Raw genomic sequence first — 42,048 nt, forward strand, 5'->3', positions numbered from 1 at the left:
GCGGCGTCCGCCTTCAGCTTCTCGTGTTCCGCCAAAGACATCGGTTTCTCGACTTTTCTCCCCTTCAGCCATTCCAGATCGTAGCGCATTTTGGAATTGATCACGTAATAGGCTTTGCCCCCGATCATTTCCTTCGGGATTTCGTCATGCAGCTCTTTGCGTTTCTTGAACCCTTCGACGATCCGGCGAATTTGCTCCTTCTCAACGTCGATCGGGACGGCTTCGTTGTCCGGCATATAGACGTCGCACATGACCTGCTTGAACAAGAAGTCGCCAAGTACGGAATCGAAGTAATGGGTGAACGAAACGACGATGTCTTTGTTGTTGATCCTAACCCTGTGATTCAAAAAAAATCCTCCTCATACTAAAAAAAGCACACTTCTTTCTATTATAGCCGAATTCGGGAGGGACAGCATGCATAATTCGGCGAAATTTGAAGAAAACGCTTGCCAAACGGACGAGTTGCTAGGTAGAATCAACAAGGAAAATCTTGAAAAGAACATGATTCGGAGGAATTATCAAAATGAGACGCGCCATCGGGGTTCATGAAAGACCCCCTATCGGACAAAGCATTACGCTGAGTCTGCAGCATCTGTTCGCCATGTTCGGCTCCACGGTGCTCGTGCCGAATCTGCTTCATGTGGATCCGGCGGTATGCTTGCTTATGAACGGGATCGGCACGCTGCTTTATCTTTTGATCTGTAAAGGCAAAATTCCCGCATACTTAGGCTCCAGCTTTGCCTTTATCGCGCCAGCGGGAGCGGTTATCGGCAAGTACGCTTCGGATGGAGACGGCTATGCGGCGGCATTGGGCGGCTTTATCGTCGCGGGCCTAGTCTTTACTCTTCTGGCTATCGTTATCCGATATACCGGAACCGGCTGGATTAACGTCGTGTTCCCTCCTGCAGCCATGGGCGCGATCGTCGCGGTCATCGGTCTGGAGCTGATTCCGGTTGCGGCACAAATGGCGGGTTGGATCCCAGATAAAGATGCTGCACCGGACTGGACGATGGATCCGAAAACGGTTATTCTGTCGATCGCAACGATGCTCATCACGATTCTCGGCAACGTGCTGTTCCGCGGCTTCATGCGTATCATCCCGATCCTAATCGGCATCGTGTTCGGTTACGTTCTCGCTTACCTGATGGGCATGGTCGACTTCGGCTTCATGAAGGGCCCGGCCTGGATCGATGCGCCGACGTTCACGACTCCCGTGTTCAAATGGATGGCCATTCTGACGATTTTACCGGCGGCGCTCGTCGTCGTAGCCGAGCATATCGGACACCTGATCGTGACCGGCAACATCGTCGAGAAGGATCTGTCCAAAGATCCGGGGCTTCACCGCTCAATGCTTGGCAACGGAATCTCCACGATGATTTCCGGCTTCGTCGGCGCCACGCCGAACACAACGTACGGCGAGAATATCGGTGTACTCGCGATCACCCGCGTGTACTCGACGTTCGTCATCGGCGGAGCGGCCGTATTCGCGATTGTGCTGTCGTTCCTGGGCAAATTCTCCGCGCTCATCGCCCATATTCCGCTGGCGGTCATGGGCGGCATCTCGTTGCTGCTGTTCGGCGTTATCGCGGCATCCGGCTTGAGAATGCTGGTCGAGTCGAAAGTCGATTACGGCAAACCATCCAACCTGTTCCTGACGACGATCGTGCTCGTGACAGGCCTTAGCGGCGTCAAAATTTCGGCAGGCGACTTCGAACTGTCGGGCATGGCGCTCGCTACCGTCGTCGCGATTGTATTCGGCCTGCTGTTCAAACTGTTCGAAGTGACACGGTTGTCCAACGAGAACGAAGACGCGGCGGAAACGACGAAAAAATAAATATCGCTATCCTACGGACTGGGCGGCTTCGCTCAGTCTTCTTTATTGTAAAGCCCTATCGCCTTTGGCCGCACCATTTATCCTGCGAAGCAATACGATGTGTAAGGACCATGACATCAGCCTAGGAAGGTGTGACGGGAATGAGCGGTACTCTCTATCGCTTCTATGCGGGAGGCAACACGGCGCAAGGTTATTCGAGCTTGCTTCATTCATCTTTGCAAGGATTGGAACATCTGTATGTATTGCAAGGTGGCGCAGGTTTAGGAAAATACTGCGACCTTCGTTCGATCGGAGAACGATTGGCGGCCGCGGGCGAGGAGGTATGGATGATCTATTGCTCATCGGATCCGAACGCGCTCGACGGAATCATCGTTCCAGGTCCGAAGATCGGTATTATTGACGGCACAACGCCGAATGCCATCATTCCCCAGGTTACGGGCGTTTCCGTGCGGGTCGTGAATTTGGATGAAGCCTACACCGAACATCGACTTGAAGCCCTCGCGCCGGAGATCGAGAAGTTGAACGGGGAAATATCGCGTGGGTATGAAGCGGCCTATTCCGGCTTCGACGAAGCGCTTCGGGTTCATGACGAGTGGGAAAAAGTATATATCGCGAATATGGATTATCGGGCTGCCGACGAATTGACGCAGGAATGTATCCTGTTGCTTCTCGGAGATCAGGCGCGGGAGAGAAGCGGCCGGGTAGACCACCGGTTTCTCGGCGCGGCGACGCCGCAAGGCGCAGTCGACTTCGTACCGGTCCTGACGGAGGGACTGAAGAGATATTTGTTGAAAGGACGCCCCGGCTCCGGCAAATCGACGCTGCTGAAGAAGCTCGCATCCGCAGCGGCCGAGCGCGGATTCGACGTTGAAATCTACCACTGCGGCTTCGATCCGAACAGTCTGGATATGGTGATCGTCCGTGAGCTTGGGTTCGCCATTTTCGACAGTACGGCTCCGCATGAATATTTTCCCGACCGGCCTACCGACGAGATCATCGACATGTACGAACGTTGCATCGCGCCGGGAACGGATGAAGTCCATTCCGACACGCTGGCCCCCATTAAACAGCAATACGCCGCGGCAATGAAACAATCGATCGGGCAGCTGACGGAGACAAGAGCACTTCAAGATCGGCTCGAGCAACTGTATGTCCAGACCTTGGATACAGCGATTCTGGAAAGAATCACAGAGGAGTTCAAGCAGGAGATGACCCGACTTGCGGCAATTCGGATATAACGGAACGGAGATAGGCCTGCCTGAATGGCGGGTCTATTTTCCTCAATGGAGGGCTAACGGACACAGATGACGCTATTTGGGCAAAAATCGGCTTTTGAGATTCGTAACGGACGTAGATGACGCTATTGTGTTCATTTTGCATGAAGAAGGAGGTCTAAAGGAAACATAGCGGCTTTCAGGTCCGTTAGCCTTCCGACAAAGGCAAATGAAACAAAATAAGGTCGCTCACGTCCGTTAGGGAGCTGCCGCCCGGGCAATCGGGATTCGCGGCGGTCGTCGTGCAACTCCTCAACACCCCAAAGCGTTAATATGGATAACCAGATTTAGGAGGGCTGCACATGAAAATCTCTCAACGACTGAGATTCCTACTGTTGTGCGTCGCCTTATTAGGCGCAATGTCCGGGTGCGGGAAACCGGAGAAAAACTATGTCGAGCCGCCGAGTCCATCTTCTCCTGCAATAGAAGATCGTTCGGAAGCGTTCACGATCGAAGCCGAACATATTTCTAAAATCTCTCTTCTATATGGCGACGGTACCCAAAGATTTGAGCTTACCTCGCAACAAGACTTCGAAGAGCTGCTGCAGTATTTTAATTCGGCCGAACTGGCGACAGGTGCTCTAGCTGCCGACCATTTCGGCACTTTTCAAATCCAGTATCAAGACGGCAACGTTGATTCTCTCGAAATTACGGGAACGGTCTCCGCTTTCCAAGACTCGAAAACTAATAGGATCTATATGCTTAATCATCTGGAAAAGCGGCTTGATAAATGGGCGGAAGAAAAAGAACGGGCTACTTGATCTCGAATTTGCTAGAATGATGTCGAGAATCGAACTTGTCTACTAGAGGAGGCAAATCTATGAGGCTAGATAATATTACGGTGCTCGACTTCGAGACAAGCGGATTGGACCCCGCTCGCGATCGCGTCATCGAGATGGCGGCCATTCGCTGCTACGGCGGGGAGATCGTCAGCCAGTTCCAGACGCTGATCCGCTTCGACGGCCCGCTATCTCCCAAAATCACGGAGATTACCGGAATTACTTCCGCCGATCTCGTGAACGGCATGGATGAGGATACGGCATTCCGCGTTCTGAACAGGGTGATCGGAGACAGCATCATCGTCGCGCATAACGCCATGTTCGACCTGAGCTTTCTGCACCATACGCTGCTGCGTCTGGCTAATCGTTCCTTCAAAAACTCGTTTCTCGACACGCTCACGATCGCGCGCGCGAGACATACATATCCTCATAATCTGAAAGACATGTGCGACCGATACTTCATCGCCCTCGAAGGCGCGCACCGGTCGCTGAACGACGTCTACGCCTGTTGGAAACTGCTCGAGAAAATGAATGAGGAGCAAAGCGTAGAGCCGGATTTGAACGTCCTAGGCTACATGAAAAAATATGGCATGCCGAAGTGGCGTCCCGAGCAAGCAAGCTTGGTGCCGATCGAGATTAAGTATGCGTAGGTTATCTTAGGAATATGTCCGAATGAGTTCCAGAAACGCTTGCCCATACTTCTCGTACTTCGCCGCCCCGACGCCTTTCACCGTCCGCAGCTCGCGCTCGGTTCGCGGCATCGCCTCGCACATCTCGCGCAGCGTCGCGTCGTGGAAAATAACGAACGGCGGCAACCCTTCGCCATCCGCGATCCGCTTGCGCAACTGGCGCAAGGCGGCGAACAGTTCCTCGTTCGCGACAGGCGCGGCCGAACCGCTTCCACGGGACGAGCCGTAGCGGCTTCCGGAGCGAGAAACCGGCGGCGCTTCGGGTTCGACCTTGCGATAGACGCGCGCTTCACCGCGCATTACTTCAAGCACCGGCTCCATCAGTTGCACGACCGGATATGCCGTATCCGACATGCGCAGATAGCCATCCGCCACAAGAGCGTGAATGAGCTGCACGAGTGGTTTCTCGGCCATATGCTTCAGCCTGCCGTAAGAGCGCAGCCGATCGAAATCGAACTGCTTGATTTTCGCGTCGTTCGCGCCCCGCAACACTTTCGCCGTCATCGTCACGCCGAACCGCTGCTTCATCTCGGAGATGCAGGCGAAGATCATTTTCGCGTCCACGGTTACGTCTATCGTTTCCCGGGTATCCGTGCAATTAAAGCAAGCGCCGCAAGGCTCCCCGTTCTCTTCTCCGAAATAGCGGACGATCGTCAGTTGCAGGCATTCTCCGGTGTGCGCATATTGCACCATATCGTTCAACAGACGGTAATCGTTGCGTTTTCGATCCTCGGTCGCTTCGCTTTGTTCAATAAAAAATTTCTGCGTAACGACATCCTGCGGCGAGAACAGCAGCACGCATTCGCCCGGGTCGCCGTCCCGTCCCGCCCGGCCAGCTTCCTGATAATAAGCCTCCAAGTTTTTCGGCATGTTGTTATGGATAACAAACCTGACGTTCGACTTGTCGATGCCCATGCCAAAGGCGTTCGTCGCCACGATCAGCTGCAGGTCGTCCTTCTGGAAAGCTTCCTGAGTATGGGCTCGTTCTTCCTCGCTTAACCCTGCATGATATTTGCCGACGGAAACGCCCAGCCCTCGCACGAACGTATACACGTTCTCGACTTCGCGACGCGTAGAAGCATAGATAATACCGGCTTGATCGGCGTGCTCCTTGATGAACCTCGCCACGAAATCCCGCTTGTCCGCATTGCGAACGACTATAAGCGCCAAGTTGCTTCGCGCGTAACCGGTCGTCACTCTCTCTGGCTCCCGCAGTCGAAGCCGTTCGACGATGTCATCCTTAACGACGTCCGTCGCGGTCGCCGTGAACGCCGCCATGACCGGTCGCGGCTCGATATCTTGCAGCAGCCGGACGATCGTCATGTAACTCGGACGGAAGTCGTGTCCCCACTGGGAGACGCAATGCGCCTCGTCCACCGCGATGAGAGGTACTTCGAGACGGCGAATCATGGCCCGGAATTGTTCGGATTCGAGCCGCTCGGGTGCGATATATAGCAGCTTGTAATGGCCTGCCGCCACGTCCCGCATTCTTTCGTTCGTCTCCTTCAGGGAGAGAGAGCTATTGATATAGGTCGCTTCGATGCCGGCCGAGTTCAGCGCGTCTACCTGATCCTTCATCAGGGAGATGAGAGGCGATACGACAAGCGTCACGCCGTCCAGCAGTAGAGCCGGTATCTGATAGCAGATCGACTTGCCCGCCCCGGTTGGCATAATGCCCAGCACGTCTTGGGCGTTTAGAATGGCCTCGATCAGCTTCTCTTGTCCTGGCCGGAATCGGTCATAACCGTAATAGGTTCGCAAAGCCTCTATCGCCGCAGGATTCATCTCAACCTCCTGACCGCGGAAGCCATGGGGATGCTTCGCCGGTGTAATAAACATGCAAGATATGAAGAGCTCGCGTACAAACCGTGTAGAGCAGTTTACGGTCTTTCTCCTTGCCGTACCGTTCGGATGAAGCGTCCCAGACAAGCACGGCATCAAATTCGATGCCTTTGGCCAGATAGGCGGGAAGCACCGACACGCCTTTAGGCAGTTCAGCCGATCCTCCCGTTACGAGCGTCAACGGCACGTCGCCGGACAAACGCTCCTTCAGCAGAGCGGCAGCGTCGCCGGACTCGCTTGCCGTCTTCGTAATCACGCCGATCGTTCCATAACCTCGGCCAAGCAATTCCGTAACGTCCGCCGTCATCCGCTCGCTTAACCGGCCGGCGTCTTCGCACGGGATAAGCATCGGCAGTTCGCCGATACGATGGAAAGGCGAGATATGAACCGCGTCTTCCGGAGCGAGAATGCCTTTCGTAAACTCCACGATCTGCTCGGTGGATCGGTAGCTGGTCGTGAGTCGCAATGCCGCCGTCACTTCCGGAGCCATTAAACGAGTCCATCCGCCAAAGCCGCCGCTCTCCTGCGATTGAACGTAGATTGCCTGATTAAAATCCCCGAGCACGGTCATCCGCGCGCGCGGATAACGCCGCCGCAGGAAAGCCGCCTGGAACGGAGAATAGTCCTGCGCCTCGTCGACAAATACATGCTGAATGTCCCCTTCGACGCGGCGGAATCCTTCCAACGCCTCCGACAAATACATGAGCGGCGTGGCATCCTCATGATCGATGCGCTTGCGCCCTAGCGTCTCCTCTGCGCGCAGGCTCATCCACTCCCAGCCTTGCGGCAGCTTTCCGTCCGGAGAGCAGGACGCGAATAACGGCCTGCTCTCGAACAACGCCGTATACGTCGCGACTGCATCGATGAAACGATAGGACCGAACCGCTTTGGCGATTGGCGCGATCGCATCTTCGGCCACCTTGCGTTTGAGCCTCTGGCTCATCTGATCCTCGTCGTCGAACACTTCGTCATGAAACCCGCCGCTTCGTCTGACGTCCACGTACGCACGCTGAATATCCTCTTGATCGACCAACTCCGCAGCTTCTTCCAGCCACTTTTCGTTCATCTGGGACTCTATCCATGCCTTGATCCGCTCAAGCAGCCAACGTTTCACGTTCGCGGCGCGCGTGGCGAATCCGTCCGATGCCTCGATCGCGTAGAATCGCTCGGCAATCTCCTCCGCCGAAGCGATCGTCATATCGCGATATCGAAGCGTGCGGAACGAGACGCCTCCCTGCTCGAGCCGCTTTAGATAATTGGCGACCGTCATGAAGAAGTGGTCCGAGCCTTTGTATTTTACCGACCTCTCGCGAGCGTCCCCTTCCGCGGTTCCGTCGATCGCGGCGAGCGTCTCCGTCTGCGCGAACAGATCTTCCACCTCGAACCGCCGTCCGAGGCGGGCTTCGATCAACTCCCGGAACGTCATCTGGCGCATATTGGCCTCGCCGAGATCCGGAAGCACATGAGAGATATACCCTTTGAACACCGGGTTCGGGGAAAACAGAATGATCTGATTCGCTGTTAATGTCTCGCGATGCCTGTACAATAAATACGCGATTCTTTGCAAAGCGGCCGACGTTTTCCCGCTCCCCGCCGCGCCTTGCACGACAAGCAGCTTGTGCCTTTCGTCTCGGATGATGAAGTTCTGCTCCTTCTGGATCGTCGCCACGATGCTTTTCATCGACGTGTCCGAACCTTCGGACAGCACCGCTTGCAGAATCTCGTCCCCGACCGTTTCGGACGTATCGAACATATGCTTCATCTGCCCGCCGCGAATGACGAACTGGCGCTTCAGCGTCATTTCGCCGTCGATCTCCCCGTTCGGAACGCGATAAGCGGCCGGCCCCGGCTCGTGATCGTAGAACAAGCTGGAGACCGGCGCACGCCAATCGTACACGTAGAACGTCTCGCCGTCTTCTCCGAGCAATGATGCCCGGCCGATGTAGATGGTCTCCGCCTCGCGCCCATCCTCCGCGAAATCAATCCGCGCGAAGTATGGCGAATCGAACTGCTTCGTGAGCCGCTCCACCGCTTCCGAAGCAACTCGGTGGCTTCGCTCCCGTTCCGCGAGCACCTCGGCCTGCTGCACGATACTGGTCCAAGTCTCCGCGACTTCCGACGAGTCGGAGAAGTTCATCCGCACGTCTTCCCAGAATTCCTGCCGAATGCCGACGACGTCTCCGCGCCTTTCCCCGAGGACGGCCGTCTCCTTGCGCATCCTGCGGCTAACCTGCTCCAGCACGACCAACAATCGCTTTTCTTCCTCTTCTCGAGGAGATTGGGATTCGTTCACCAAGCTTTTCCACTCCCTAATTTCATCCGTATCTTTTTCTTCGTATTCTATGTTGTATCATGCGACAATCGCAAGCGCAACCTTTCATGCCGATTCCTTTGCCGCAATAAAGCAAAAAGACGTGCCCCCGGACGCCTGCTCTTCGAGGATATGATCGAGAGAGCTCGATACGTAATAGTCCGGAAGTTTCGTAAATACGTTTAAAGGAAAACCTCTCGCAGCTCTTGCCCATGAAAGGTGGAAAACGAGCATGGATTTCAGATCATGGTTTCCTAAATCTCCGAAATCGCCGTTAAACGCTAAGCCGCTGGAAGCAGGCCGGCCGTTCCCGATGAATCTGCGGACGATGGCGCCGAATGGGCAGACGGTTGCGGTTGGAATCGTCTCTCTTCATTGCTCCCACTGCGTCGATATGCTTCCTCATCTCGTAACCGCAGTGGTTAAACGACGCATTCCGTTTGTACTCGTTAGCAGCGGAACGCCGCAAGAAAACGCGAACGTCGCGGCTTACTTCGGACACCCGTTTCCGATCGTAAGCATTGCCGAAGAGGATGTTCAGGGGAGGTTCGGCGTCGAACAGACTCCTTATTTCTATTTCGTGCTCGGTTCGGGAATCGTCGCGGATGGATTTACCGCCGATACGGCGGAAGACGTGATCGCCCGCTGGCTGCGTCATGGATATCCCCATGCTTGATCGTCTGAACGGGAGCGTCGCCTTGATCGCTTACGCGGCGAATCTTCTGGCTGGAGCGACGTTCATGATGTCCGCCGCAACCAAGTGGAACAATCCCGAGAACTTCGCGCTGTTCCTTTCCCGCTTCTCATGGCCGATAGCGAACGGCGGCATCCGCCTGTTGGCTTATGGAGTCATTTTCGCGGAGTCGCTTCTGGCCGCTTCCTTCGCTTTGAACCTGGCCAACGGCTACAGGCAAGGGGCGGCCGTATTCGCGTTGGCCGCTTTTACGTTTTTTCTTATCCGCAACCGTAAGGAGTTGGCGGATACGGGCTGCGCCTGCTTCGGTGAACGCTCCCGGCTAAACCGTTTTCCCATCGCCAGAAATCTTGCGCTCATCGTGATCATCATGGTCCCGTTCGCGCTCGGCATAACGTTGACTCCGCATCAATCGGCGATTCAAGGCACCATATTCGTCGTAGCAGCAATGATCGGATATGGACTCGGAAAACTCGTAAAGCAGCATGATCCTGCCATCCCCCCCGACGCTGGCGAGCTCCCCCTTCTATTTCTATCCTATCGATCAAGCGGGTTTAAGGAAGCCGACGAGCTGCTTTCCGCCCCTTCCTCCCGAGAAGTGTTCGTCATGCTGGACGCCCCTCCCTGGATTCTGGAAACCAAGCGGAACCGCTGGTCCTCTCATCGTCTGATCGCCGCGGACGGGCCGATTCCGGACGACGCTCCCTTCGTGATGCACCGCAATCGAAGGGGCAGACTGAAACGCTTCGGCGAATGGGCCGCTTTTTTACGGCAATATATCGGCGAAGAAATGTGAGACCGTGGCTTGTTGGGTTAGCGATGTTTTTCATCGTATTTGCTCACAACTTGCGTCCCCAGAGACGAATATACGATGTTTTTCATCGCTAATTACCCCGGGAGCGAAACAAAACGTGGCGGTTCCCCACTTATAACGATGTTTTTCATCGTACTTGTTCCCAACCCGAGCCACACGTAGCGGAAGTACGATGTTTTTCATCTCTAACCATCCCAATCCGTCTGGCTTCGCTTGAACTTATTTCAATCTTTTTCCCAAGAACGCTTCCGTCGGTTCCCACATATACATAAAGTGGTGAAATTTCTGTCCAGAACAGGGGGCTTGGCTTCATATGATGCGGGAATTGGAACAACGGGAACTGGAGAAGGCCATAACCGAAATCACGCAAATCGCCGAAGATTTCGGACTCGATTTCTATCCGATGCGATACGAGATTTGTCCGGCGGACATCATCTACACGTTTGGAGCCTACGGGATGCCGACCCGGTTCAGCCACTGGAGCTTCGGAAAAACTTTTAATCGCATGAAGATGCAGTACGACCTCGGCCTTAGCAAAATTTACGAGCTCGTCATCAACGCCAATCCGTGCTACGCTTTCCTGCTCGACGGCAACTCCCTGGTGCAGAACAAGCTGATCGTTGCCCACGTGCTCGCCCACTGCGATTTTTTCAAGAACAACGCCCGGTTCTCGGCATCCAACCGCAACATGGTCGAGAGCATGTCCGCCGCCGCAGATCGGATTAGCGGGTACGAGATCGAGCACGGAACTGCCGAAGTGGAACGTTTCCTCGATGCGGTCATGGCGGTTCAAGAGCATGTCGATCCGGTGATCCGCAAGCCTTATGGCCTCGACCGGAAGCATTACCTGGAGACGCAGCGAAGACGCGAGAGAACGAAAGGGAAGAACTCCGGCCGGCTTGTTTCCCCGTATGACGATCTGTGGGACCTGGAGAGCTACGAGGACGCGAATAGGGATAAGAATATCGAGGAAAAAGTCGATGAGAGCCGTCAATTCCCCGCGCAGCCCGAGAAAGATATTGTCTGGTTCATCCAGGAATTTTCTCCCGTGCTCGAAGACTGGCAACGCGACATCATGAGCATTATTCGCGAAGAAATGCTGTACTTCTGGCCGCAGATCGAGACGAAAATCATGAACGAAGGCTGGGCTTCGTACTGGCACCAAAGAATCATGCGCGAGCTGCCCCTGTCGAGCGAGGAGACGATCGAATACGCCAAGCTCAATTCCGCCGTAGTCCAACCGTCCCGCCACTCTCTGAATCCGTACTATTTGGGACTTAAGATACTCGAGGACATCGAGAAAAGATTCGGCCGGGAGAAAATATTCGAAGTGCGCGAATTAGACTCCGACGCGTCTTTCCTGCGCAATTATTTGACCAAGGAGCTTACGGAGGAGCTGGATCTGTACATTTTCGAAAAAAAAGGGCAGGAGTGGAAAATTACCGACAAAGGGTGGGAGAACATCCGCGATCAGATGGTTTTCTCCCGCGTAAACGGAGGTTTTCCGTATTTGGAAGTCACGGACGCGGACTTTTCGAGAAGCGGCGAGCTGTACATCAAGCATCAATACGAAGGAACCGAGCTGGATATGAAATACGTGGAACGCACCCTCCCCTATCTCGTTCAGCTATGGGGCAAACAAGTCCATCTGGAAACGTTCTTCGACGACAAAAAAATTCTGTTCACTTGCGACGGCAATAAGTCGTCCCGAAAAAACATTTAAACCGCAAGGAAGCCGTCCCTGTCGATAAGGGGACGGCTTCTATTTCGCTTGTCTATATTTTGAATCGGGACAGCCTCTGCAACAGTTCCTGAACCATGCCGCTAAGCGCCGCCGCGGAAGAAGCGATCTCTTCCATCGATGCGAGCTGCTCCTGCGATGCGGAAGCTACGCTCTGGGAATTGCCCGAAGCTTCTTGCGCCAGCCGGCTCAGCTCTTCGATTGAAGCGCCGACTTGCTCCGAACCGGCGTTCATTTCTTCGGAAACCGCAGACATTTCCTGGATCTGACCGTTCACTTGCTGCATCTCCGTCGCGACGGCACGGAACGTATCCGAGCATTCGACCATATATTGTTCGCTTATCGCGATCTCGGATGCACCTTGTTTCATTCTGTCCGACGCGCGCACCGTCTCCTCCTGAACGGACGACACGATGGTCGAGATTTCTTCAGCGGCTTGCAGCGTCTGATCCGCCAACTTGCGGACTTCGGCGGCGACGACAGCGAAGCCTCGTCCGTGTTCCCCTGCCTTGGCCGCCTCGATCGCGGCATTAAGCGCAAGAAGATTCGTCTGGCTGCTAATGTCGGATATTAACCCGATGATGCCTCCGATCTCGACGGAACGTTCTCCCAATCGATCCATGAGAAGCTCGGCCTCGGCAACCGTCCTCTTCAGTCGCGCCATTTGCTCTCCGGCTTTATTCATACGGGCATTGCCCAATTCCGTCTGCTCCTGAACTTCTTGGGCGGAAGCGGATACCGCCTCGGCGGAGTCGGCGATCCGCTGAATGCCGACAGCCATCTCTGTCAACGATTGGGCCGTTTCTTGCGTATGGCGGTTTTGCGTCTCCGATCCAGCCGCGACCTGTTCGATCGATCTGGCGATCGTCTCCGATGCCAGGCTCGTCTGCTCTGCGCTCGCGGTGAGCTCCTCGGAAGTCGCCCCGACCGACATAGACAGGTCCGATACCAATCGGAACATGCCGCGGAGTTCTTCGGTCATCCGATTGAAATCGCCCGCAAGTTGACCGAATTCGTCTTTGCTGCGAATATCGACCCTCTGCGTCAGATCCCCTTCCGCCATCAGATTAACGCTGCCGGCCAAGGAACGGACAGGCCGAATAATCATCCTTCTTGTTAAGAACGCCAACACGACGCCAAGGACAAGCACCGCCGACAAGCTTACGATCTGAGCCGTGGTCCGGCTTTGATTGTACGATTCCAAAATTCGCTCCCGGGAAATGACCGATTCGGTATACATCACGTCATCGCTGCCGTCTACCCGGATCGTATGGAACATGCGCAGCACTTCGTCACCCGATTCGTCTTTCGTATAACTTTGATTTACCGCGCCGGATTTGACTTTGGCGAACAGCTCCTTTTTCTCCTCGCTGTCTTCGTACGGTTTGGAAATCAATTCGGGGTGCGCGGGATTGACCACATAATCGCCTTTCCCCGAGATCATCGCGACGTATCCTCCAAGCGGAGTATGCTTCGATGCGTTTCTTTGCAAGGAATCGAGTGCGAAATCGACCCCGACGATGCCTAGAAAACGATTCCCGTCCAGAATGGGGACGACCAGCGAAGTCATCTGCACGGAACGCCCGCCAGTTTTGTAGTCGTAAGGCTCCAGAAGGGCCACCTTTCCGGTTTTTTTCGGAATGAGATAATAGTCTCCGGTTCCTTCTGTGTCGTACTCATCAGGCGTTTCCACGACGACGTTGTCACCGTCCCGAACGATGTAAGTCAAGAAACGTCCAGTTTTGTTACCGTGAGAACCGCGGTCTGCGTAATAGGCATCTTTGCCGTCGAACGCGTTCGGTTCCCATAACGTATAAGTACCCAGAATATCGGAGTGGGCATTCAACGTTGCCTTAAGCAGATCGATGACGTCCTCGCGGGACAATGAGTGCCCCCCTGCTGCCTGAAGCAGCTCACGACCTAGCATGTCCAGCTCCTGCTTCAAGCCTTCGAGTTTTCTTTCAAATTCGGTTCCGAATTGTTGACCGGCAAGTTGCGCTTCCGCCTCGCCCCGGCTGATGCTGATTTTTTTCATATCGTTCAAGGTCAATTGAAGCATAACGGCAAAAACAAGGATCAAACATATTGCAAGCGACACGATAAACTTCGTCGTCAAGGAAAAACCGCTTTTCTTTTTCATCCTCTATCCACTCTCCATCTCTATCTATAACGACATATATCGACATTAATCGACAAAGCCTGAAGAGTTTATGTTCCGAAAATTGAATAAGTGCCAATGTTCTAACTTTCTGAAAAATCCGATCTCTCAAGTGATTAGCGTTCGATGTGTAAGAATGGGACATTTGGTAAACCTTTTGATAAAGAAAGGAGCGAATAAACATGACCCAAATGCAGCGTCCCTCTTCTTTTCCTCCGCAGCATCAGAATAGGCAGCCGGGCATCGAGCAGAATATGAACCCGATTCCGCAATCCGAGTCTCCGATATATAAACCGGCTGGCAAGTTGGCAGGCAAAGTCGCCCTCGTCAGCGGCGGAGACAGCGGGATCGGGCGAGCTATATCGATCGCGTACGCGAAAGAAGGTGCGGATATCGCGATCGTTTACTTAAACGAGGACATCGACGCGGAAGAAACGAAAAAGCAGGTTGAAGCTGGAGGAAGGCGCTGTCTTCTGCTTCGTGGAGATATCGGCGACACGCTGTTCTGCAAGCAAGCCGTTACGCAAGCGGTCAGCGATCTAGGCCGCATGGACGTCCTCGTGAATAACGCAGCGGAGCAGCATCCACAAGACAAGATCGATCAAATTACGCCGGAGCAGCTTGAGCGAACATTCCGTACAAACGTATTCGGCATGTTCTATCTGACGCAAGCGGCGATGCCTTATTTGAAATCCGGCTCGGCGATCGTGAATACGACCTCGATTACCGCTTATCGCGGCAGTCCTTCCCTGCTCGACTATTCGGCCTCGAAAGGGGCGATCGTCTCCTTTACTCGCTCGCTTGCGATGAACGTCGTCGGCCAAGGTGTCAGAGTAAATGCAGTAGCGCCGGGGCCGATCTGGACACCGCTCATTCCTTCTACCTTCGACGCCCAGAAGGTCGCGAAATTCGGTGCCGACACGCCTATGAAACGGGCGGGGCAGCCGGACGAGCTTGCGCCCGCTTTTGTCTTCCTGGCGAGTGAGGACTCGTCCTACATGACGGGCCAGACGCTTCATGTCAACGGCGGCGAGATCGTGAACGGGTAATGCGAACACAAGGAACCATTCCCATCTGAAGTTGGGGGTGGTTCCCTTTTTCTATGTGTCTTGCCAAAAAAAATAGACATGCGCAAAAGCGCATGCCTGTTTGAATGACTATCCGTGAGCAACCCTTAATTTTATTGAAGCAAAGTCGGTTCGATAATACCTGATCATGACCGCCAGTCCGAGAGCGACAAGGAACGAGTAAAGTGCGAGCCATGCGCCCATGCTTCCCCACTTGAAGACGATGACGAACAGATAAGTCAGCGGTATAAACATAGCTATGCTTAGTATGAACGAGATTATCATCAGGAATGTCGTGTCTCCGATTCCTCTCAAGCCCCCAGCGTAAAAATTGTAAAAACCGTCGAAAATTTGCAAATACGCCGACACTTGAATGAGGTGTGCCGCCAACTCGTAGACGCCGGGATCGCTGCTGTACAGCTTGGCGATCGGCACTGCCCAGATCAGTTCGACCGTTCCCAGCAGGACGAGGAATATCGCGCCGAGAACCGCCGTGTTCGTCCCCGCTTTCTTCGCCCGATCCGGCCTGCGTTCCCCGATCGCTTGTCCGACCAGTATCGTCGCCGTCGATCCGAACGCGAAGGCAGGCATAAATCCGAAAGACATGATGCTAAGCGCCACTTCGTTCGCCGCTGCCGCCATATCCCCGAGAGTCAGGACGAATATGGTGAAAATATACATCGACACGCTCATCGAGAACTCCTGTAGTCCCAGCTTGCTGCTTTCCTTAGAAATCAGCCTAAGCTCGTTCCACTCCGGACTTTGCAATTTGCGAGTCTGGTAACGCTTATGCATCGGTCCCCAGAATACGGCTAGGCAGACGAGCAGTTGCACTGCTTCCCCGATTAATAGCGCATAACCGGCCCCTATAATTCCCATATTCGGCAATCCCCAATGACCGTAAGTTAAGCCGTAAGTCAACCCAACCATAATCACATTCGCCACGATCGACACGATCATAGATGTGCGGGTATCCCCGACGCCACGGAAGAAGCCATGAAATACGAAACTGATAATACCGAAAGCCATTGCATAGAATCGAAGTTCCAGATACTCTCCCCCGGTCGAGACGAGTTCGGCCGAGCCTCCCGTCAACCTTAGAACGGCTCCGCTTGCGAGCCAACCGGCTAGAGCGATGACGACACCGACCCCCGCGCTTACGAAGAGGGCCAGATACATCCTCTGCATACCCTTGCGCATTTCGCCGGCACCGAAGTTCTGCGCGACTAGATAATTAATGGAGTGCCCGATTCCCGAGAAGATCGCGAATACGTTGTACATAATGATATTGGATACGCCAACTACCGCAATGACCACGAATCCGAGATCGCCGACCAGAATGAGGTTGATCGTGCCGGTTAGCGTTTGCGTCGCAAACGCGAATAGAGATGGAAGCGCCAGTACCAAAATGCCGTACCAGCTTTTAAACAATTTCATGCTGTCCTACCGTCCTTGCTAGATTTGATCTCCCCATTCTGAATGAGTTCCAAAGCGAAGTCAATAAAATAATCTGCCGTTTTTTTATTGCATTGTGCTATGTTTTCGCGGCCTAGCGTTTCACTGCGAATATGCTCAGACGGCGATAGTCCGCTATCCATTTTGTTCCGTCGTATAGCGTCTCTTTCAGCTTTTCCGAAGCGTCCCTGATCCACTTCTCCGACTCCAACCGATCGGCCATGGGGAACATCGCCGTCCCGAACATGCTTAGCCAATCTCTCATTCCCTCTTCACCGTTATTCAAGATGGTAGGGCGATCGAATAGGCGCGCGATCCGCACTTCCATTCCGTACTTTTCAAGTAGCGATGCATATTCCCCGACCTTCGGAAAATACCACGGCATCACGAATGCCTCTTCTCTCTCGTAAGAAAGCAATGTCTGCTCTACCGCCGTAATAATGGCGCTCACATTACCGTATCCGCCGAATTCGGCAACGAGTCTTCCGCCAGGCACGAGTCCGGACGTCATGCTTTGAATCGCCGTTTCAGGCTCCTTCATCCAATGCAGCGCCGCATTGCTGAATACCGCATCATAGGACTGTTCCGATCTCCACCCCATGCCGTCCGCACACATGAACGTAATATTAGGAAATTTGCTTCGCGCTCTTTCGACCATTTCCGGGGAAATATCCACCCCTACGACTTCCGCCCCCATTCCCGAGATCCGCGCCGCCAAGTCTCCAGTACCGCACCCGAAGTCGATAATCCGCTCCCCTTTTACCGGCTTAAGCCACTCCTTCACGATATCTTCCCCATACTCGGACACAAAACTCATTGCCTCGTCGTACGTCTCAGCTTGCCAATGCACTTTCTGCATATTTTGCGCCTGATGCGCATTTGGCTCTTGCTGCGCGCGTTGCGACATTGACTCTATTCTATTTCCCTCTTCTTGTCCCGCCATTTCCCATCATCTCCTGCTTTATTGATACTTCAGTTATAGCATGATGATGTTTATTATAATAATATATATAAATTATATTCTTAATAGTTATTAACTATAAATGGAGAAATCGTTATCCCCTAGCGTTTCGAATCCGCCCTGCATTCGTGCGTCTCTAGTCCGGCCAAACCTAATTAGACACACAAATAAAAAACCAAACCTCGGCGGCTTGGCTCTTGTTTCCTAATGGCGAGTAGGTCACTTATTTCCAGAACAACGACGGCTTTGGAATCGCCTTGTACTTAGCATTATCTTCTTTAGCCAGATGTTGCACCTTGCTCACATTTGCTTCCGAGACAGTAGCAAATTTGCTGTCCTTGCTCCATGGTTGCTCAAAGTAAACCTTGCGAGCCTTTGGATCAAAAGCCTTAACATGGTTCATGTTTACGATATTCGTTCGATCCAGTCGTTCAAACCCTAAATCCTTAAACAAAATAAGCAGTTCTTCGAGAGTAGTGGGATAGAAATACATGCTGTCCTTCGTGTAAAACTCAGGACCATCCGCTGTTGGTTTTATCGCGATTAGGTCTTCAATGTTAACGGAGCACGGATTTCCATCACGATCCAATAAACGGATTTGTTCAGACATGATATCATCCCTTCTGTCATTCTAGAATTGTTACGCAGTCTTCTTAAGTTCGGCTGGCACTTCCGGACGATAAACCGCCCACCAGCAAGCCGTGCTAACGAATACGACAGCAGCCATTGCTAACATCTTCGAAATTACGACAACCGATTTTTTCTTCACGACGCACTCACCTCCTTCCTGAAAGTTATCAGCGTTATCGCTTGAATAAAAAACGCTAGAGTCACGATAGGATTATGGAGAAGTAAACTTACAACTACTAATATAACAGAAATGACTTTGAATAATGGGAAAAACTTCTCGGATATTCGAATATGCTCTCTGATGTTGGAGGGAGCAAAGATCAACACTAACAGCAAAGTAAGAGAATTGATCACCCAGAACCAAAGATCGTTAACGGGTATAAATGGAATAGTTACAAAAACAAAAGACGAGAATAACAGACACGACAACGGAGTTTTAAAATGGTATCCGCCGGAAACGAACCTCAGAATCATGAAACTGAATGCCGCGATCAGCGTTTCGAGTAACTGCCCCAAACATAGACCGACAATAAGAGCCGTAGCGAACGTAAGCGTGTTATGTATGATTCCGAACAACGCGAATTTCATAACCTCAACGCTTGCCGTCTCTTCAGGATTTGCCTCCTTCAGTTTCACCGCAATTTTACTGGCCAGAGCATCAATCAACCTTTTCATCCCTCCTTAAAGATAAATAAAAGAGTATGACTAATGCAACCAATAGTACGGATGCGACTAATAAATACGGAGGTTTTTCATTCTCGATGATAACGATATTAGATAAGATCGTGATCATAAGTGCTACTATTATATAGATAATAAAACCTCTATTTTTCCCTGTAAAGGATTTTTTTGAGAATCGGCTCCTGGCTTCTATGAAACTAAATCCGCCATTAAAGTAATAGTTCAATCCACTTAGAATTAACATGGCAAAACATGACGAAACTTGCAACACATAGGCTATGGTCGTAGCCGCCTTCAGTTCCCCGTCAATGATCCCGACATGCGAAAAAACGGCAATAATGCACGTCTGGACAAGCCCGTAAACGATATACCCGGTTAGCACCATGATAATAGAATTGATTACGTTAACTTTCATGACCATTTGGATATAGATCAGAAAAATAATGATTTGTATTAACGGAGAAATCGTGCCTAATTCCGCATTAATAAACGAATAGGAAACAAAGGAAAGCATTAGCGAGATTAATATGATTTTACTTAGATTCTCCTTAACTGAAAATCGGAACTGCACCAAAATAAAAATAAACGAAGAAAAATACTCAAGAGAGGAAAAGAAAATAAACTTAAATAGACTCATCTTTGATGAACTCCCTCTATTCCGAAAGACCTATAAGAAATCATATACTCACATATTACCATAATCATATATGTTAGAAGCCAAATATATTAAGAAATGCTCATTTCCATGATACAGCGCTAACCCGTTTTTGCGTATCCCCATTTTGTAACCAAGAAAAAGCCTCCCATTCCCCGTAATGGGGAACCGCAGGAGGCTCTACGTCTATACCCAATATTACCGATTCAACAAGCTGCCGACGTATCTCAGCAGCTCGTTCGCGCACACCGGGCAATAGTGATGTTCGTCGATGAGGCGCTTCGTCACCTCGTTGATGCGCTTTAGCTGGCTCTCGTCGGGCGTCTTCGTCGAAGTCGTGATTTTGACAATGTCCTTCAGGTCGGTGAACAGCTTTTTCTCGATCGCTTCCCGCAGCCTGTCGTGCATGCTGTAGTCGAACTTCTTGCCCTTGCGCGAATAGGCCGAGATGCGAATGAGGATTTCCTCCCGGAACGCTTTCTTCGCGTTCTCGGATACGCCGATTTGCTCTTCGATCGAGCGCATCAGCCGCTCATCCGGGTCCATCTCTTCGCCTGTCAGCGGATCTTTGATCTTCGACCAGTTGCAGTAGGCTTCGATATTGTCGAGATAGTTCTCGAACAACGTCCGGGCCGATTCTTCGAAAGAATAGACAAACGCCTTCTGAATCTCCTTCTTGGCCAAGTTATCGTATTCCTTGCGCGCGACGGAGATGAAGTTCAAGTATTTCTCGCGCTCTTCTCTTGTGATCGATGGATGCTGATCGAGACCGTCCTTCAGCGCCCGCAACACGTCCAAGGCGTTAATGCACGGCAAGTCGTGTTTGATCAGCGCGCTGGAAATCCGGTTGATGACGTAACGCGGATCGATACCGGACATGCCTTCCTCCGCGAACTCGCTCTGCATTTCCTTCAGATCGGCTTCCTTGTAGCCTTCGACTTCCTCGCCGTCGTACATTCGCATTTTTTTGACGAGATCCATTCCTTGCTTCTTCGATTCCTTCAATCGGGTCAAAATGGAGAAAATGGCGGCGGCCCGCAAGGCGTGAGGAGCGATGTGGATATGGCTCATGTCGGATTGGCCGATCAACTTCGTATAAATTTTCTCTTCCGCCGACACTTTCAGGTTATACGGAATCGGCATGACGATCATCCGCGACTGGAGCGCCTCATTTTTCTTGTTGGCGATAAACGCCTTGTACTCCGATTCGTTCGTGTGCGCCACAATCATCTCGTCCGCGCTAATTAACGCGAACCGTCCCGCTTTGAAATTGCCTTCCTGCGTCAGCGAGAGCAAGTTCCATAGAAATTTCTCGTCGCACTTGAGCATTTCCTGAAACTCCATCAGACCCCGGTTCGCCTTATTTAACTCGCCGTCGAAGCGATACGCCCGGGGATCGGACTCGGAGCCGTATTCCGTAATCGTCGAGAAGTCTATGCTTCCGGTTAGGTCCGCGATATCCTGCGATTTCGGATCCGAAGGGCTGAACGTCCCGATGCCGACGCGGTTTTTCTCCGAGATCAGCACGCGCTCGATCGGCACGCGTTCGATGTCGCTGTCGAACTCCACGCGCAGTCTCATCTGGCAGGAAGGACACAGATCGCCTTCGATCCGAACGCCAAGCTCTTTTTCGACCTCCGAGCGCAATTCTTCGGGAATCAGATGAAGGGGGTCCTCCTGCATCGGACAGCCTTTAATGGCATATACGGCTCCTCTCGACGTTCGTGAATATTGCTCCAGTCCTTTCTTAAGCAGGGTAACGATCGTCGACTTGCCGCCGCTGACCGGCCCCATCAACAACAAAATCCTTTTGCGGACGTCGAGTCTCCTGGCGGCGGAATGGAAATATTCCTCCACCAGCTTCTCCATCGTCTGATCGAGACCGAAAATCTCCGAATTGAAAAAGTTATATTTTTTGTTGCCGCCCGTCTCCTCGACCCCATGGGAAACGATCATATCGTAAACCCGGGCGTGAGCGGTCATCGCCGGAGAATTGTCGCGACGAAGTATGTCGATGTACTCCCGAAAAGTCCCCGACCAACTCAGCTTCTCACTCTCGGCCCGATACTCTGAGATCCGACTAAAGATGTCCATGCCGCTTCCTCCTCGCAGCTTTCTCTACTCTGAACTTGACGTAATCTATTCTTATGCGCGGGGACGGACGAATTTGACCTTACATTCCTGGGTCATAGCGGAAATCGGCCGTTTGCCGTGTGCTATAATGGCGATAAACCTATGGAAAACGACCTCAGGCAGGAGGAAAAGCAATTGGCCGTCAAATACGAAACCGAGTTATACCCGCCGGTCAAAGGCTTCTTTACCGCGCGGGGATATGACGTCAAAGCGGAAATTCGCGGTTGCGACTTGGTCGCTTACCGTGAGAATCGGACTGATCCGACAATCGTAGAAATGAAAAAAACTTTTACGCTGCCGCTGCTGCTGCAGGGAGTCGATCGCCAGAAGACTGGTGCCGCCGTCTGGCTTGCCGTCGAACGAAACCGGACGAAAAAAGGCGCGCACAACCAAAGGTTCGCCGAGATCGCCCATCTATGCAGAAGATTGAATTTAGGATTCATGACGGTAACCTTCTACCGGACGAAAGCACCAGTCGTCGACGTATGGTGCGAACCGGCGTTCCAAGCTCCTCCGAGCTCTACGGCAACCGTCGCACTCGCCGCCGATTCGGCTGCTAATTACATCGTGGCGCCCTCCAGCGGGCGTCGCAAAACAAGAGCGGCCAAGCTCCTGAAGGAATTCGACGCCCGGAGCGGCGATTACAACGTTGGCGGCAGCACGAAGCGCAAGCTGATTACCGCTTATCGGGAAAGATCGATCCAGTGCGCCTTGGCGCTGGCCTGCCACGGAGCATCTGCGCCCCGGCAAGTGAGAGACTGGACCAACTGTCCGACCGCCGGCGTTCTTCTCCGCCAGAACGTATACGGGTGGTTCAACCGGATCGGAAAAGGGATGTACGAGCTGAATGCCGCGGGAGAGATGGCTTTGAAAGAATACGCCGACGTCGCCAAAGTGTGGATCGGCCAATTTTCCTGGGCCGGGAACATGGCAAGCTTTATCGATGAAACTACGGAAAGGGCGGGAAATATATGAAAGAACTCGACAATGTAACCGATATCGGCTCCGTAGACGACTACTCGGATTTCCCGGCCGAAGTCCTCTTGGACAACACCCCTTATTGGCTTGTCCGCGCTCCCGAAGGGGGGTACCGCTTGCTGCTCGCGATCTGCCCCCATGCAGGGGGAGAGATTAGACCGATGAACGACGTTCTCTTCTGTCCTTTGCACTTCTGGACGTTTGATTCGGAGACCGGCGCATGCGTGAACGTACCGGGCGAGCGGCTGATGAGTCGTAACGTGATCGTGAGAGATCGCCGTCTAATCGCGGAAGGCCCGCTCGTCTAATTTCTTGACCAGCGGCCCATAAATTCCCCGATGCTCTCGGCAAGCTTGGAGACGCCCATCTTGATCTGCCGTTCATCCGCGAATGCATGCGTGATTCGAATTGTATTCGCGCAAGGGGAATCTGCGTAGAAAGGAGCTCCAGGCTGGAAAATGACGCCTTTAAGCCAGGCGCCTCGGAGCAAGCTCTCTCCGTCCAACCCCGGCGGCAGCGATATCCATAGATGGAGCCCGCCTTGCGGCTCGACCCAAGCCAAGTCAGCAATCCCCTGGCGATGCAGGTGTTCCGTCATCAAGCGTAGACGCTCGCGGCACTGAACCCGAAGCATATCAAGGAGGGGCTCGATCGGCTGATCTTCGATGAGGCGTGACAACGTCCTCTGCTCTAGCGCTCCGGCCAGCAGATCTTTGCGCGGGCAATCTTCGTATGCCATCGAAGGCATTCCTGCGCCGTTCTCGACGCCGGCTATCCAGCCTATACGTAAGCCGGCAATCAGCCCCGGCGGGAGCTGGCCGATGGAGAGCATGCCAGGTTCCAATCTTACCTGCGATAAACGTGCCGCCTCCGGATCGTACAGCAGCATCTCCTGACGATCGTCAGACACGAGCAGAACCCCGGCTTTCCGGCATTCAGCCTGCACGGCCGTTCTTCGCCGGCGACTCCAGCTAATGCCTTCAGGGTCGGTACACGCTGGCGAAACGTATACCAACTTCGGGCGATAACGCTGCAACGCTCTCGTTAACGCTTCTGGGTCCATGCCTCTGCGGTCTCCATCGACGGCTACCGCTTTTATCCCCGCTTTACGGAATAACTGAAGCGCCGATCGGGAAGTCAACTTCTCCGTTAACACGACATCTCCGGGCGCTAGAAGTTGACTCACGATCCATGCCAGCGCTCCGTCTGCACCCATTGTAAAACGGATCCGGCTGACGCTTTCTCCCGCCTTCTCCTTCAGCAAGCTTGCCGCCAGTTGATCGCGAAGCTTTTCTTCAGCGTAAGGCTCCGGCACGATCGCCGCCGACTCCACACGTTCTTCCCAGTCCGCTGCGGAAATCAATCCTTCTTTAGGCCATCCGCCCATCCAATTGATTACGGAATTCACCGCGACTCCCCTCCCCATGCGATCTTGGCCTTTAGTTTCATATATATGCCCGCGGAGAAAGGGACAACCATCAAAAGTTTGTTCACAACATTTTGCGTTTTCTTTTTGACACGGGTTGGTTATAATAAGGAGAGTTAAGCGGAGGTGTGGGATATGTTTCTTGCAGAAACAGCTGCAAAAGCCGATCAAATCATGTTATTCGGGATGTCCAACAAATTCTGGATCGTGATTCTGATTCTGGTCTTGTTCGTTGGATCCATCTTGACGTCTTCCTATAACGATGATAAAACCAAAGGGCTGTAAGAGCTGCCTCGCAAAAGCCGGAACCTCCAGGTTCCGGCTTTTGCCATTGAGGAGGCAATTACTCGTAATATTCGCGTTATTCCGGGACAGACAAAGAAACCGCCCCCCGAAGGAGGCGGTTGCCTGTGCGATTATGTTCACAGCCCGTGCATTTCTTTTACGCAAGAAGCGCACACATAACGTTCTTTGAATTCTCCGACCGATTCCATCGAAGAGCAAAAAACGCAACGGGGCCGATAACGTTCCAATATGATATGATCGCCTTGAACCAGTATCTCTACAGGATCCCCTTCATTCATTTGGTATCGTTTGCGCAACGATTTCGGAAGAACGATCCTTCCCAATTGATCCACTTTACGAACTACGCCTGCAGGTTTCAATGCAGTTCCTCCCATTCGACTATTCTGAGCTAGTTATCTCGAAACCTTTTAGCCACCCTATACCGTTCTATACGAAAACCTAAATAACCTTCCCCAAATCCGATTTGCTTAGAATAATGCAATTTTCGACAGCGAAACTCGAATATAAATGAACATTGTCGAAAAACGATTGAACATCTTCTGCTCAGCTAAGAGGAAAATCATTTTGTCTCAACGCTTCGAATACGACGATCGCCGCCGAATTCGCCAAGTTAAGCGAACGAACTTTATCCGTCATCGGAATTCGCATGCACGTATCCGGATGGGCATCCAGCATTTCTTGGGGTAATCCTTTCGTCTCTTTCCCGAAAACGAAAAAGTCTCCATCGCGAAACTCGAAATCCGAATATCTTTTCGTTACGCGGGTACTCGCAAAGAAAAAACGCGCTTCCGGATTCGCGGCCTTGACCTCTTCGAAGGAGTCGTAATACGTAATATGAACGGAGTGCCAATAATCCAAGCCGGCTCTCTTCAACACCTTGTCGTCCGTCGAAAAACCGAGAGGGCGAACGAGATGTAGATGCGTTCCAGTAGCGGCGCAAGTTCTTGCGATGTTGCCCGTGTTGGCCGGAATTTCCGGGTTTACGAGCACGATATGAAAAGACACGGATTTACCCTCCTTGTCGGCAAACGGAAAAAATAGCGGCTTAACGCCGCTATTCTCGTCGTCCGTTATCCGTTTGCAGCTTTGTTAACCGTTCCGTTGTTGAAAATCGCGCATGAAATCCTCAAGCGCGCGAACGCTCTCCACAGGCACCGCGTTATAGATAGATGCCCGCAACCCGCCGACGCTGCGGTGTCCTTTAAGGCCGACGAAACCTTGCGCCTCGGACTCCTTCACGAACAGCTTTTCCAATTCCTCCGTCGCAAGACGGAAGGTGACGTTCATGAGCGAGCGGCTTCCCCGCTCCGCAAAGCCCCGATAGTATCCTTGGCTGTCATCGATCGTTCCGTATAGCAAATCTGCTTTCTCGCGATTGCGAGCTTCCATGCCCGCAGCTCCGCCGTTGGCCTTCACCCATTTCAACACTTCGCCAGCCATATAGATCGCGAACGTTGGCGGCGTGTTATATAGCGAATCCGCCTTGGCATGCGTATCGTATCGCAGCATTGTGGGAACGGTCAAAGACGGCTTGGCGATCAAATCTTCGCGAATGATGACGATCGTCACGCCGGAAGGTCCGAGATTTTTCTGCGCGCCGGCATAGATCATGCCGAATTGGGAAACATTGATCGGACGGCAAAGAATATCGCTGGACAAGTCCCCGATCAGCGGTATGCTTCCGGTATCCGGATATTCCGACCATTGCGTTCCTTCGATCGTCTCATTCGACGTCAGATGGACGTATGCCGCATCTGCGGGAACGTTCAACTCGCCGATCGCCGGAATATGCTTGTAAGCGTTCGCCTCCGAAGAAGCCGCAACAACAGTCTCCCCGAACAGTTTGGCCTCTTGAATCGCTTTCGTCGCCCAGCTTCCCGTCGCAACGTAAGCCGCTTTCGTGCCCGGACGAAGCAAATTCATCGGAATCATGGCGAATTGAGTGCTTGCTCCCCCTTGAACGAACAACACTTTGTAGCCGTCCGGGACCCCGAGCAATTCCTTAAGGAGCTTCTCCGCTTCGTAGTGGACCTTCTCATAGATTGCCCCGCGATGGGACATTTCCATCAAAGACATGCCGCTGTTATCGAATTCGACGAATTCCTGTTGGGCTTTCTGCAATACTTCCAGCGGCAGCGCCGCCGGACCGGCGTTAAAGTTATAAGCGCGGTTAGCCATCTCGTCCCCACCTCGTTTGGATTCATAACTCGCATTAATAGAAACATCATAACAAAGCTTTACACCGTAGAGCAACCATAATTCGATTGATTACACCGATAAATATCGCTTATATCCGAACGAAAGCGGTATCATTGTCATGAAACTTTCGTCTTTTTGCCACACATGAAAAAAAGCGGACGCTCTCCTCGCCGGAGAACGTCCGCCTTGCGTCAATGATTAGCAATCGAAATAAAGGCCGTATTCGTGCGGGTGAATGCGGATCGCGACGGATTTGGCTTCAGCGCGCTTCACGCCTACGTAGTTGTCGATAAATTCCTTCGTGAATACGCCGCCTTCGGTCAAAAATTCATAATCTGCCTCAAGCGCGTCGAGGGCTTCGTCTAGCGTAGCAGGCACGCTGCGAATGTCCTTCTTCTGCTCGTCGGACAAATCGTAAATGTTCGTGTCGAATGGCCCGTAGCCGAGAGCGGATGGATTGATCTTGCGTTTGATTCCGTCCAGTCCGGCCATCAGCATAGCTGCGAAAGCCAGATACGGGTTCGCCGTGGAGTCCGGCGTACGGAACTCGATCCGGCAGCCCTTCGGCGTAACCGCCGCAACCGGGATACGAACCGCAGCGGAGCGGTTGCCTTTGGAATATACCAGGTTAACCGGAGCTTCATAACCGGGAACGAGACGTTTGAACGAGTTCGTGGACGGATTCGTGATCGCGATCAGAGCTGGAGCATGGTGCAGGATGCCGCCGATGTAGTTCAGCGCCATTTCGCTCAGATTCGCGTAGCCGCCTTTCTCGTAAAACAACGGTTCGCTTCCGTTAAAGATGGAGGAGTGAACGTGCATCCCGCTTCCGTTGTCCCCGAAAATCGGCTTAGGCATGAATGTGGCGACCTTGCCGTATTGGCGAGCAACGTTGTGCACGATATATTTGTACTTCATCAGATTGTCCGCAGATGCCGTCAGCGTATCGAACCGGAAGTTGATCTCAGCCGAGCCAGCCGTAGAGACTTCATGGTGATGGCGCTCGACGCGAAGGCCCGCTTCTTGCATCAAACGAACCATCTCGCTGCGAATGTCCTGCTGCGAGTCGACCGGAGCGACCGGAACGTATCCGCCTTTAACGCCGACTTTGAAGCCGAGGTTGCCGCCTTCTTCCTTGCGGTTCGTGTTCCATGCCGCTTCTTCGGAATCGACGAAGAAAGACGAAGAATTCATCGTGGATTCGTAACGAACGTCGTCGAAAATGAAAAATTCGGATTCGGGAGCGAAAAATGCCGTCGTGCCTACGCCGCTAGTTTGCAAAAATTCTTCGGCTTTATGGGCGATCGAGCGAGGATCGCGATCGTAGCGTTGGCCATCCGGCGTATAGATGTTGCAAATGACGATTAATGTTGGGTGAGCCGTAAAAGGATCTACATATACGGAGTCCGTATCAGGCATCATGACCATGTCGGATTCTTCGATGCCGCGGAAGCCTTTAATGGAAGAACCGTCGAACGCAACCCCGTTAACGAATGTTTCCGCATCAACTTCCGTTGCCGGCAAAGTAATGTGGTGGGCCCGGCCCGTAAGGTCGATGAACCGGAAATCGACGAACTCGATGCCCTTCTCTTTAATTAACTCCAAAACTTGTTGAACTGACATGTTTACTTCCTCCCCATTTCCGAACATTAAGCGTGTGAAACCGATCGATTGTTCAAGTTTTCACCGAACTTATAAAATAATTATAAAACCGGCTTTTTCGAGCGTCAATACTTATGTCAGGTATTTTTTTCGTTCATGTCAGTATTTCTAACAAATAATACAAGCTTATAAAAATGAATTTAGTCGATTATTCCCGATTAATTCCATTGTCTTGGTTGATTTCGCATGAATCGATTAAAAAATGAATGCGCTTACGCAAAAATGCGTCCTAAACCTTACATGAGAACAAAGACGTCGGATGATCGCTTCTCCTTTTAATTTGTACTTCATCTGCCTGTCATTTCCCCCTCCCATCTGGGAAAGGGAACCAATTCCCGAACGAATATCAAGAAACAAACAAAAACCGACCGCCTTCGGTTTCCCCAAATAGGCGATCGATCCTGTATGGCGTTCTGCAATTATTTCGTCCACGTCGCGAATGCTTCAGCCGGCGCTTTCTCCGTATCGAACTTCTTGCCGAGCAGCGGTGCAAGCTGCTCCAGCTCTTTCAACAGATTGGCGAATTGATCCGGGAACAGAGACTGTACCCCATCTCCCGTCGCCGAGTTGTCCGGGTCGGTATGCATCTCAATGATCAGACCGTTCGCGCCCGCCGCTACGGAAGCTTTCGTCATCGTCTCCACCAGCTCGCGGCGTCCAGTGGCATGGCTCGGATCGGCGATGACCGGAAGATGCGACAACTGTTGGACGACCGGAATAGCAGCCAAGTCGAACGTATTGCGCGTGTACGTCTCGAACGTGCGAATGCCGCGTTCGCATAACATAACGTTAGGGTTGCCTCCGGCCAGAATATATTCCGCCGCATTTAACCACTCATCGTAGGTGGAGCTGAATCCGCGCTTGAGCAATACCGGATTCTTGATCGTGCCGAGCTTGCGCAGCAAGTCGAAGTTCTGCATGTTCCGGGTACCGACCTGCATGATATCCGCGTACTCCGCGCAGACGTCGACGAATTCCGGAGCCATAACTTCGGTAATCGTCAGCAAGCCGTATTTGTCTCCCGCTTCCTTCATCCACTTTAATCCTTCGATGCCGATGCCTTGGAAGCTATAAGGACCGGTACGGGGTTTGAAAGCTCCTCCGCGCAGCACTTGCCCGCCGGCAGCCTTGACAAGCCGAGCGATCTCGTCAATCTGCTCCGGCGTTTCGACTGCGCACGGCCCGCCCATGACAACCAGATTGTCGCCGCCGATCTTGACGCCCTTCACTTCGATGATCGTGTCGTCCGGGTGGAAGTCGCGGCTTGCAAGCTTGTAGGATTTCGAAATCTTGATGACGTTCTCGACGCCTTTCATCGAGCGGATATGCTCGGCGAGCGTCGGCTCGGCTTTGCCGATGATTCCGATGACGGTACGGTCGGTTCCACGCGAGACGTGGGCTTGCACGCCGGTTTGTTCAATATATCGAACGATCTCCGAAATTCGCTCTTCGGCGATATGAGGGGATGTAATGACGATCATGAATTTCACGCTCCTAATTGATTTAACGCTTATCCGCTTCGACGCTTATACGCTTTTAAGCACTAAAGTAAATATAGATGAAAAAATACCGCATGTCAACAGAACACGCGATATTATTTCGACTCATTTTACCGTAAAGGTGCACACCCGGTCACCCACCGCGAACTTGTAGGTCCCCGGCAGCGGATTGTTGAACAGAAAGACGTTATCGCCAGTTTGCAGCGGAGCGTCTACGTTTAGGTCGGACGAAGTTAAAGTCAAGTTAGCCCCCGCGCTCGCCTTCACTTGGAAATTGATCTTCATCATGCCGCCTTTGGTGAAATCCGTATTCGCCGGACTGAGCCCGGCCGCGCCGATCTCGACTTGCGCGATCTGGAGATCATGCTCTGTATCGTACTCCGATAACTGCGTCAGCGGTTGTCCGATCTGTCCGACCGAGACGGAATTCCCCCATAACGTAATCGCGATCGCCATCGCCGTCAGTCCGGTTCCGTACATCAATATAAAGCCGGCACCCCGATTAACCGTACTCGACTTCACCCGTCCCCGGTCGGTTCGAACGGTTCTCGTATTAGCCTCCGCCAACCGCAAGACGATGAACAGAAGTACGATGAAAGCGACGTCCGTCACAAAGATGACGCGATTCGCCGAAAAGAAGCCGATTCCGAATATGACTCCGGCATACCCGCTCACGCTGCCGATCAAAACCATATGCGCTGCAAATCGCAGAGAATACTTTCTTCCTCCCCAGTAGCCAAGCGCGGCCATTACGGGAACTACGATTGCCATAGCCAGAAGTTTGCTGTAATCCACCGCTTGCGCCGACAGAATCCCGATTGCCGTGCCGGATAGGACGGCAAGAAGCGTACTCAACCCTATTCCGGAGACTCCGGTCGAACCTCCATGCCGTCTGCCCGGCATGATTAAGGAATATCCGGCGGCGAGTACAACCATTATTATACTTCCGATAGCGAGAAGCATGAGAGCGACACTCCTTTTTCGCGTTATTTAGCCGTTATAGTTTTGATGCAAAGTTCCAATCCGGGTACACGTAAGGGATTTTCGCCGGAGATGCGGGTTCGGCGCTTCCGATGACGATTTTGACAACTTTCTGACCATGATAATCTGTCTGATCAATCGTGCCCGTTACGGTAATCCACGTATCATCAGCGTATTGGGCGGCATCCGGCGAATCGACGATAAATCCGTAAGGAGAAATATCCGCGATGCAATGGGTCATCGCCATTCTGCCCACGATAAATTGCGAATCCGAAAGTCCTTCTTCTCGATAGACGAATCCGGTAATTCGTATCGTTTTGCCCTTGAACGAATCGGCGAACAAATTAAGGGCTTGTTGCTTCTCGATAAACCATTCGTCTTTCATTTCGATGACATCCTGTCCGTACAGCAGCATCCCTAACTTGGCGTAGTCTCTGTTGTAAACGTCCGTTTTAAATAGCTGCTTCAGTGCCGGGTCTTGATTGCCATCAACTTCGACAAGATCCGCGCCCGCCGCTCCTCGCCCTGTCGGAAGCGCCCCCAGATTCATCCCTTTATTTTGCGCAAGCGAACCGGCCAGAGCGGAATTTGGAAGCAACGTTCCCAGCAGTAACGGAATCGCGAACAGAACGAAGACGAAGACACTTCTTCGGACTGAATACAACTGCGGAGCACGATCATGCCCATGGTCTCCATCGCAAGCGCAGTCCACCGCCGATCCTTTTACCGCCGCGATAAATAGATACGATTGAAATCCTGCCGCCGCGACCAAGAAAATAACAGCTAGCCAAGCATAGAGTATAAGATGTGGCGCGATATATAGAAGGATGTTTCCCGATAGCAGCAATACGAGCATCAGACAGGCAAATCCGGTCACGATAACCGCCCTGCTCCCTTGGTGAACAATCTCGTAATTTCTTTTGCTCATTTTCTTATCGCCTCATTTCAGGAAAACATAGTCCAGCACAAACGTCCCCGCATAGACAAGGATGACGACGAGCGAGACGAGCAACGCGACGAACTTTGTTTTGAATACGGCCGACATCATCAGCACGCCCTTCAGATTGATCATCGGACCGAATACCATGAACGCGATAAGGGCGCCTCCGGAAAATGACGTCACGAACGACTGGGCAACGAAAGCGTCGGAAGTCGAGCATAACGAGAGAATAAAACCCAAGCCCATCATAAGGGCATTAGCCGAGCCGCTTGCTTGTCCCAACGATGCCAAATCCGTCTGCGAGACGAACGTTTGCAGCAAGCCGACGATCATCGCGCCAAACACGATATATTTGCCCATATCGAAAAATTCATTTATCGCGTGGCCCATAACTGCCGCCAGCTTATTGTTCTCATGCGAATGATCATGCTCGTGATCGCGATTTTCCCGGACTCTGAGCGGGTTGGAGCGAACGAACCGGTAAACGATCAGACCGACGATCAATGCGACGATAAACGCCAGTCCCATGCGCCCATAAGCGATCTCAGGCCGTCCGCGAAAAGCGGTAAATGTGGACCAGAATACGAGAGGGTTCAGGATCGGCCCGACCAGAATAAAAGTGCTCGCCGCGTATACGGGCATCCCTTTGTTGATCAACCTTCGAATAGCCGGTACAATGCCGCACTCGCACAGGGGGAATACGATGCCCAGTACGCTTGCCGCAATGATGCCCAATATCGGATTTCGCGGAATCATTCTTTGAATCAGTCTGTCAGGGACATACACATGCAGTATGGCGGATAGAAATACCCCGATCCATAGAAAAGGCATCGTCTCCAGGATGATGCTCACGAACACCGTCTTGAAAATTTGCAAGCGTGGATCGGCGATTATCGCTCCTGGCCCATAATCGGACAGAACGTACAGGATTGCGATAAACGCCAAACAAACGAGAGCCAGTCCATTGGCGTATGATCTTTGCGGTTTTCGCACAGCCGATTCGTTATGCATGAAATCCCCTCTTCTATAAGAAGCTGCTTACGCGCTCGACTAGCCAGATCGCGCCCATTGCGAGGGCCAGTCCCGAACCCGCCACCACCGCTTGCCTGGAAAACTTATATCGGTGCAGCCTGTAAAGCAACGGAACAAGAACCGCGACGATCGCGAGTTGCACGATTTCGATGCCCGCGTTAAAGCTGATCAAATCCGTGGCAAGCTGACTTTTCGGAATATCCATTTCTTTCAAAATATCGGCAAACCCCATGCCGTGAATCAGCCCAAACAGAAAAGTCAGCACCCAGCGATGACTGACGTTGGGGCGAATGATGTTATCTACCGCGACGAAGCAAATGCTAAGCGCGATAAGCGGTTCGACAATTGCGGGAGATACATCGATGATGCCAAGCACCGTTAACGATAGCGTGACGCTATGGGCCACCGTAAAGGCGGTGATCATTCCCGCGTATTGTTTGAACGTTTGTCTGGCGATCAGAAGCGAGAACAAAAACAGCAGATGATCGTAACCGCCCAAAATATGATTCATTCCCAACTTCAGAAAAGAAACCCAACCGGACGTGACGTCCGTCTTCCCGGTATTCGGTTGAACGGCCGGCTCGCCTGAACCTTGTTCGGAGGAATCCGCGGCATGATCTTTCTGGGGCCATTCGGATAGTGCGGCATACTCATCCCCGGATAAAGCGATCGTCCACGTTCGGTCTCCCGCGGATAAAGCGGCCGTGCTTTTCTGCGGCCCGTACAGACTCGTCAATAAGTTCACGTAATTCGTTTTTTTGTCGTCTTTGTATAGAGAATCCTTGAATGAAAAAGGCATCATATCGGCAATCGGAGGATACTGAGCTATCATTACGACTTTCGACTCGTCTCCTCTTCGCTCGAGAACGAGACTGTCCAATTGCGTCCAACTTTTCGTTTCTCCACCGATCGTAACCGTTAAATGGTCGTCAAATACGGATACGAGACGGTCTTTTACCGCGTCAAACTCCGCTTGATCGTACATCCCGTTTCCGTCTTCGTCTCCGCCCGCAAGCTCGATTGCCGACAACTCGTCTATGGCGAAAGTCAAATAAGTCGCCGATTTGGTCAGTTCTAGTGTCGAATAGCTCGCGCTGTAGGCATGGGCCTGAGCTTCCCTCATGAACGGTAAAGCCAGCAGCATGAATGTGACAGACAGACATGTTCCTAATCGGAATGACCATACAGCAAAGCTTCCCATTATCAATAATCCCTCCATGCTCCAGTTCATAAAAAGGCAGGGAAGGGATGCCTTCCTTACGAACGGCACCCCTTGCCTAGCATACGTTGTTTCTATTCGTTGCGGATCAGGTTATAGATGACTTGCGCCGCTTCCGCTCTAGTCGTAATCCCGCCAGGGACGAATGTCGTCGCGGTTCGGCCGTGCACAAGACCCAACTCAGCCGCGGCTCTGACCCAATTCGCTGCCCAAGGCGAAACGCTGCCCATGTCTTTGAATGGCGTTCCGGAGTACGTGCCTAATTTCTGGCCCTTCATCGTTTCATAGGCTTTCATCAGCATCGTCACCATTTCCTCGCGTTTGATCAAACCGCTCGGATCGAAGTTTTTAGCGCTTTTACCTGTGACGATTCCCGCCTCGTAAGCAATGGAGATCGGACTCGCGTACCATTTGTCGGCCGCGACGTCGGAGAATACGTGGCTGCTTGTCTTATCGAGCTTTAATGCGTTGACGAGCAGTGCCGTGAACTCCGCCCTCGTAATCGAACGATTAGGCTCGAAGGTCGTCGCGCTTGTTCCGTTAATAATTTGTTTGGCAGCAAGCTCTTGGATGACCTCGTATGCCCAATACTTGTTCGGCACGTCGCGGTAAGCTTTGGTCACTTCCAGCACGGCGTATTTGCTAAGATGGCTGATCTGCGCCGTCATTTCGCCGTTGCTGTATTTGCCGCCGATATATTCTAGCGTCCCGCTGTCGGAAATATAGAATATACTTGCCAGATTCGGATTGGTGTTCGCACCGACTTTCAGACGAATCGTGATCGGCTTGTCCAATTGCGTCAGGCGATACGATTTGCCGTTTGCCGTCGTAACCGTGATATCCAGTTCATAGATATCTCCCGATGCCTTGATCGTCGCATGCGCCGAGTTTTCGCCTTTGGCTATGAGTTCTTTCGCTAGCGAAGCGGATACTGGGCTGATCGCAATCACGATCGAACCGGATTTCCACTCTTCCGCGGTTACTTTGACGATCAGTTGCTTGATCACCTCAGGACGGATTTCAAGCACGATATGATCAGATTTCACTTCGAATGCGTTCTTCGACAGCAATTCGGCGATATCGGCAGGCAATCGAATCTGTTCCGTTTTGGAGGAAACTTCGATGATCTTCTTGCCGTTTGCGCCCTCTTTGATCAGATCTGGCGTAACTGTTACGGTTCCCGGCTTCTCCTCGGATTGTCCGCCGCCGTTATCTCCGCCGCCGTTATTTCCGCCACCGTTATTCCCGTCGGAAGGATCGCCGTCCCCAGCTTTCGCCAGGATCTTCAATTCTTTCGTGTCCCTGACGCGGATCCGGTCGCCTTCGGAGAATTTACCCGACAGGCCGACGGCTTCCAGCGTATCTCCGACGCGCGCATCCGGCAGCTTCCCGCTTTGATTCACGATGTACCCGTCTGCGGATACGAGTACATTGCCCGAGCCGTCGTTCACGATGAACGAGTTCCCGTCCGGAATCGACGTGACTTTGCCCGCCACTTTGACCAACTGTCCTTGATACGCATCGGATACAGACTCTGCCGTACTTACTTTTTTCGGCTCTAACGGAGTTCCCGATCCGAGCTTGACGATACTGTTATCGAACTTATCGAACTCGACTTCCTTATTGTTCTCGAACGTTTTGATATGGCCGTAAACGCGGATAATGTCGCCTTCCTTTAAGGAACCTTCCGGAATCTCGTTAAACGCCATAATTCCGCCGGTCTCGTCTTGAACGTATGCCGCATCGAAGAATACGTTGACCGCGGTCGTGACTGTCCCTTGCACGACGACGGAAGTCCCTTCCGGAAGCTTGCGCGCTTCGCCGATCTTGATCACTTTAGGCTCCAGATGAGCCAACCAATTGATCACGTTCAGCGCAAACGGATCGTTCCCCTTCGGATTAAAAGTCTGATCCATTTGCTTGTCGTTAAAGACGTTCATTCCCGATACGACGATTCGTCCGCCGTTCGTTCCGATGGTCTCGGAAGCGATCATCGGTATGCTCGATCCGCCTGTGACGTCCGTTAAGGCCGGACCGTTCGGCTTCTTGGACGTATACACGTTGTACGAAGCCGTCCCCGCTTTGATTGACGTGGAATCCTGGAACGTCGACTCGTTGCCGCGAACGAGCAAGGTTACCGAATCGCTGTCCGTCAAGACGGTTTTGTTGCCCGATCCGTCGTTACGGGCCAAGCTCGATCCGCTGTAATACTCGATCGTAGGGACGAAGTCGGTCAATCCGTTAACTACTGGGGTCGGATGCGCCCTGACGGAGAAGTTGGACGTTAACGGAGTCGACCAGAAGTTCCCATCCTTCGTCTCGTCGAACACGCCGTCGTCATTCATCAGAATGCTTGAACCGATTCCCGACAATACCGGATTGAGGTTCTGGTTCGAGCCGCCGAAGTTGCTTTTCTCGGTCAGCAATAGCGAACCCCCGCCTTCAACGAAACGATTGATCGCCGCAATCTCGGAAGCACTGTAAGCCGATGCCGGATGCGACATATAAAGAATGCTGACCTTAGCCAGCACGTTATCGGTGATTGCCGATACATTCTCGGCTACCGTGTAACCCTGCTGTCTCATCATGACCGTGAACAACTTAAAGTTTTCCTTATAAGTTCCGTTGTCTTTCGACGTGTTCTCGTTGCCCTTGGATGCGTCGATCAGAATCGTCTTGTCCAAAGGAGCTTTGATCTGGAAAGTTTGCTCGTACTTGTTGATCCCCAGATCGACGGCCGTCGACGAAAGGACGACGACGATTTTATGGTTGCCCGGCACCGGGTTCGACCAAACCACGCTAGTCGTCAAAGATTCGGCGACCTTGAGCGAAGCAACCGTGGCTTCCCCGATCAAGTGTCCGGAATCTTCCTGATCGTAATAGAAGGTTGCCGTAATGTCTTTGAGATCTACCGCGCCCAGATTGCTAATTCCGGCTTGCACGGTCGCGGCGACTCCACCTACGAACGCGCCGTCCGCCGCGGTCACATGGCTGACTTTAGCCGAGACCGATTCGACCGGCGACCAGATCGGCGCCGAATAAATTCTGTCGCCGTCCTTTTGCGTGATCCGAACGACGAACCATTGCTGTCCGCCGATGACCGTGAACGTCGGATTCCAATTCGCCGACGTGATCGAAGTCTTATCCCCTGAAGGGATATAAGTGCTGACGACTCTACCGCCGTTGGTGACAAGCTCGGCTTTGGCGATATTATCGTTGGTCGTCGTCTTCATAAAGCTGTACTTCGGATCCGACTTCTCTTCCCACACGCTGTCGCTAAACTGGACATTGAAATTCAGCGTTTTCGTATCCGTTACCGATCCCATATACCAGCCGCTGGCCGAGACGTCCAACTTGGCATTTGGGTCTTCCGTGAAATACACGTGCCTTTTACGCATGGCCTCGAACAAAGAATCCTGGCTGAGATCGTTCGCGACGATAACGGTCCGTTGTTTCGTTTGGCCCCACGTCGCGTCGTGGTTATCCTCGCCGTACGTCGGAGCGACGTGCCAACCGAGATCGAGCGCGCTGAAAAGTTTGTTCTCCGCGTTGGCGTAAGAATATTTGCCCGAACCGTTGCCGACCTCCAGCATCGTAAAGAGCTTATCGACTTTTTTGTCGTACGGGATAAAGTTGTCGAACGCATTAGCCGACATCGCCGGGTGATTGAACTGAGCTACGATATTGTCGTAGGTGAGCACCCAAGCGTAATAAGTTTGCAGCTTCTGGTATTGGCCGCCTTCCTGTACGCGATCGATAAAGTTGGACGTTCCGAAAACGTTCGAGTGGCCCCAAGTCGTGGAAGTCATCTCGAAAGCCGGGAAAACGACGAATTTACCGTTTTTCGTATACTGCTTGGCCAAGTTTTTCGTAAGTTGCCAGTCGGCTCCGCCGCTGCGTTCTTTCATCCCGTTATGATCGACGGTATCCGTTCCCCGGACGCCGGAATCGATATCGTGAGAATGATCCGAGAACGCGAACCAATCGTAATCATGCTTCTGCGCCGCCTTTAGCGCATCTTCAGGCGCACCGTCGGCATCATGAGAGATGTTCGTATGGTTATGCGTCGTGCCGTAGTAATGGTTCCCTCCCGAAAATCTCGGAAGTACCGTAAAGCTCCAACTTCCCGTCGATACGTTGCCCAGCTTGTCTTTGGCCGTAACCGTAACGACGTGTTTTCCTTCGTCCAGATCGTCGGAAGGCGTAAGCGCCAAGCGGATTTCGCTTGCCGATATTTCGGCCTTCGACGTAAAGTCGACGGTGCCGACCTTAATGTTCACGGACGTTACATCGACACCGTTCGGATCGTCCATCGATACCGATATGACCGGGTGTTTCGATTCGATCTCTTCTCCGTCGAACGGAGTCATGTTCCCGTATTCCGGACCGTCATGATCCTCGACGACGGGAATGGCGATCGGATGGGCCGCATCTCCTTCAGACGCGGTGTCGGTTCCGCTAACGGACTCGATATAGTAATAAATATTTTTATGAGTGCCGACCGTCGTTTTCGGAATTTGCGCGTTGTAATTCAATTGATCCGCGCTAAGCATCGGAATCGCAGCATAGGCTGAGCCGCCGTCGAAATTGTAATAAAGCGCAACGCTATCCGCGTTCTTGGCCGTCGCCTTGAACGATACGTCGACGTCCACATACGCTTTGGCGAGACGAGTATGCTTTAGCTGCAAATCTCCTTTAATATCCGAAACGCCTCTCGGCATTAAATAATATCCGCTCGTATAAGGAGACGCGGACTTCGATTGAGCGACAATCCCCGTAAACAGATACGTTTCGTTTAGCGAGATCGCTCCGCCTGCGACGTCGATTCCGGAGGATGACAGCACTCGAACGATAGTCGGTTCCGACCCATCCGTTACGGTGATGTTATAGTCCGGTCCTGTCGACGGGATATTCGTCACTTTGGCTTTGAAGCTGACCAATTTCCCTTCCAAAGGTTCCGCAGAAGCATAGTCTCCTAAGGAGCCCGGCGAGACGCTAGCGGCAACCGGAACCGTATCCGCACCCGAATCCGTCATCGAAGTCGGAACAAACTGTAAGGTGCCCGCCGTAAAGGCGATCGTACCGGTCACTTTCACTTTGTTGCCCGGCGCCACGGCAACCGTTGGTGCCAGTCCGCCGATGACGGAGATTCCGCCGGTGGCATCTTGGATATAGAAACTCGTATTTTCGTTGCCTAACGTTTTGTTATTTGTCGTCACGATGCCTTCGATCGTCGTCTTATAGCCGACATGAAGAGGGAAACCGTTGGCGTCGTTTTTACGCAGCTGGCCGATCGGAGTAATCGCGTTGGCATTAGGCGACTCATCCACTCGAGCATACGCGCTTTCTTTGACTACCGGCTGGGATGAATCCGTGAACGTCACATAGACATTCGCGCTGCCAGAAGCATCCGCGAAATCCAACGCGAACGATCCGTCCGCAAGCGCGGTGGCTTGTTCGGCCAGAGAGATAACCCCACCCGATTCCAAGTATGCCTTAACGGTCGAAGAACCTGGCACAGAACCGGCTTGGCCCGTCGCTGCCCCGCGGCCGCTAGCATGGCCGAATGTGATTTTTGATGCATCCGGCGAGAGCATGGATTTCGTACTTCTGATCGCGACCTCTTCCGGATTGTTCGAATTGCTCGGCGCATTCATCATGAAATCGTTAGCAGGATTTTTGGAGAAGAAACCCGCACCTAATCCGAACGATGCTTTAGCATTGGAGCCGACGGCCGTTTTTCGCAGCATCGTTCCGCCGCCGATTGTCTCCGAGTAGAACGGAGAACCCCAACGGTCCGTCTTCAGCGCGAAATTTTTATTGCTTCCGTTGCCGAAAACGACGATATCGATCGCGTTCGGATCGTCTTGACCGGTCAGTCCCGTCGTAGACGAAGCCAGAGCCAAGATTCCGCCCGTAGATCCGCTCGGATTAATCGTTGTTGTCACGTCCGGCTTGATCGGAAGATCCAGCCCGACCGCACCCGATGAGCCTTGAATCAAATAATAGCCATGGGCTTTAATCGTTCCATCCAGCTTAGTACCGGAGCCGAAACTCGTAGCGGTCGAGGAAGCGTATATAATGGCCCATTGATTATTGAATGAGATATCATGATCCGTCGTATTGTACAATTCGAAAAACTTGCTTTTATAGAAGGCCCCGCTGTTTCCGCCGTTGACGTAAATTTGATTGATTACGACGTCGCCCGGCTTGAATTTTCCGTTCTGAACCGCCATTACGACCATCGTTTTGTCGCTGACGAGCTTCCCGTCTTCTTTAGCCTCGATATATACGGCCGTTTTATTGCCGGGGTTAGCGACATTCAGTTGAAACGAGCCGTTCGTTTCGGCGGTTGTCGTTCCCGCTACGCTGTTATCGTCGAAATACACGGTCACTTCCGCGCGGCCCGCGACAGCTCCGGACGCACCCGCTACCTCAACCGAATTCGCGAACGTTATTTTATTTGCTACAGGCGCTCCGGATTTCGGAATCGACACGGTTACCCGTTCGCTTTCCTGCTTGCTTCCTTCCGTGGAAGACACCCATAAGGACGTGTTCCGAGCGGGATTGCCCACGGTTACTTGAAAGGAACCGTCCGCTTCGGCTTTCGTCGAACTTGCTAATGAATTATCTTGGTAGTAGACATTAACGGTAGCGCCGCCATAGACGGCTCCAGTAACGCCGACTACCGATTGATAATCGTCCAGAAAACGAATTTTACTCGTTTCCGGCTTCTTCGATTGGTCGGACGGAGGCAACGTGCTTCCGCCAAGCGGAGAGCCCGTGACTTCGATATCGGCGATCCGGCTCGCCCCTGTTGTTGCCACGCCGGTGTCGAGCATCAACCATCGCACATAAACCATCTGACGATCGTTAGTCTCATCGGGTAATTGCGCGTCAGCCAATTTCCCTCCGGAAGTCCAGCTCGCGCTGCCCACCGTAATTGCGCCGTTCGTCACGTCGGTCCAGCTCGCCTCATCCAAGCTATATTGAAGCTTAAAGCTTTTCGGACCTGTTGATGAACTGTATTGTTTAGACGAAATCTGAATGTCCTCATATCCCGTTGTAACGAAAGAAATCTCCCAGTATGCGTTATCGGCCCACGTATTAGAGTTAACTACGTTTACTCCGCTTGGTCCCGCATTAAACCCAGTTATCTTGGCGCCCGATACCGTAACTTTTCGCCCAGCGTTCATTCCGCTCGGTCCGGCATCGCTTGTTGGTACGACCAGATCCGCGCCCGTACCCGTACCAGCACCATCCCACTTTGCAATGGTCTCTCGCGCGCCAGCAGCCGCCGTTTTGGCATTCCAACCATTCGGGAAGAAAATTCCCGCGACGACCGCCATCGCCAGCAGCAGAGCGATCCCCTTTTTACTCCGCATCATCCAACGAATCATTTTTACACAAGCACCTCCGAGTTAATTCATGCTGTAATTTGGATCGACAACAATACCCGCTCGTGTCCTATCGAACCAAATTCCTCCCCCCGAACTCAGTTGTGAACATTTGTAAATTCACAACATAACTGAATGTAAATTTCATTAATCAATATAACGGATGGCATTTTTCGTGTAAACTTCCCCTCCAGTTATTCCCTTGGGTTCCTAGGTTAATTTTGTAATAAAAATTTACATTCATTTAACACAATTTAAGTTTTTTTACGTTTAAATTACAAAAATATAATACCGAACAAATAAACTCATAATTTTTTGATACTCTTCAAAGAAATTATGTAATCATTGGAATATGCATTCTGATCAAATTTTATATCTTCTTTACATATAAGAAAAACCGTCAGGGGATTCGCCCTGACGGTCCTTTCGAGTGGGATGCGCTCCCTATAGCGATGTTTTTCATCGTACTTGCACTCCACCAGCTCCCCACAAGGCAGAAGTAGGATGTTTTTCACCACTAATCAACCATTAGGCGAACAAAAAGTAGCTGCTCACTCCTCTTAGCGATTGACCTTGCCCCGAATAGATGGACACAGAGAAACCCTCTATAATAAAAGACGGAGGGATTTTCAATGGGGCAACGGAAGAAGTTTGACAAAGCATTTAAGGAGCAAGTCGTATTACGCATTCT

The 42,048-nt window shown here is 52.3% G+C and carries 33 protein-coding genes (1 of these 33 cut by a window edge); 11 read left to right on the top strand and 22 right to left on the bottom strand.

Going from position 1 to position 42,048, the window contains the following annotated elements; genetic code table 11:
• Window positions 1–347, bottom strand: partial view of a hypothetical protein gene (locus tag FPZ45_RS21005; protein ID WP_144706182.1) — the 5' portion only. 304 nt of this gene lie to the left of the window's left edge; 347 of the gene's 651 nt are visible here — the first part of the coding sequence; it begins with the start codon at window positions 345–347; its stop codon lies beyond the left edge, outside the window.
• 176 nt (window positions 348–523) lie between these two features.
• On the opposite strand from FPZ45_RS21005, the gene uraA reads away from it, so the two are divergent.
• From uraA to FPZ45_RS21025, 4 genes are all read left to right on the top strand, one after another.
• Complete coding sequence (uraA, locus tag FPZ45_RS21010; protein ID WP_144706184.1) at window positions 524–1,834, top strand: uracil permease; 1,311 nt, start codon at window positions 524–526, stop codon at window positions 1,832–1,834.
• 140 nt (window positions 1,835–1,974) lie between these two features.
• Entirely contained in the window at window positions 1,975–3,072 is a 1,098-nt protein-coding gene (locus FPZ45_RS21015) for a PRK06851 family protein (protein WP_144706186.1), read from the top strand.
• A 338-nt stretch (window positions 3,073–3,410) separates the two neighbouring features.
• Window positions 3,411–3,869 (top strand): hypothetical protein, encoded by a 459-nt coding sequence (locus FPZ45_RS21020; protein ID WP_144706188.1) that lies wholly within the window; start codon window positions 3,411–3,413, stop codon window positions 3,867–3,869.
• 59 nt (window positions 3,870–3,928) lie between these two features.
• A complete protein-coding gene (locus FPZ45_RS21025; protein WP_144706190.1) occupies window positions 3,929–4,537 on the top strand; it encodes a 3'-5' exonuclease in 609 nt (202 codons plus the stop codon).
• 6 nt (window positions 4,538–4,543) lie between these two features.
• Here FPZ45_RS21025 and recQ read toward each other — a convergent pair whose 3' ends face one another.
• Together recQ and helD are read right to left on the bottom strand one after the other, a co-directional pair.
• Window positions 4,544–6,361, bottom strand: coding sequence for a DNA helicase RecQ (gene recQ / locus FPZ45_RS21030; protein WP_144706192.1), 1,818 nt, complete (start codon window positions 6,359–6,361; stop codon window positions 4,544–4,546).
• Window position 6,362: 1 nt separating this feature from the next.
• A complete protein-coding gene (gene helD / locus FPZ45_RS21035) occupies window positions 6,363–8,711 on the bottom strand; it encodes an RNA polymerase recycling motor HelD (RefSeq protein ID WP_246120536.1) in 2,349 nt (782 codons plus the stop codon).
• A gap of 250 nt (window positions 8,712–8,961) precedes the next feature.
• Between helD and FPZ45_RS21040 the strand changes: the two genes are divergently transcribed.
• The 3 genes from FPZ45_RS21040 (at window position 8,962) to FPZ45_RS21050 (ending at window position 11,960) form a co-directional block, all read left to right on the top strand.
• Window positions 8,962–9,405, top strand: a complete 444-nt coding sequence (locus FPZ45_RS21040; RefSeq protein WP_144706196.1) for a TlpA family protein disulfide reductase — start codon at window positions 8,962–8,964, stop codon at window positions 9,403–9,405.
• Window positions 9,398–10,219 (top strand): MauE/DoxX family redox-associated membrane protein, encoded by an 822-nt coding sequence (locus tag FPZ45_RS21045; RefSeq protein ID WP_144706198.1) that lies wholly within the window; start codon window positions 9,398–9,400, stop codon window positions 10,217–10,219. Before FPZ45_RS21040 ends, FPZ45_RS21045 begins: the two co-directional genes overlap by 8 nt.
• A gap of 334 nt (window positions 10,220–10,553) precedes the next feature.
• Window positions 10,554–11,960, top strand: a complete 1,407-nt coding sequence (locus FPZ45_RS21050) for a SpoVR family protein (RefSeq protein WP_144706244.1) — start codon at window positions 10,554–10,556, stop codon at window positions 11,958–11,960.
• Between the two features lie 52 nt (window positions 11,961–12,012).
• On the opposite strand, the gene FPZ45_RS21055 is transcribed toward FPZ45_RS21050, so the two are convergent.
• Window positions 12,013–14,118 carry a methyl-accepting chemotaxis protein gene (locus FPZ45_RS21055; RefSeq protein ID WP_144706200.1) on the bottom strand — a complete coding sequence of 702 codons (2,106 nt, stop codon included), beginning with the start codon at window positions 14,116–14,118 and terminating at the stop codon, window positions 12,013–12,015.
• 200 nt (window positions 14,119–14,318) lie between these two features.
• Here FPZ45_RS21055 and FPZ45_RS21060 point away from each other — a divergent pair, with 200 nt between their 5' ends.
• Window positions 14,319–15,185 carry an SDR family oxidoreductase gene (locus FPZ45_RS21060; RefSeq protein ID WP_144706202.1) on the top strand — a complete coding sequence of 289 codons (867 nt, stop codon included), beginning with the start codon at window positions 14,319–14,321 and terminating at the stop codon, window positions 15,183–15,185.
• Between the two features lie 108 nt (window positions 15,186–15,293).
• Here the strand turns inward: FPZ45_RS21060 and FPZ45_RS21065 are convergent, their stop codons facing one another.
• The 7 genes from FPZ45_RS21065 to FPZ45_RS21095 form a co-directional block, all read right to left on the bottom strand.
• Window positions 15,294–16,640, bottom strand: a complete 1,347-nt coding sequence (locus tag FPZ45_RS21065; RefSeq protein WP_186438491.1) for an MATE family efflux transporter — start codon at window positions 16,638–16,640, stop codon at window positions 15,294–15,296.
• Between the two features lie 112 nt (window positions 16,641–16,752).
• Window positions 16,753–17,601 carry a class I SAM-dependent methyltransferase gene (locus FPZ45_RS21070; protein WP_246120533.1) on the bottom strand — a complete coding sequence of 283 codons (849 nt, stop codon included), beginning with the start codon at window positions 17,599–17,601 and terminating at the stop codon, window positions 16,753–16,755.
• 241 nt (window positions 17,602–17,842) lie between these two features.
• Window positions 17,843–18,229 (bottom strand): LytTR family transcriptional regulator DNA-binding domain-containing protein, encoded by a 387-nt coding sequence (locus FPZ45_RS21075; protein WP_144706204.1) that lies wholly within the window; start codon window positions 18,227–18,229, stop codon window positions 17,843–17,845.
• 30 nt (window positions 18,230–18,259) lie between these two features.
• Window positions 18,260–18,388 (bottom strand): cyclic lactone autoinducer peptide, encoded by a 129-nt coding sequence (locus tag FPZ45_RS21080; protein ID WP_144706206.1) that lies wholly within the window; start codon window positions 18,386–18,388, stop codon window positions 18,260–18,262.
• Window positions 18,385–18,915: an accessory gene regulator ArgB-like protein gene (locus FPZ45_RS21085; protein ID WP_186438492.1), complete on the bottom strand. Its 531-nt coding sequence runs from the start codon at window positions 18,913–18,915 to the stop codon at window positions 18,385–18,387. The genes FPZ45_RS21080 and FPZ45_RS21085 overlap by 4 nt, the downstream gene beginning before the upstream one ends.
• Window positions 18,908–19,567 carry a hypothetical protein gene (locus tag FPZ45_RS21090; RefSeq protein ID WP_144706210.1) on the bottom strand — a complete coding sequence of 220 codons (660 nt, stop codon included), beginning with the start codon at window positions 19,565–19,567 and terminating at the stop codon, window positions 18,908–18,910. Before FPZ45_RS21090 ends, FPZ45_RS21085 begins: the two co-directional genes overlap by 8 nt.
• Before the next feature lie 216 nt (window positions 19,568–19,783).
• Complete coding sequence (locus FPZ45_RS21095; protein ID WP_144706212.1) at window positions 19,784–21,679, bottom strand: PrkA family serine protein kinase; 1,896 nt, start codon at window positions 21,677–21,679, stop codon at window positions 19,784–19,786.
• 174 nt (window positions 21,680–21,853) lie between these two features.
• Between FPZ45_RS21095 and FPZ45_RS21100 the strand changes: the two genes are divergently transcribed.
• Window positions 21,854–22,693 carry a DUF2161 domain-containing phosphodiesterase gene (locus FPZ45_RS21100; protein WP_144706214.1) on the top strand — a complete coding sequence of 280 codons (840 nt, stop codon included), beginning with the start codon at window positions 21,854–21,856 and terminating at the stop codon, window positions 22,691–22,693.
• Window positions 22,690–23,004 (top strand): Rieske (2Fe-2S) protein, encoded by a 315-nt coding sequence (locus tag FPZ45_RS21105; protein WP_144706216.1) that lies wholly within the window; start codon window positions 22,690–22,692, stop codon window positions 23,002–23,004. Before FPZ45_RS21100 ends, FPZ45_RS21105 begins: the two co-directional genes overlap by 4 nt.
• Here FPZ45_RS21105 and FPZ45_RS21110 read toward each other — a convergent pair.
• Complete coding sequence (locus FPZ45_RS21110; RefSeq protein ID WP_186438493.1) at window positions 23,001–24,104, bottom strand: aminotransferase class I/II-fold pyridoxal phosphate-dependent enzyme; 1,104 nt, start codon at window positions 24,102–24,104, stop codon at window positions 23,001–23,003. The genes FPZ45_RS21105 and FPZ45_RS21110 overlap by 4 nt on opposite strands.
• Before the next feature lie 153 nt (window positions 24,105–24,257).
• Here FPZ45_RS21110 and FPZ45_RS25435 point away from each other — a divergent pair, with 153 nt between their 5' ends.
• Complete coding sequence (locus FPZ45_RS25435; RefSeq protein WP_186438497.1) at window positions 24,258–24,407, top strand: hypothetical protein; 150 nt, start codon at window positions 24,258–24,260, stop codon at window positions 24,405–24,407.
• A gap of 137 nt (window positions 24,408–24,544) precedes the next feature.
• Here FPZ45_RS25435 and FPZ45_RS21115 read toward each other — a convergent pair whose 3' ends face one another.
• The 10 genes from FPZ45_RS21115 to FPZ45_RS21160 form a co-directional block, all read right to left on the bottom strand.
• A complete protein-coding gene (locus tag FPZ45_RS21115; RefSeq protein WP_144706220.1) occupies window positions 24,545–24,787 on the bottom strand; it encodes an AbrB/MazE/SpoVT family DNA-binding domain-containing protein in 243 nt (80 codons plus the stop codon).
• Between the two features lie 184 nt (window positions 24,788–24,971).
• Window positions 24,972–25,433 (bottom strand): tRNA (uridine(34)/cytosine(34)/5-carboxymethylaminomethyluridine(34)-2'-O)-methyltransferase TrmL, encoded by a 462-nt coding sequence (gene trmL, locus FPZ45_RS21120; protein WP_144706222.1) that lies wholly within the window; start codon window positions 25,431–25,433, stop codon window positions 24,972–24,974.
• An 84-nt stretch (window positions 25,434–25,517) separates the two neighbouring features.
• Window positions 25,518–26,606, bottom strand: a complete 1,089-nt coding sequence (gene serC, locus FPZ45_RS21125; RefSeq protein WP_144706224.1) for a 3-phosphoserine/phosphohydroxythreonine transaminase — start codon at window positions 26,604–26,606, stop codon at window positions 25,518–25,520.
• 219 nt (window positions 26,607–26,825) lie between these two features.
• A complete protein-coding gene (gene glnA, locus FPZ45_RS21130) occupies window positions 26,826–28,250 on the bottom strand; it encodes a type I glutamate--ammonia ligase (protein ID WP_144706226.1) in 1,425 nt (474 codons plus the stop codon).
• 458 nt (window positions 28,251–28,708) lie between these two features.
• The gene (aroF, locus tag FPZ45_RS21135; RefSeq protein WP_144706228.1) at window positions 28,709–29,770 is read right to left on the bottom strand and encodes a 3-deoxy-7-phosphoheptulonate synthase; all 1,062 of its coding nucleotides are present in this window, start codon (window positions 29,768–29,770) and stop codon (window positions 28,709–28,711) included.
• A gap of 123 nt (window positions 29,771–29,893) precedes the next feature.
• Window positions 29,894–30,751: a hypothetical protein gene (locus FPZ45_RS21140; RefSeq protein ID WP_144706230.1), complete on the bottom strand. Its 858-nt coding sequence runs from the start codon at window positions 30,749–30,751 to the stop codon at window positions 29,894–29,896.
• Between the two features lie 34 nt (window positions 30,752–30,785).
• Complete coding sequence (locus tag FPZ45_RS21145; protein WP_144706232.1) at window positions 30,786–31,697, bottom strand: TIGR03943 family putative permease subunit; 912 nt, start codon at window positions 31,695–31,697, stop codon at window positions 30,786–30,788.
• Between the two features lie 12 nt (window positions 31,698–31,709).
• Window positions 31,710–32,720, bottom strand: coding sequence for a permease (locus FPZ45_RS21150; protein ID WP_144706234.1), 1,011 nt, complete (start codon window positions 32,718–32,720; stop codon window positions 31,710–31,712).
• Window positions 32,721–32,733: 13 nt separating this feature from the next.
• The gene (locus FPZ45_RS21155; RefSeq protein WP_186438494.1) at window positions 32,734–33,942 is read right to left on the bottom strand and encodes a HupE/UreJ family protein; all 1,209 of its coding nucleotides are present in this window, start codon (window positions 33,940–33,942) and stop codon (window positions 32,734–32,736) included.
• A gap of 92 nt (window positions 33,943–34,034) precedes the next feature.
• Entirely contained in the window at window positions 34,035–41,360 is a 7,326-nt protein-coding gene (locus FPZ45_RS21160; RefSeq protein WP_144706238.1) for an S-layer homology domain-containing protein, read from the bottom strand.
• Window positions 41,361–42,048 lie beyond the last annotated feature (688 nt).

It is taken from the genome of Cohnella terricola (assembly GCF_007786475.1).
GTDB lineage: Bacteria > Bacillota > Bacilli > Paenibacillales > Paenibacillaceae > Cohnella > Cohnella terricola.

Coding starts and splice junctions, on each gene's coding strand:
- uraA (WP_144706184.1), top strand. CDS start 524: ATGAGACGCGCCATCGGGGTTCATGAAAGACCCCCTATCGGACAAAGC.
- FPZ45_RS21015 (WP_144706186.1), top strand. CDS start 1,975: ATGAGCGGTACTCTCTATCGCTTCTATGCGGGAGGCAACACGGCGCAA.
- FPZ45_RS21020 (WP_144706188.1), top strand. CDS start 3,411: ATGAAAATCTCTCAACGACTGAGATTCCTACTGTTGTGCGTCGCCTTA.
- FPZ45_RS21025 (WP_144706190.1), top strand. CDS start 3,929: ATGAGGCTAGATAATATTACGGTGCTCGACTTCGAGACAAGCGGATTG.
- recQ (WP_144706192.1), bottom strand. CDS start 6,361: ATGAATCCTGCGGCGATAGAGGCTTTGCGAACCTATTACGGTTATGAC.
- FPZ45_RS21040 (WP_144706196.1), top strand. CDS start 8,962: ATGGATTTCAGATCATGGTTTCCTAAATCTCCGAAATCGCCGTTAAAC.
- FPZ45_RS21045 (WP_144706198.1), top strand. CDS start 9,398: ATGCTTGATCGTCTGAACGGGAGCGTCGCCTTGATCGCTTACGCGGCG.
- FPZ45_RS21050 (WP_144706244.1), top strand. CDS start 10,554: ATGCGGGAATTGGAACAACGGGAACTGGAGAAGGCCATAACCGAAATC.
- FPZ45_RS21055 (WP_144706200.1), bottom strand. CDS start 14,118: ATGAAAAAGAAAAGCGGTTTTTCCTTGACGACGAAGTTTATCGTGTCG.
- FPZ45_RS21060 (WP_144706202.1), top strand. CDS start 14,319: ATGACCCAAATGCAGCGTCCCTCTTCTTTTCCTCCGCAGCATCAGAAT.
- FPZ45_RS21065 (WP_186438491.1), bottom strand. CDS start 16,640: ATGAAATTGTTTAAAAGCTGGTACGGCATTTTGGTACTGGCGCTTCCA.
- FPZ45_RS21070 (WP_246120533.1), bottom strand. CDS start 17,601: ATGGCGGGACAAGAAGAGGGAAATAGAATAGAGTCAATGTCGCAACGC.
- FPZ45_RS21075 (WP_144706204.1), bottom strand. CDS start 18,229: ATGTCTGAACAAATCCGTTTATTGGATCGTGATGGAAATCCGTGCTCC.
- FPZ45_RS21090 (WP_144706210.1), bottom strand. CDS start 19,567: ATGAGTCTATTTAAGTTTATTTTCTTTTCCTCTCTTGAGTATTTTTCT.
- FPZ45_RS21095 (WP_144706212.1), bottom strand. CDS start 21,679: ATGGACATCTTTAGTCGGATCTCAGAGTATCGGGCCGAGAGTGAGAAG.
- FPZ45_RS21105 (WP_144706216.1), top strand. CDS start 22,690: ATGAAAGAACTCGACAATGTAACCGATATCGGCTCCGTAGACGACTAC.
- FPZ45_RS25435 (WP_186438497.1), top strand. CDS start 24,258: ATGTTTCTTGCAGAAACAGCTGCAAAAGCCGATCAAATCATGTTATTC.
- serC (WP_144706224.1), bottom strand. CDS start 26,606: ATGGCTAACCGCGCTTATAACTTTAACGCCGGTCCGGCGGCGCTGCCG.
- glnA (WP_144706226.1), bottom strand. CDS start 28,250: ATGTCAGTTCAACAAGTTTTGGAGTTAATTAAAGAGAAGGGCATCGAG.
- aroF (WP_144706228.1), bottom strand. CDS start 29,770: ATGATCGTCATTACATCCCCTCATATCGCCGAAGAGCGAATTTCGGAG.
- FPZ45_RS21140 (WP_144706230.1), bottom strand. CDS start 30,751: ATGCTTCTCGCTATCGGAAGTATAATAATGGTTGTACTCGCCGCCGGA.
- FPZ45_RS21145 (WP_144706232.1), bottom strand. CDS start 31,697: ATGAGCAAAAGAAATTACGAGATTGTTCACCAAGGGAGCAGGGCGGTT.
- FPZ45_RS21150 (WP_144706234.1), bottom strand. CDS start 32,720: ATGCATAACGAATCGGCTGTGCGAAAACCGCAAAGATCATACGCCAAT.
- FPZ45_RS21155 (WP_186438494.1), bottom strand. CDS start 33,942: ATGGGAAGCTTTGCTGTATGGTCATTCCGATTAGGAACATGTCTGTCT.
- FPZ45_RS21160 (WP_144706238.1), bottom strand. CDS start 41,360: ATGATTCGTTGGATGATGCGGAGTAAAAAGGGGATCGCTCTGCTGCTG.